Consider the following 57,671-nt stretch of genomic DNA (forward strand, 5'->3'; position numbering starts at 1 on the left):
GCCCGCCCCCCCCCGCCCATTCGACCCCACCCCGCCTAACAACACCGCGGTCGCCACCCCCCCCCCCCCACCCCAAATCTCCCCCGGGGCCCCCCCGGGCGCCCGGCCCGGTGCGACACGGTGACGTATCACCGGCAGGGACGGTGGCACACCGCCGACATCACAGGGCCTGCCCACCGCGCGGCGGTGGGCAGGCCCTGTGGACTGTCGCCCGGCGGGCGTCCGGAGTCAGAGACTCTCGGCCACGACCGGATTGCGCAGCACGCCGATGCCCTCGATCTCCACCTCGACCTCGTCCCCGGGGCGGATCGGCCCGACACCGGCAGGCGTCCCGGTCATGATCGCGTCTCCGGGCAGCAGGGTCAGATGGCGGCTGAGGTAGCTGACCAGGTCGAAAACGGTGAGCAGCAGGTCGGCGGTGCTCGCCGCCTGCGTGACGGCGCCGTTCACACGGGTCGTCAGCCGCAGTGCCGACGGGTCGAGCCCGGTCGCGATGACCGGCCCGAGGGGAGCGAACGTGTCCTGTCCCTTGCCGATCAGCAGCGTGCCGTACGCGCTTTCCCTACGCTGCACGATGCGGTCGCTGACGTCATTGCCGCACGTATAGCCGAGGATGTACTCATGGGCCTCGGAAGGCTTCACATGGCGGGCTCTCTTTCCGATGACGACGACCAACTCGCCTTCGAAATGCACCAGTTCGCCATCCGCCGGATAGACGATCGCCTCATCGGGTCCGATCACCGCGGTGCTCGGCTTCATGAAACACACGGGGACTTCCGGAACCTCACGGTCGGTCTCGTCGACGTGTGAGGCGTAGTTGTAGGCGAACCCGAAGATCCTGGGCGCCTCCAGCGGCGAAAGTACGACCACGTCGCCCACTTCGTCGACGCGCCCCGTAGGGGACAACCCGGTGAAGGGATCGCCCTCGAATCGCGCGATCCTGGCGTCATCCGCTTCGAATTCCCCGTAGTGACGCACACCGTCGACGGCATACCTGACGATCCGCACGGACACCTCCGCAACTAGGCAGCCGACAACGACTGCACGGCCCATCCAGTAGTGCTAACGTTAGCATAAAGGCGATGATCAACCCGGCGCCCCCAACTCTCCGACCACGGAGCGCAACACGAGTGCTATCGTTGGCATACGGAAAGTGACGGCAGCGGGATCAGCCAGCTCGAGGGGGCCCTTACGTGATCACGACCAGGGACATCGCCGAACGCCTCGGAATCTCCGTCTCGACGGTCGGCAGGGCACTCTCCGACGATCCCCGCATCAGCGAGGAGACCAAATTCCGGGTCCGCCAGGCCGCTTCCGAGATGGGGTACGTCGGCAACCGCGCGGCCCGGATGATGCGCGGAGCGTCCAGCAACGTGGTCGCACTGGTGATCCCGGACATCCGCAACAGCTTCTACTCGACGATCGCACACGAGCTGTCCAAGAACATGGAGGCCGAGGGCTTCCAGCTGATGCTCTCGGAGACCGACGACGACCGGACGGTGGAGCTGCGCCACCTGCGCGAACTGTCCGCGAACCGCGTGGCCGGCGTCATCATCGTGCCCACTGCCCGCCCGCACAGCGAGTCGGTCAAGCTCCTGCGCGGCCTGCCGCACCTCCAGTTGCTGCGCCGCCACCCGTCGCTCGGTTCCCAGTGGTTCGGTGTGGACGACCAGGAGGCACTGCGTCAGGCCACGGCGCACCTGGTGGCGCTGGGCCACACGCGCATCGCGTATCTGGGCGGACCCGAGGAGCTGCCCACCGGCGCGGAGCGTCTGCGCGGCTTTCGCAGCGCCCTGACCGAGGGGGGATTGCCGGACGGCGCCGGGCGTACGGAGCTGGGCCCGCCGTCGTCGGTGAACCACGGCCGCCAGGCGGTGCGCCGGCTACTGAAGGGCCCGGAGGCGCCCACCGCTCTGGTATTGGGATCGATCCAGCTCACTCGGGGGGTCCTGGAGGAGTTGTCCGAGCAGGGCGTGAAGGTGCCCGGGGAACTGTCCGTGGTCGGTTTCGGGGACGAGCCCGGGTTCTCCTGGTGGGGTCCCGGACTCACCACGATCGGCCTGCCGATCCAGGAGATGGCCACCGGTTGCGCGCTCTGGCTGATGCGCCGGCTCAAGACCAAGCCGGACAATGCCGGCCCGTACACGTCCGTCTCCCCCGGATCGCTGGTCCTGCGCGGCAGCACGGCGCCCCCTGACGGAAGGACTCCGTCAGGGTCCGTATGAGCCAGGGACGGTCTCACCCACCCGCGCACATGAAGGCGCCCACGCATACGAAGGCGCCCGGAGCATGAGCTCCGGGCGCCTTTGTGTGTCCGGGATTCGGCCCGGCGGACCCACGCCACCTGTGCTGTCCGTCCGTCCAGGAGGGCGCGGGTCCGCCGGAGTTCCTGCTGGGGCACCAAGCTGTGCGAACGATAGCATTGATGCCCCGGTGAACCAAGGGGGGCAAACAAACGATGAAACCAAGGGGTCGGACTACCGTCGCCCCTCTTGACAGAGTCGTGGCCGCTTTGCACGATTGCGCTATCGTTAGCACGACAAGAGCCGCAGTGGACGAGCAACCCTCGTCATCTCCCTTCCGCTCGCGCCCAGCGCCGCCGCGCCGATTCAGGCGCCGCCCCGCCAGAGCTGTCCGCGCCCGTTCGTCGTCGAGCACTTCTTCCGTACGCCTCCGGCTGCGGGGATGCCCGGCCCTCGATGACAAGCGCCGGCGTCTTCCGTCGACCCGATTGCCCGAACTCCGAATTCCGAACTTCGAAAGGTGCACCGCAATGACAGACGCGCGGATCGCCCAGCTCCATGGCCGCAGGGTGTGGGACTCACGTGGTCGGCCGACCGTCGAGGTCGAGGTCCACCTCGTGGGCGGCGCGATCGGGCGGGCCATCGCACCGGCGGGGGCCTCGACGGGCCAGGGCGAGGCCCTGGATCTGCGCGACGGCGGCAGCCGCTTCGGCGGCCTCGACGTCCAGCGCGCGGTGGGCTCGGTGAACCACGAGATCGCGCCCGCCCTGCTGGGACTCGACGCGACCGACCAGGAGGCCGTTGACCGACTCCTGGTGGATCTCGACGGCACCCCCGACCGCAGCCGTCTCGGCGGCAACGCGATCGTGGCCACCTCCATGGCGGTCCTGCACGCCGCCGCCGCGTCGGCCGGCGTGCCCCTCTGGCAGCATCTGGCGGGCGGACGGCCGGTCCGCATCCCGCTGCCGGAGATCCAGATCTTCGGTGGCGGAGCCCACGCGGACCGCCGCGTCGATGTCCAGGACTTCATGGTGATGTGCCCTGCGGCACGGAGCTTCTCCGAAGCCCTGGACTGGACGGCGGAGATCTACCGGGCCGCCGGCACTCTGATGCGGCAGGCGGGCAAAGCGCAGGGGGTCGCCGACGAAGGCGGTTTCTGGCCCGCCTTCGACTCCAACGAGGAGGCGCTGGAGACACTCACCCGGGCGATCGAGAACGCGGGCCTCACTCCCTCGACGCAGGTGGGCATCTCGCTGGACGTCGCGGCCTCGCAGTTCGGCAGCGGCGGGCGGTACACACTGGCCTTGGACGACCGCGCCCTGGACACCGCCGCGCTGATCGACCTGCTGGGCAGCTGGATCGAGCGGTATCCGATCCTGTCCGTCGAGGACCCGGTGGGCGAGGACGACCACGAGGGCATGCTGGAGTTCACCCGGCGCTACGGCCACCGCTGCCAGGTGATCGGCGACGACTACCTGGTCACGAACGCCAAGCGGGTCGAGGCCGCGGCGACCAACGGGGCGGCGAACGCCGTACTCGTCAAGCCGAACCAGGCCGGCACGGTCACGGAGGCCTACCAGGCCCTGTGTGCCGGTAAGGATGCCGGCTTCGGCACCATCGTCTCGGCCCGTTCCGGGGAGAGCGAGGACGTCACCATCGCCCATCTCAGCGTCGGCTGGGACGCGGGCCAGCTCAAGGTGGGCTCGTTCACCCGCTCCGAGCGCATGGCAAAGTGGAACGAGGTTCTGCGCATCGAGGAGTCCCTCGGTGAATCCGCGGAATTCAGCGGCTGGTCCGCCCTCGCCTTCGCCGCGCCCGGGCCCACGACGACCGCACCGTAAAACTGCCTCGAAGAACCGAGGCATTAAAGTCATCGAATTCCAGATCCGATCGGAGCACGGAGACCAGCATGCTGCCACCCGTCAATCTGCGTCCGAATTTCAATATCACCCGCTCCAGCCATGTGCGTCTCACCGTCGCTGATCTGGCCGAGAGCCGAAACTTCTACGTGAACGTGCTGGGACTCGTCGTGAGCGACGAGGACGAACGCACCTGCTATCTGCGCGGCCTGGCCGAAGCCTGCCATCACAGCCTCGTCCTGGAACTGGACGAAGAAGGCGCGGGCATGAGCAGGAGGATCGGCTTCCGGGTCTTCTTCGACGAGGACCTCGACCTCGCATACGCCTGGTTCCGGGAGCGGGGACTGCCCGCCGAGTGGGTCGACGAGCCGTATCAGGGCCGCACCCTGCACGTCAGCGACCCGATCGGCACACCGCTCGAACTGTGCGCGCACATGGAGACGCGGCCGCGGCTGCACATCGACTTCGCGTCCTACAAGGGTGCCCACGCCCAGAGGCTGGACCACTATCAGGTCTTCGCGCCCGACACCTACGAGCTGTGCGCGTTCTACAGCGAGCTCGGCTTCCGCAACTCGGAGTACCTGGAGCACGGCGACAAACTGCTGGGTGCGTTCATGTACCGCAAGGGCACCTGCCTCGACCTCGCGATCGTCGAGAACACCGGGCCCGCCCTGCACCACTTCGCCTACACCGTCTCCGAGAGCCACGACATCTTCACCGCCTGCGACTGGGCGGGCATCCAAGGCTACGGCGACGGCGTGGAGCGGGGCCCCGGACGCCATGGTCCGGGCGGGATGCTCTTCGTCTACCTCCGCGATCCCGACGGGCACCGGGTGGAGGTCTTCAACAGTCACTACCAGACGATCGACACCGAGATCGAGCCGGTGCGCTGGGACGCGGGATCGCTGAGCACCAACGCCCGCTGGGGCCTGCCGGCCCTGGAGAAGTGGTACTTCGAGGCGTCGCCCTTCGTCGGGGTGAAGCAGATCCCGGCGGCCGAACCGCCCAAGCCGATGACGCTCGAGCGGTTCCTGCTCGAACAGTCCACTCCCTGACCTTCCGCGCCTCCAGGAGTCACCATGGCACGAGTCCCCTACCTGCGTCGCGAGGACGCGGACGAGTCGCACAAGCCTCTCTACGACCGGCTGGAAGCCGAGCGCAAGGTCCCGACGGCGAACATCTTCCTCGCCCTGACGAACGCGCCGGCCCAGCTGGACGCCTTCCTGACCTACGCCAACTCGCTGCGGGCCGCCGACCTCAGCCCACGCCTGCGGGAACTGGCGATCCTGACGGTGGGGTACGCGACCCGGTCGGCGTACGAGGTCGCACACCACCAGTCACACGGACTGGGGGCCGGCCTCACCGAGGAACAGCTGGCGGCCGTGGCCGACTTCGAGTCCTCCGACCTGTTCGACGAAACGGAGAGGGCGGTGATGCGCCTCGCCAAGGAGTCCACACTCCAGGTCGACGTCTCGGAGCAGACCTGGCGAGCCGCCGCCGACCTCCTGACGGACCAGCAGATGGTCGAACTGTCCTTGTCCATCGCCTGGTACAACTCCGGCGTCCGCATCATGGGACTGCTGGACATCGACCTCGAGGACAGTTACCCGAACCCTTTCCCGAAGTCGTAGGAACAGGCGCCGTAAGTGCCTGAACTGATTGAGCCGTGATTTTCTAGGAGTATTTCAATGGCGAAAATGCTCGCTGCTCGACTGCACGCGCTCGGGGAGCCGATGTCGATCGACACGATCGACGTGCCCGTCCCGCGACCGACCGACGTGCTGGTGCGGGTCAAGGCGTGCGGGATCGTGCCGAACATGGCCAACGTGATCAACAACTGGCCGGCCTGGTTCCCGCACCAGCCGTTGCCCAGGTTCCCCGCCATCTTCGGCCTGGACGCCGCCGGCGTGGTCGAACAGGTCGGCGAGGCGGTGCTGCACACCAAGCCGGGCGACCGGGTGTACGTCAACCCCCTTCGCTCCTGCGGCAGTTGCCAGGTGTGCCGGGGCGGCGAACTGAGCCGGTGCCGCTACTTCACCCTGAACGGGTACTTCAGCACCTCCCGGGACGGCCAGCGGATCTTCGACCTGTACCCCTACGGCGGTTTCGCCGAGTACATGACCGCCCCGCAGTACTCGATCGTCAACATCCCGGACAACATGACGTTCGAGCAGGCCGGGAAGCTGGGCTACATCGGCACGTCCTACGGCGCCCTCAAGAACGCGGCCGCCGGCCCCGGCCAGGTCGCGCTCATCGACGGCATCACGGGAACCCTCGGTGTCGCCTCGACGGTGCTCGCGCTGGCCTCCGGCGCCTCCCGGATCCTCGGAACCGGCCGCAACGAGGAACTCCTCAAGCGCGTCAAGGAACTCGACCCGGATCGCGTCGAGGTCCTCCGGCTGGGCGACGGCTCCACCGGTGAGTGGGCGAAGTCCCGCACCGGCGGCGAGGGCGCGGACTATGTGATCAGCGCTCTGGGCGCCAAGGCGCCGGTGGAGACCATGCTCGACTCCCTGCAGGGCGTCCGGCGGGGCGGCAGGGTGGTCAATGTGGGCGGGGTGGCCGACCGGCTGCCCGTGGACGTGAAGTGGCTCATGGACGAGCAGGTCCAGCTGATCGGCTCCAACTGGTTCAGCACCGCGCAGGGGCAGGAACTCGCCGCCATGGTGGCCACCGGCGCCCTGGATCTGTCCTACCTGCAGGCCAAGCCCTTCCCGCTGGCCAGGGTCAACGAGGCGATCTCGGGGCTCGAGGACCGCGACGGCGGATTCAGCAACTACGTCGTCATCCCCTGACCGACCCATTCACGCAGGACGGAGGAGCCGGTGGAACTGCGCTGGCTGGAATCGTTCGTCGTCGTCGCGGAGGAACTGCACTTCGCGCGCGCGGCGGACCGGCTGCATCTGGCTCCTTCGGCGCTCAGCGCCCAGGTCAGAGCACTGGAGTCACACCTGGGAGTGCGGCTGATCGACCGCGGACGGCGCACCCGCCCGGCGCTCACCAGCGCCGGGCGGCTGTTCCTGGAAGAGGCACGACTGACGCTCGCGCAGGCCGCCCGCGCGGAGGCGGTGGGCCGGCGTGCCGGTCGCGGGGAGCTGGGGCACGCCGAGATCGCCTACGTGGCCTCCGCCGCCTTCTCCGGTGTGCTGACCGACGTCCTCACCCGGTGCACGACCCTCGACACCCACCTCACCGTGCAGGTGCGCGAGTTGGAGACACCGGCCCAGCTGGAGGCCCTGTCCTGCGGGGACATCGACGTCGGCTTCCTGCGCTGGCGGCCGGAGTACCCGGCCGGCGTCACCGCCACCCGTCTGCTCACCGAGGACGTCGTCCTCGCGCTGCCGGACGGCGCTCCGCTGGCGGCACACGAAACGGTACCGGCGACGGAACTGCGCCATGAGCAGTTCGTGGCCCCGCACTTCGACGAGGAGTACGGCTGCCGCGACCAGATCCTGGAGGTGGCCGCGCGAGGAGGTTTCAGCCCGCGGTGCGCTCCCCCGGTACGGGACTTCATCGCCGCACTCACTCTGGTGGGCGGCGGTCTCGCGGTGGCACTCGTGCCGGACTCGCTGCGCCGCGTCCGGATACCGGGGGTCGCCTACCGGCCGCTGGCGGACGTACCGCTCACCACCCGGCTGGTGGGCGCCTACCGCACGGGGGAAACCTCGCCCGCGGTGCGCGGCGTGATCCGCCGCCTACGGGAGGCGGCCGCCCCCACGACCGTCGCCGGCTGATACCACGGCCCCCTCGGCAGCACCATCAGGCCCGTCAGGCCCGTCAGGCCCGTCAGGCCCGTCAGGCCCGTCAGGGAGTGTCGCCCCCTGATGTGCCCCGACCGCTGCTCGTACCGGCTCTCCGACCGCCGCCGGGCCTGCCCCGGTCGTGATCGGCATGGCCCCGCGCGGCACGGCCGGTCAACGACGAACCGACGCATGTTTGTGCGCGGAATACGCACTGTCCGAGCAGGTCAGAGGGGTTTTACCGGCCTAGGCTCAACACGGCACCACAGCCCGTGGCGGCGTCGATCGATCGCCCCGGGCGGAGGGACACGCGGAGGAACACATGACATCGATCAAGCACGTGGGAGTCGTCGGCGCCGGGCAGATGGGCCGAGGCATCGCCGAGGTCTGCGCCCGGGCGGGCCTGCACGTCACGTTGTGCGACGTGACCGAGGACAGGGCCCGAGCGGGACTTGTGGGCGTTGCGGACTCCCTGCTCAAAGCCGAGAAGCGCGGAACCATCGCCCCGGAAGAGCGCGCACATGCCCTGGCCGGGATCTCGGTCACCGCCGATCTCGCCCGGCTGGCCGCTGCGGACCTGGTCATCGAGGCCGCCGTAGAAGACGAATCGGCCAAGACCGCGCTGTTCCGGCAGCTGGACGAGATGGTCACCGATCCGGCCGCCATCCTGGCGAGCAACACCTCCTCGATCCCCATCGCCCGACTCGCGGCCGTGACCCGACGACCGGAGGCGGTGGTCGGACTGCACTTCTTCAACCCCGTTCCCGTCATGCCGCTGGTCGAGGTGATCCCCTCGTTGCAGACCTCGAAGGCCACGGAACTGCGCGCGCAGGCCTTCGCGGGCGAGACCCTGGGCAAGACGACGGTCGTGACGCAGGACCGCGCGGGCTTCGTCGTCAACTCCCTCCTCGTTCCGTACCTGTTGGCGGCGGTGCGGATGGTCGGCTCCGGTGCGGCGACAGCACAGGACATCGACACGGGCATGACCGCCGGCTGCGCCCACCCGATGGGCCCGCTGCACCTGGCCGACCTGATCGGCCTGGACACCGTGGCCGCGATCGGCGAGGCGCTGTACGAGGAGTACCGCGAACCGCTGTACGCCCCTCCCCCGTTGCTGCGTCGCATGGTCGAGTCGGGCCTGCTGGGCCGCAAGTCGGGACAGGGGTTCTTCAACTACCGCGCCGCCTGACGACGTGGCCCGTGGAAGGACTGCGGCGTCGCCGTACGGGCCCGCCGCTCCCCACGGAGTCCCACCCCACCAGCGTCCAGTCCGCGGTGAACACCACGTCCCTGCTCCAGGCGCAGGACATGGTCGACGGAGAGCCCGGCCGACTGCGCCGACTCCTCGCGGCGCAGCCCCGGGGCACGACGGCCGTCCGTCACGGTGAAGCAGGCACCGGCCGTTCATTCAGCGGTGGATCCCCCCGTCAGCGCCCGTCGCCAGGACCTTGCGGATGGCGTCGAGCGCGGAGTCGGGCCGATACGAGGGTGTTCCCCGGTGCTCTCCCTCGGCCTCCAGTGATCAGCGGAACGCCGCCTGGCCGGTGATCGCCTGGCCGACGACCAGGGTGTGCATCTCGCTGGTGCCTTCGTACGTCAGCACGGACTCCAGGTTGTTGGCGTGCCGCAGCGGCGAGTACTCCAGGGAGATGCCGTTGGCCCCCAGGACGGTGCGGCACTCCCGTGCGATGGCGAGCGCTTCCCGGACGTTGTTGAGCTTGCCGACGCTGATCTGCTCGGGCCGGATGCGGTGCTGGTCCTTGAGCCGGCCCAGGTGCAGGGCGAGCAGGGCCGCGCCGCTCAGGGACACGGTCATGTCGGCGAGTTTCTTCTGGGTGAGTTGGAAGGCGCTGATCGGCTTGTCGAACTGCACGCGGGAGTCGGCGTACTCGATGGCCGCCTGGAGTGAGTCGCGGCCGGCGCCGACCGCGCCGAACAGGATGCCGAAGCGGGCCTCGTTCAGGCAGGACAGCGGTCCGCGCAGACCCTCCGCGAGCGGCAGGCGCGCCGAGTCGGGCAGCCGTACGTCGTCGAAGTGCAACTCCGAGGTGATGGAGGCGCGCAGCGACATCTTCTGCTTGATGTCCTGGGTGGTGAAGCCTGGGGTGCCGCGCGGGACGAGGAAGCCGCGGATGCCGTCCTCGGTCTGGGCCCAGACGGTGGCCACGTCGGCGATGCCGCCGTTGGTGATCCACATCTTGGAGCCGTTGAGGATCCAGTCTCCCCCGCCGTCGCGGACGGCCCTGGTGCGCATCCCGGAGGGGTTGCTGCCGAAGTCGGGCTCGGTCAGGCCGAAGCAGCCGATGGCCTCACCGGCGGCGAGCCGGGGCAGCCACTCCTGCTTCTGCTCCTCGGAGCCCCACTTCCAGATGGAGAACATCGACAGCGAGCCCTGCACGGAGACGAAGCTGCGGAAGCCGGAGTCCGCCGCCTCCAGTTCCAGGCAGGCGAGGCCGTAGCCGACCGCGTTCGTCCCGGCGCAGCCGTACCCTTCGAGATGCATGCCGAGTACGCCCAGCTTGCCCAGTTCGGGGGCGAGTTCGCGGGCGAAGTGGGCGTTCTCGAACCACTCGCCGATGTGCGGGCGCACCCGGTCGGCGAGGAACTTGGCGACGGTCGCCTGGATCTCGCGTTCCTCGTCGGTGAGGGTGGAGGAGAGATCGAGCAGGTCGAGAGGGTCCTTCATCGGCTTGGCGCCGCTCATCGTGAGCTCCTGGTGTTCGAGGTGGTGGGTTCGGTCGTGTCTGCGCCGTGAGCGGTCATGCAGCCGCTCCCTTCGGCGCGGGAGTGCGGTGGCACGTCAGTGGTGGATCTCGGCGGTGTGCTGTCCCAGGCGCGGCGGCGGGAGGCGGTACTGCGCGGGCGTTCCGCTCAGCGCGATGGGGGACGCGACCTGGCGTGAGGGCCTGTCCTCCCCCGCGTCGGCGGGGAGGTCGACGATGCCGGGGAGACCGAGCTTCCGGGCGAAGTCGAATGCCTCGTCAAGGGAGTTGACCGGCCCGGCGGGCACCCCGGCGGCCAGCAGGACGGCCGACCAGTGGTCCGCGCCGGCGGCGCCAAGCCGTTCGGTCAGGATGTCGCGCAGTGCGGCGCGGTGGGCGACCCGGTCGGCATTGGTACGGAAGCGGTCGTCGGCGGCGAGACCGGGGTCCCCGACGGCCTCGGCGAGCGCCGCGAACTGCCGGTCGTTGCCCACCGCCAGCGCGATCGGACGATCGGCGGCCGGGAAGGTCTCGTACGGCGCGATGCTCGGGTGCGCGTTGCCCATACGGCCCGGAACGACACCCGCGACGGCGAACGCCGACGCCTGGTTGACCATGGCCGACAGCAGCGAGCCGAGCAGGTTCACCTCCACGCACTGGCCCTCACCCGTGGCGTCTCGGTGTCGCAGGGCGGCGAGGATGCCCAGCGAGGCGTGCAGACCGGTGATCACATCGACCAGCGCCACGCCCGCCTTCACCGGCCCCCCGTCCGCCTCCCCGGTCACGCTCATCAGACCGCCGACGGCCTGTACGAGCAGGTCGTATCCGGGGATCGCCGCGCCCGCGCCGCTGCCGAAGCCGCTGATCGAGCAGTAGACCAACCCCGGGTGCCGGGAGCGGAGTTCACGGGGACCGAGCCCCAGCCGCTCCATCGTGCCCGGGCGGAAGTTCTCCACCAGCACGTCGGACTCGGCGACCAGGGCGCGGGCTTGTGCCAGACCCGTCTCGGTCGTCAGGTCCAGGACGACGGACCTCTTGTTCCGGTTGACGCTCAGAAAATAGGTCGACGTGCCGTCGCGGTCCGCCGGCGGATGCCAGGCCCGGGTGTCGTCCCCGATGCCCGGCCGCTCGACCTTCACCACGTCCGCGCCGAGGTCGGCGAGGAGCATCGTGGCATAGGGCCCCGCGAGGACGCGGGAGAAGTCGGCGACGCGCAGCCCTTCCAGCGCACCGCGCCCCCCTTCCCCGAGAATGCCGAACCGTTCGTCCGGCGCGTTGTGCTGGGTGCCCACGCACCCTCCTCTCCGGTCGCCCCGCGAGTGCGAGGTGCCTGTGTCTCGGCCGTCTCCCGCTACCACCAGCGCTCCAGAGGCGGCGCCGGGTGGGTGAGTTCGACGAGGGGCAGGCCCTGGTCGACTGGGTCGACGGGCCGTACGACACGCACCCGTGCGCCCATCGCGACCGCGACCGGCGCCGTCCCGGTGATCTGGCAGAGCAGGTTGAAGCCCTCGTCCATGGCGACGAACCACGTGTTGAGCGGGACATGGCCACTTCGGCGCACGGCGACCCCGGAGCCCTCGCTGCGCTCCCGGGTGAAGGCCGTGGACCCGCAGGCCCGGCAGAACGAGCGGCGGTAGGCCGCGGTGCCGCACCAGCGGCAGCGTTGGAAGAGAAGTTCGCAGCAGACCTCCGGTGCGTCCGCAGCTGCGGTCGCGGCCTCGTGTTCTGCTGCGGACTCGGGGTGTTCACGGGTGTCTGTACGGAGCATCACGGCCTCCTACGCACAGTTCGGTGACCGGAAACGGGTGGTCGGGATCCGATGTGGCTCCACCACCCTGGCCCTGCCGCGGATCGCCGGTCAACGACGTACTGACGCATCTTTGTGCGCGGAACGCGTTCCATTCACCGAGGTCAGAGCCGCGTCACCGGGACTACTCTCAGCGTCGTGGCCGCTGCCGCCGCCGAGCGCATTCACGGTCCTCAGCGGTCGAGCGGGAGCCGGGTCACGTTGCCGGCCGACTCGAGACACTCCGGTACGTCGTGCAGGGCGACGACGACCGTGGTGTCGGGCAGCTGCGTGAGAATGCCGAGTACGTGTCGGGCGGTTCGGTCGTCCAGGCCCGTGGTCGGTTCGTCGACGATGAGTACGTGCGGCTGGCGGGCCAGGGCCCGGCCCAGGTAGACCCGGCGGAGCTCGCCACCGGAGAGCTGCCTCCCACCGGGGCCCACGGCGGTTCCGGCCGTCAGTCCGCTGTCGTTCAGCCGCAGTTCGCAGAGGCGTTCGTCGATCTCGTCATCGGTCAGGGCGGCATCGGCGAGCCGCCAGTTGGAGCCGAGTGTGCCGGTGAAGAGGTGGTCGTCGGCGGCGACGGCCACGACGGCGGGCCGACCGTCGCGGCCGTCGGCAGCCTGCCGCAGCGACGAGGCGAGGGCCCGCAGCAGGGTGCTCTTGCCGCTGCCGGAGCGGCCGGTGACGACGAGCATCGTGCCTCGGGCCACGGTGGCGTCGAGGACGCGCCCCGGCCGGAGAGCCATCGGCGGAAGGAGGTGGTCGGCGAAGCCGATGCCCTGCCCGGTGGACCATGACCGCATCGCCGCGACGCCGGTGTCACTCGTGGTGGGCGGCATGCTCGTCGTGAGTCTGTGGTGGGCGGCCTGCGCAGCGGCTCGGGCCTCGGCGGCGTTGGCCAGTTGCCCGACCTGGGCCAGCACGCCGAGAGACATCAGGGCGACGAACACGAATGTGGGGGCATCCGGTGCGCTGCCGGTGGCCGCCGTGGCGATCAGGGTGGCCGTGCCGACCATGTCGATGGTCAGCGTGGTCCGGCGCCCGCGCCGCCCGGCCGCTTCCCGCGCGGCCTCGAGTCGGATGAACCTCGCCGTCGTACGCGTCGCGAGCTGCTCGGCCGCCCCGAGCGAGGCCATCTCCGGCCATGCGTCGACGGCTGTGACGAGTTCGGCGCGCAGCGCCCTGCGGGCGTTCTGCTCGGCTGCGCGGGCGGCGCCGGGCGCTTCGTGGGCGATCACCGCCATGATGACCACGCCGGCCGAGAGGACGGCGGCCTGCACGAGGGACGTGGCCGCGGCGACGGCGAGGACGGCGCCGACGGTCAGCGCGGCGGTGACGGCGACGGGGGTCGTGCACTCGATCAACGCCATCCCGGCGGTGTCGGCATCGGCGATGCTGCGGTCGAGCAGTTCCCCCGACCACAAGCCGTCCGTCTGTGCCCGGTCGGCGGCGGCAGCGCGGTCGAAGAGATCGGCCCGAGCGGTGGCGACCCGGCGCAGGGCGGCCGCGTGCAGCACCAGACGCTTGCTGTAGTTGCCGGCGATGCGGGCCATGGCGAAGGCACGCACACCGCCGCTGGGCGCGATGTAGGAGAAGGAACTGAAGGTGGCCGCGCCGGCGACGGCGCAGGTGCTGATGAACCAGCCCGACAGACCGAGCAGCCCGGCCGAGGACAGTTCGGCGACGACGGCGAGCACCAGCCCTCCGATCGCGAGGAAACGCGCCCGCCGATCGCGGCGAAGGTTGTGGCGAGGATTGTGGCGGGGGCTGTGGCGAGGGTTATGGCGGAGGTTCTGGCGGGGGCTGCCGCTCATCGCGCGTTCACCGGCCCCGCGTCGCACAGGCGGCCGTCGTCGATGGCGAGGACGGCGTCGGCCGTGGCGGCCAGCGGGGCGGAATGGGTGGCGACGATGACAGTGCAGCCGTCGGTTGCCCGCAGCAGGGCTGCGACGACGTCACGTTCGCTGTCCGCGTCGAGATGGGCGGTCGGCTCGTCGAGCAGCCAGAGCCGGGCACCGCGCAGAAAGGCGCGGGCGATGGCGATCCGGCGGGCCTCCCCGGTCGACACACCCCAACCGCCTTCACCGAGCCGGGTGTCCAGCCCCTCGGGGAGCCGCTCGATCACGGTGTTCAGCCCGGCGGCGTCGACGGCCTGCCGTATCTGACGCTCGTCGGCCTCCGGGCGGCCGAGGCGGATGTTGTCGCGGACGGTCGCGTCGAGCAGCACCGTCCGCTGTCCGACCCACGCGCATCCGCCGAGCGCCGGTGCCCGCAGCCCGGCGGAGGTGCGCCATCCGACCGCTCCGGCCGTCGGTCGGCGCAGGCCGGCGATCAGCGCCAGCAACGTGCTCTTCCCGGCGCCGGAGACACCGGTGATCGCGGTCCAGGTGCCCGGTGCGAAATCGGCGTCGGCATGGACGGTGTCCTGGTCCGCACCGTCGTAGCGGTACCGGACCGCCGTCAGCGACACGCCGACCGGCTCGGTCAGCCGCGGACGGGCCGTCCGGGTCGCCTCGGCGGGGGTGCCCTTGACGATGTCACGGATGGCGTCGGCCGCGTTCGTGGCGCGCTCCCGCTGATGGAAGGCGGAGGCTCTGGCGCGCATCGGGGCGAAGTACATCGGACACACCAGCAGCACCAGCAGTCCGGTGAACAGCGCGAGCCTCGGAGCGTGCGGCACCTGCACGTAGCCGAGCAGCGACAGGCCGATGTAGGTGGCGTTCACCGCGATGGAGAACGTGATGACGACGTCCATGATCAGGCCGGACAGGAAGGCGCGGCGCAGGACGCTCATCGTCGCCTGGTTCAGCCGCTCGCCGGCTGTGGTCAGGGTGCGACCGCGTCGGCCGACCGCGCCGAGCTCGCGCAGCGTCCGCAGGCCGCGGAAGCTGTCGAGGACGACGGCGTTCAGGTGCCGGGTCGCGGCCAGTTGACGGTCCGCGCCGTGCTGGGCGAACAGCCCCGCCAGACGCATGTTCAGGGGCAGCAGCGCCGTGGTCAGGACGAGGACGATCGCGGCCGGCCAGTGCACCGCGGCCGTGACCGCCAACACGGCGAGCATGGACAGGGGTGCCGACCGGCGCAGGGGCGCGGCCTGCGCGTGGAAGTCGGCGACGTCGTCGACCAGATCGACCACGGCCAACGCCGCCTCGGCCGGCCCGGTCTCGCTGATCCGCCCCGCGGTGGGGATCAGCCCCGCGGTGGGCAGGAGAGCGCCCGTCAACTGCTCCCGCAGGCCGGTGGCGACGGCACGCGCGCCCCGCTCGGCGAGCGCGCCCGCCGTCCAGCCGGCGCCCACCGCGACCACGCTCGTGACGGCGAAGGCCGCGAGGCCCCGCGTCTCGTGCGTCGCGGCCCGGTCCATCACTGCCTGGGCCGTCCATGCCAGGGCGCCCCAGCGGGTGATCGTGAACAGCGTCTCCAGCATCTGGAGGGTGCCCGACAGGTTGAACCACCGCCGTCCCGGTGCCGCGCACGCGGTGAGCCATGCGTCGTCGTCCCGCCGCTTTCCGACGGCGCCCGGCTCGCGCCCCTCGCCCGTCTCGCCCGTCTCACTCGTCGTCATGAGGGCGCCGCTCGTCGATGATCCATGCGATGCCACCGGTCAGAGCGATGGCGATCATGCCCAGGGTGGTCAGCAGCTGCGAATGGATCTGCCGGTAGCCGCCGAACATCCCCTGGCAGACGAAGTAGGCGAGCAGGCCCAGCACGGTCCAGACGACCGTGGCGAGCAGGCGCAGCACGACACGGAACGGCGTGGGGAGTGAGCTTCGGGCGGTCATGAGTGCCCTCCTGCGGTGTCGAGCTTTCCTGCGAAGGCCCGGTGGGCGAACACGTTGTAGGCCAGCACCAGCGGCATGTTCAGACCGATGCCGACGAGGATGAAGACCATCGTGGAGTGCGGCCCGGCCGTGCTGTCGACGGTGAGGTCCGGGGGCACGAGCACCGGGTAGCGGGTCACGGCCAGGGCGAGGAACACGGACACGGTCGCGACGACGAGTCCGCCGAGGGACAGGACGTCCGCCGGCCCGGGCTCCTGCCGCCGTGGAAACGTGACGAGCGCGGTGACTCCTCCCCCGGCGGCGAACAGCAGCAGCCCCGCGAACGCGAAGGCCCGTCCAGGGCTCTCGAGGTTCAGCGGTGCGGCGGTGGTGTCGACGGCGAAAAGAAGTACGACCAGCAGCACTCCCCCGACCGCTGTGGCGGCCGCACCCCGTCGTGCCGCCGAGTCCCTCAGGAGCCCGGCCGCCTTGTACTTCGTGTAGGCGTAGCCGAGGGCGGTGTACGCGGCCGTGACGGTGAGGCCCGACAGCACGCAGAACCAGCTGAAGGCACCGAAGGCCGACCCGGTGTAGACGTCACCCCGCAGATGTACCGCCGATGTCAGCGTCCCCAGGGCGAAACCCTGCGCGAACGAGGCCAGCAGCGACGCCACGCCGAAGGCGGTCGTCCAGCGGGGAGCCGGCGGCGCCTGGGATGCCATCTCGACGCTCACGCCGCGCACGACGAGGGAGAACAGCACCACCGTCATCGGCAGGTACGCGTGCGGCAGGAGGGTGCCGAAGGCCAGGGGGAAGCCCGCCCAGAGTGCGACGCCGAGCAGGATGAGCCAGGTCTCGTTGCCGTCCCAGCCCACCGCTACGGACTCCAGCATGTGCCGCCGGTGCGCGGGATCGCGTTCGAAGAGGGTGGCCACGCCGACACCGAGGTCGTAGCCGTCCAGCACGACGTACATCAGAAGGCAGACGAGTACGGTCGCCGACCAGAGGGTCGTGGTCATCGCGCCGCCACCTCCCGGGAGCCGAGCGGTACGGGAGGCGCCGGCGGTACGCCGTCCTCGGCGAGGCCGGTGTCCGGCAGATCCTGCGGTGGAGGTTCGTGTCGGGGGTCGTCGCGTTCCGGGCCGATGCGCATGGTGCGGACGATGTAGGCGACGTAGGCCACCAGCATGATCAGGTAGAGCACGGAGAAGCCGATCACCGAGAACAGGACTTCTCCTGGTGCCAGGTGGGACACGGCGTCCGAGGTGCGGAGCTGCCCGAACACGATCCACGGTTGTCGTCCCGCCTCGGCGGTGACCCAGCCCCCGAGGATGGCCAGGATCCCGGCCGGGGTCGTCCAGAGGACGAATTTGTGGAACCGCCTCGCGGTCCACAGGCGGTCGCGGATGCGCAGGACCGTAGCGGCGAACACCGTGCCGAACATCAGCACGGCCGCCAGGAACATGACGCGGAAACCCCAGAAGGTCGCGGCCATGTCCGGCCGGTCGGCCGCCGGGGTGAGCTTCAGACCAGGCATGGCCGTCTTACAGCTGAGGTCCTTGGCGATGTAACTGCCGAGACAGGGAATGTCGAGCTCGGCGATGTTCCGCGCGGCTTGCTGGTCCGGGACGGAGAACAGGACGAACCCGGTGTCACCGTTGTCCCAGTTGCCTTCGATCGCCTCCAACTTCGAGAGTTGGTAGGGGAGTTCATGTCCAGCCACATTGTCACCGAGGTAGAGCTGAACGGGCATCAGCAGCGCAGCGATCCCGAGCGCGATCGACATCGAGCGGCGGGCGAAGCCCTTCGCGCGCCCCTTGACCAGGTACCAGGCCGAGATCCCGGCGACGAAGAAGCTCGCCGAGATCAGCACGGCGGCCAGCATGTGCGGCCAGCGCCAGATGAACGACGGGTTGAAGATGACCCGCATCCAGTCGGTGGGCTCGAACTGACCGTGGACGACCTTGAATCCGGCGGGTGTCTGCATCCACGAGTTCGCCGCGATGATCCACGTCGACGACAGGACGGTACCCACCGACACCATCACGGTGGACAGGAACATCGTGCCCTTGCGGACACGGCCGTCGCCGTAGAGCAGGACCCCGATGAAGCCGGCCTCGACGAAGAAGGCCGTCACGACCTCCATGCCGATGATCGGCCCGATGACCGGGCCCGTCTTGGCGCCGTACACGCCCCAGTTGAGACCCATCTGGAAGGTGATGACGGCTCCGGCGACCACGCCGATCGCGAAGCCGACGGCGAAGATGCGCCGCCAGAACCGGAACATCTGCAGGTAGACCGGCCTGCCGGTACGCCAGTACAGGCCGTAGACGACCGACAGGAGGATCGAGAGTCCGACGGTGATCGCCGGAAACGTCATGTGGAACATGACGGTGATGGCGAACTGCCATCGCGACAAGTCGAGAAGACTCATCACTGCTCCCTACGAGGGGTTCGAGAGGGCCGGGTTCAGGCGTCGACGACCGGAGTGGCGGCCGACTTGGACTTGTCGAAGCGCGGCAGGGCGGCGGCGCCGACCGCGAGGAGGGCGACGATGCCCATCTGCACGTACTCGACTCCGGCGAAGGCGTGGGCGACGTTGTGCGGGGCCAGGGCCAGATAGAGGGTGCCGAGGGTGGCCACGCCGAGGGCCAGTCCGCTCTGCTGCAGGGTGATCAGCACGCCGCTGCCGATACCGGCCATGTGGGTGGGGACGTCGGCGAGCACGCTGCGGAACAGTCCGGCGAACAGCATCGACTGGCCGGCGCCGACCAGAGCCAACGGTACGGCCATGGACCACAGACTGACGTGCGGCCAGTTCTCCAGCAGGACCGTCACCAGCGAGACCAGTCCGGCGAGTTGGACGACGGCGCCGGCGGACAGCGCGGCCCGGCCGAACCGGGTGATCAGGCGGGGCGCGACCAGGGAACCGGCGAAGAAGAGCAGGGCCATCGGCAGGATCGCGAGCCCGCTGTGCAGGGCGTCGGCGTGCAGGCCGTTCTGGACGGTGAGGGCGAAGACGAACATGAACGCGCCGAAGCCGATGCTGAAGGCGAACACCATGGTCAGCCCACGGGACATCGACGGCAGGCGCAGCAGGGAAGGCGGCAGCAGCGGGACCTCACCGCGCCGCTCGGTCCGCTTCTCGACGACGTAGGTGGCGGCACCGAGGACGACAGCGGCGGCCAGCATCAGCCAGGTCCACCAGGGCCAGCCCAGGGAGTGTCCCTCGGTCAGCGGCACCAGCAGGGCGGTCAGGGTGGCGGCGAACAGCACGGTGCCGGGCAGGTCGATGCCGACGGGGTGGTGCGAGCGGGTGTCGGGCACGATCCGCGCCGCCACCAGCAGCACGACGACACCGATGGGTACGTTGACCAGGAAGATCGGCCGCCAGGAGGTGCCGGCGATGTCCGCGCTGACCAGCAGGCCGCCGACCAGCTGTCCGACCACGGCGGCGATGCCGGAGGTGGCCCCGTACAGGGCCACGGCACGAGCCTTTCGCTCTCCTTCCAGGACGTGGTGGAAGGTCGCCAGCACCTGCGGGATGAGCAGCGCGGCGGTCGCGCCCTGGACGATGCGGGCCGCGATCAGCGCGCCCACGCTCGGTGCGACACCGCAGGCCAGCGACGCCAGCACGAAGCCCACGAGCGCCCCGAGGAAGATACGGCGGCGGCCGAACCGGTCGCCGAGACGGCCCCCGAGGACCAGCAGGGTGGCGTACGCGACGCCGTACCCGGCGATGACCAGCTCCAGCGACGACGCCGAGGCATGCAGGGAGGCGTCGATGCTGGGCAGGGCGACGTTGGTGATGAAGAAGTCCATGATCGGCAGGAACGCGCCCGCGAGCAGGATGAACACCCCGAGCGGGTGCAGGCCGCCCGCGCGGGCTGTGGCATGGGGCGACGGCGCGGCCGCGCCGGCATGCCGGGAGGTGGTGGTTGTCGTCATGACGGCTCCAGAAAGAGCAGAGATTGCCGGCAGAGGCCAGCAGTTATGTGCTCATAACTATGAGCACATAATGAGTATGCCCCCATAACCAACTGGCGGCAACCCCGTACCCTGGAGCCGTGATGGAGGACCAAGCGCACCCGACAGGCCCGACAGCGGGGCCGGACCACGAGCCGCGGTGGGCCGAACTGGCCGACCTCGTGCTGATCATCAGCCGGGAGATCCAGTTCCGCCGCTACACGGACGAGCAGGCCGTCCACCTGTCACAGTCCGAGGGCATGGTGATGCGCTATCTGAAGCGCGACCCCGCCGCCCCGCCCAGCCGCATCGCCGACGCGACCGGGCTCCAGCGCACCAACCTCTCCACCGTCCTACGCGGACTCGAGCAGAAGGGCTTCATCGAACGGCACGCCCACTCGGGCGACGGCCGTGGGGTGACGGTCCACTCCACCGAGCGCGGACGCAGCAACACCACGCTCGTCCGGCAGGAATGGGCCGCTACCGTCTCCGAAGCCGCGGGCCACGACACCGAACACCTCGACTCCGCCCTCACCCTGCTCAGGGCTGTGGAATACGGACTGACCAAGTCACGACCACAGAACCGTGCCGAGCGTCCGGCGACCCAACAGTGACCCGCACGCGCCGACGACACTGACCGGCCTCTGTCGAGGCAGACGCCGTGAGGCGGGCGGCAAGGTCCTCAGCCGGTGTCTGCACGGGGCGCTGAAGCCCTTGCCACGGCCCGCCTCGCGCCCGCCACCACCGGTACGGCCCACCGCACCCGCCTGTCTTGCCGACGTCGGGTTGGGAGGGCCTGTCACGGTGGTGACGGCCTGGCTGGCGACGCCGCCGGCGGCCGGGTGGACCGTTGCGGTACGAGAGGGCCAGCTCTACGGTCCTGGCCGCCGACCGCGCGGTGCCCGCCACGGTGAAGCCGTCGGTCGTCGTACGCGAGGACGCGCTGCTTACCTCGAACACCTCCTCACTGCCCATCATGAAACTGGGCATGGCCACCACACGCCCGCACCAGGTGATCGGGGCGCACTTCTTCAATCCGGTCCCGGTCCTCGGCCTCGTGGAGATCGTGCCGTCCCTGCTGACGGGCCCTCAAACCCAGGCCCGGGCAGAGGGGTTCGTCACCGGCACGCCAGAAAGGCAGTTGACCCATGGCGCAGGAAGTACGCGGCGTGATCGCACCGGGCAAGGACGAGCCGGTGCGGGTGGAGACGATCGTGGTGCCCGATCCGGGGCCGGGCGAGGCCGTGGTGCAGGTGCAGGCATGCGGGGTCTGCCACACCGACCTGCACTACAAGCAGGGCGGCATCAACGACGACTTCCCCTTCTTGCTCGGCCACGAGGCGGCCGGGTGGTGGAGTCGGTCGGCGAGGGCGTCACGGAGGTCGCGCCGGGCGACTTCGTGATTCCGAACTGGCGTGCGGTGTGCGGGCAGTGCCGGGCGTGTCTGCGCGGGCGGCCCTGGTACTGCTTCGACACTCACAACGCCAAGCAGAGGATGACGCTCGCCTCGACCGGGCAGGAGCTGTCTCCGGCCCTGGGGATCGGCGCGTTCGCGGAGAAGACGCTGGTGGCAGCCGGACAGTGCACGAAGGTCGACGCGTCGGTGGCGCCGCAGGTCGCCGGGCTGCTGGGATGCGGGGTGATGGCCGGGATCGGCGCCGCGATCAACACGGGCAACGTGGGCCGCGGCGACACGGTCACGGTGATCGGCTGCGGTGGTGTCGGGGACGCAGCCATCGCAGGCTCGAACCTGGCCGGCGCGGTCGTCCTGGTCGGCGTACCCACCCCGGAGATGAAGCTCGAACTCCCCCTCCTGGACGTCTTCGGCCGCGGCGGCGCCCTGAAGTCCTCCTGGTACGGCGACTGCCTGCCCTCCCGCGACTTCCCCATGCTCATCGACCTGCACCTCCAAGGCCGCCTGGACCTGGCGGCGTTCGTGACCGAGACCATCCAACTCGACGAGGTGGAGAAAGCCTTCGAGCGCGTGCATCAGGGAGACGTCCTGCGCTCGGTGGTGACGCTGTGAGCGGGGCCATACACGTCCAGCGGGCCGTCACCGCCGGGACCTTCTCACTGGACGGCGGGGCCTGGGACGTAGAGAACAACGTCTGGATCGTGGGTGACGACCACGAGGCACTGGTCATCGACGCGGCCCACGACGCCGACGCCATCGCCGAAGCGCTCGGCGACCGTCGCCTCACGGCCATCGTGTGCACCCACGCCCACAATGACCACATCGACGCCGCGCCGGCACTGGCCGACCGCACCGGTGCACCGATCTTCCCGCACCTGGACGACCGTCTGCTGACACCCTGTTCCAGGGCGGGCCGGGGGCCACGGGACGTTCGTACTCGCACTTCCCGACGATCATCCGCTCGATCCGCGACCGCCTGCTGACGCTGCCGCCCGAAACCACGGTGCATACCGGACATGGGGACGACACCACGATCGGCGCCGAGGCCCCGCATCTCGACGCGTGGATCGGGCGCGGTCACTGACGATCGGGGTCGCTGATGCGTGGGCTTTCACGCACAGTGCGGAGCTGAGCACCACACATCCGCCACACCCGAGTCTGCGGCTACGGGAACTCGGGCGAGTCCAGGGCCAGCTCCGCCCAGATGGTCTTGCCTGTGCCGGTGTGCCGCGTGCCCCAACCGCGGCTGACCTGCGCCACGAGCAGCAGGCCGCGACCGCCCTCGTCATAGGTACGGGCACGGCGCAGGTGGGGTGCGGTGCTGGTGCCGTCCGACACCTCGCAGATCAGGTGGCGGCCGCGGAGCAGTCGCAACTCGATGGGCGGTTCGGCGTGCCTGATCGCATTGGTGACCAGCTCGCTCACCACCAGCTCGGTGACGAAGGACGCCTCCTGCACATTCCACGCATCCAGTTGCGCGGTGACGAGCTTGCGCGCGCCGGCCACCATGGCGGGGTCGGCCGGCAGGTCCCAGGTGACGACGTGCCGGGGATCGAGGGCCTGGGTGCGGGCGATGAGCAGAGCGATGTCGTCAGTGGGGTGCTCGGGTGGCACTGTGGCGAGCACTTTGTCGCACAGAGCGTCCAGGGACGTCGCCGGGTCGGCGAGGGCCCTGCTCAGACGCGCGATCCCCTCGTCGATGTCCTGCTCGCGGTACTCGACCAAGCCGTCGGTGTAGAGAGCGAGCAGGCTCCCCTCGGGGAGGGTGACCTCAATGGTTTCGAAGGGCAGCCCGCCCAGACCCAGCGGTGGACCGGCCGGTACATCCAGGAAGTCCACGGCGCCCCCACTGCTGACCACGGCGGGGACCGGATGTCCCGCACTGGCCACCGTGCAGAGACGGGAAACCGGGTCGTAGACCGCGTACAGGCAGGTAGCGCCGAGGCCGGCGGCCATCTCGGCGGACTGGTCGCGAGGCGAGGCGCCGTCCGTGTCCGTGTCCGCCGAGAGCCGGATGACCAGGTCGTCGAGATGGGTGAGCAGTTCGTCAGGCGGAAGGTCGATGTCGGCAAGGGTACGGACAGCGGTCCGCAACCGTCCCATGATCGCCGATGCCTGGACGCCATGCCCGACCACGTCGCCGACGACCAGGGCGACTCGGGCGCCGGACAGCGGGATCAAGTCGAACCAGTCGCCGCCCACCCCGGCCAGGGTGTCCGTCGGCAGGTAGCGGAAGGCCGCCTCCACCGCAGGCTGCACGGGCAGTCGCTGGGGAAGCAGGGCCCGTTGCAACGCCAGCGCGGTCTCCCGCTCCCGGGTGTACCGGCGCGCATTGTCGATGCAGACCGCGGCCCGGGCAGTGATCTCCTCGGCCAGCAGCAGATCGCCCTCGGTGAAGGACTCCGGCCGTTGGTGACGCAGGAAGACGGCCACGCCCAGGGTGTGGCCGCGGGCCGTAAGCGGCACAGCCATGACTGAGTGGATACCGAAGGCACGGACCGATTCCTCCCGGCCAGGATGCCCCACCGACCAGTCGGCGGAGTCAGGGGCGAATTCGGCATGGAGCACAGCTCGGCCAGTGGCCAGGCATTCCGCCGTCGGGGAACTGGCGGCGTAGTCGTCCACCTCGCCAGGGCGGAGCACCGCCTCGGCAATGTTCGGAAGCACGGACTGCTGGGCAACGCGGCGAAGCATGAACGAGCCTTCCGCAGTCGGCCCGGACATCGCATCCTCTGGTGGCGCCGCCTCAGTCCGCTCGACGTCCGGAAGAAGATCGACGGTGGCGAAGTCGGCAAACTCCGGCACGGCCACATCGACCAGTTCCTGAGCCGTGCGGGCGACGCTCAACGTACTCCCGATACGGGCGCCCGCATCGTTGAGCAGCTGAAGCCGTTTGTGCGCCCAGTACTGTTCGGTCATGTCATGGGCCGACAGCCCCACGCCGCGCAGCACACCACCCTCGTCCCGTATCGGGTACAGCGAGAGCGACCAGGCCTGTTTGCGAAGCTCCCCTGCGACCTGAACCTGAACTGCCACATCCTGGGGCTCACCGGTCTCCAGCACTCGCGCCATGCACTGCTCGACCCTCTCGAACTCAGGGTGGGCCACCAGCTCGGCATGCCGAAGCCCCTGCATCTCCGCCTCGGTCAGATCGAGAGCGCGCTGGGAGGAGTGGTTGGCCTGCCTCAGGCGCAGGTTCGTGTCATACGTTTCCATCGAACAGCAGGACGCCTGGTAGAAGCTCCATACGGCCAGCTTCTCCGGGCCCTGGGCGGCACCGGTCCCTGCGAGCGGAGACAAGACCAGCCAGTTGCCGGCGGTGCCCTCCTCCCGCCGATGGTGGGCGAGCACACGGGCATCCACCTGGTGCCCGTTCTGGTGCCGCAGCCGGACCGTTCCGGTCCACCTCGGCAGAGTAGGCAGCCGACGCAACGCCCCTGTGGAGATCCTTTTGTCGATCAGGTCGGCGGCCGGTCTACCGACGACCTGCACAGACGAATAGCCGAGCAGCCGGCGAGCGCCCTCACTCCACTCGGTGATCATGCCGTTTTCATCGACAACGGCACGCGCCGTGAGCGAGTCGCCGGACATGTCGACGGGGTTCGGCGGTTCGGCATCGTGACTGGTTCGCCGTCCGTCCACCATCTCACCTCCACCAGGGTTTCCGCGGAGTGCAGCCGCCCTCCACCCAGAGTGTGATTTTTGACCAGATTTTCATCCTCTTTCTCTTGCATCCATAGTGCTACGTCCCGGGAGCAGCCTCTCCCGCTTCGCGCCCCTGCGGGCACGGGGCGCCCCTCGCGTTCCCTGCGCTCCAGCTCGTGACGTTGTCGCTCAACGCCCACGGACCGACCTCGACCGACGGCGACTGAAGGAACAGATACGCTAAACACCGTAAGTCGCGTTCGCGTGCGTTTGGGGTATTTTCGGGCAGGTAGGAGGTGAGGGGGAAGGTGACCAGCCTGCTCTGGGAAACGGGGAATCTGCCTGCGGCCTTCACCACCTTCGTGGGCAGACGGAGCGACATCGCCGAGATCCGCCGCATCCTTGGCTCGGCCCGGCTGCTGACGCTCACCGGAGTGGGCGGCGTGGGCAAGACCCGATTGGCCCTCGAAGCCGCCTCCGCGTCGAGGAAGGCTTTCCCGGACGGGACATGGCTTGTCGACCTGGCACCGCTGCGGGACCCGTCGTCGGTGGCAAGCGCGGCCGCGACCGCCGTGGGCATCGCGGACCTGGGCGTCAGGCCCACCCTCGACCAGCTCGCGGGGCGTCTCGCCGGACGACGGGCGCTGATCATACTGGACAACTGCGAGCACCTCGTCGAGGCCTGCGCCGAACTCGCGGGCACACTGCTGGCGGCCTGCGCGGGTCTGCACATCCTGGCGACAAGCCGCCGAACGCTGGGTATCGCGGGTGAGCACATCCTCACCGTCCCGCCCCTGTCGGTGCCGGATGAGGCGGTGGAACTCCTGCGGGACCGGGCCACCGCCCTGCGGCCCGAGTTCCGGATCACCGACGCGAACTGGAATGCGGTCACCCGGCTGTGCGACGGCCTGGACGGGCTGCCTCTCGCCATCGAACTGGCCGCTTCCCGGCTTCGCACACTCACAGTCGAACAGACGGCCGACCGGTTGGAGGACCGTTTCACACTGCTCACCGGCGGCAGCCGAACCGCGAGACCGCACCAGCGCACACTACGCGCGCTGATCGACTGGAGCTACGAGCTGTGCTCGCCCGCCGAGCGGCTGCTGTGGAACCGGATGTCGGTCTTCACCGGCGACTTCGGCCTGGACGCGGCCGAAGACGTCTGCGCCGGAGAGGGCGTCCCCCGGCACGAAGTGCTGGACCTGCTCGACCGGCTGGTCTCCCAGTCCGTCATCCTGACCACCGACTACGAGGGCCTGCCCCGCTACCGGATGCTGGAGACCATCCGCCAGTACGGCCGACAACGACTCGCCGGATCCGACGAGGCAGAAATCCTGCTGCGACGGCACCGCGACTTCTACCTCACCCTCGCCACCCACATCGCCGACACCTGGTACGGCCCCGGCCAGGAGAAGGCCCTCACCCGCCTGCGCGCCGAGCACGCCAACCTGCTGGCGGCACTCGACCTCGGCGATGACCCACAGGTCACCCTCGCGCTGGCGGCGGCACTGCGCTTCCACTGGTGCGTCGGCGGATTCCTCGGCGAGGGACGACGATGGCTCGACCGGGCCCTCACAGCGGCGCCCGAGCCCACCCCGGCCCGGGCCCGGGCACTGTGGGTCGCCGCCTGGGTGGCACAGCTCCAAGGTGATCATTCGACGGCCGACGAGTGGCTGACCGAGGCCGGGGAGCTGGGCGAACAACTGGACGATCCGGTGGTGGGCGCGTACGTCACGGGCTTGCACGGCTCATCGGCAGTGTCCCGGGGGCGGCTGGCGGAGGCCGTGTCCATGTTCGAGCGCGCGATCGCCACTCACCCGGCGGACGACGGGGGAGCCGTGGCGGTCTTCGTGCTGTTCCGGCTGGCCGTCGCCCAGACCCACCTGGGGGACCCGCGCGCGGCGGAGACCGGCGAGCGGGCGGTCGCCCTGGCGGCGGCGCACGGGGAGAGGTGGGGCCGTGCGTACGCGCTGGGGGCGCTGGGCTACGACGCCTGGGTGCGCGGTGACCGGGATGCAGGCATGGCGCTGACCCGATCCGCGCTCGAGATCGAGCGCGGCTTCAACGACTACATCGCCACCTCCCTGATGCTGGAGCAGCTCGCCTGGGCGACCGCCTCCTGCGGCGAGTACAAGCGGGCGGGGCGGCTGCTCGGCGCCGTGCGCGGCCTGTGGCAGGACATCGGCACCAGCGTCTCCGCGTTCGGCCCGCGGATCGCCGAGTACCACGTGCGATGCGAGGAGTCGGTCGTACAGGCGCTGGGCCCTGCGGCATTCGAGCGGGCACTCGCGGTCGGCGGCGTCCACGACAGCCCCGGCCGGGCCATCGAGTACGCCCTGAGCTCCGACTCCGGCGCCGACTCCGAACCGGCCGCCCCCGCCACCGCCCCGAGCCCGCTGACCCGCCGTGAACGGGATGTGGCCGCGCTGGTGGCCAAGGGTATGAGCAACCGTCAGATCGCCGCGGCGCTCGTTCTCTCCCCGCGCACGGTGGACGGTCATGTCGAGAACATCCGGGCCAAGCTCGGCTTCCGCTCCCGTGCCCAGATCGCGGGCTGGTGGGCGGCGAACCAACCGCCCACGCCGTAAAGCCCTGCCATAAAGCCCGCATAAGAACCCCGTAGAAATACCCATGGGCCGGGGCTGGGCCATGCCCTGATCATTGCGACACGACGCCACAACGAGGCGGAGCGGGCCGGCTGCGACGGCTTGGTCCGCACCAGTGTCCCGTGGCGCCAAGGCAACAGTCGGCCTGGTGCCGCAAACCCTCCCTTGGAGTGCCTCGGCAGGTGTCCTTGCGCTGCCTCGCTCCGCCCTTCCGGCCACCCGGCCCGGCGCTGGCCCCGCACACAGCCGTCGAACCGGATGCCCGCGTACCGCTTCGAAAGGGAAACAATGCGAAGAAAGAACAGGGCCAGGGCAGTCCTTGCCACTGCCCGCGCCGTGATCACGCCGGGTCGTGGCCCAGCCGCTCCGGCCGCTCTCCGGCTGGTCCGCGCGGGTGCCCCGCTGGGGAGCCGGCGCACGGTCGCCGGCCTGGTCGCCGTGTCCCTCGCGCTGGGCACGGGGGCGCTGACCACCGCCGCGCCGGCGCAGGCCGACATCGGCGACGGCCTGGTGCTGCGCTACAAGCTGGACGAGACATCCGGCACGGTCGCGCACGACTCCTCCGGCAACGGCCGCGACGGCACGGTCAACGGCACCACCGGCTGGGACGGCCCGGGCATGGCCTTCAACGGCTCCAACACCTACATCAAGGTGCCGAACAACATCATGGCCGGGCTCAACTCCATCACCGTCGACTTCGACGTGTGGATCGACCCCACCATGGGCAAGCCGTACTTCTTCTACGGCTTCGGCAACACCAGCGGCAGCAACGGCAACGGCTACCTCTTCACCACCGGCAACACCCTGCGCACCTCGCTGTCGATGACCGACTACACCGCCAAGCAGGACATCCAGCCCTCCGGGGACCCCTACCAGCTGGCGCGCGGCATGTGGAAGCACGTGACGTACACCCAGACCGGCACCACGGGCATCCTGTACGAGAACGGCGTGGAGAAGGCCCGCAAGACCAACCTGACGATCACCCCCGGCGCGATCGGCGGCGGGACCACCACCGCGGACTACATCGGCCGCTCGCTCTACGCCAACGACCTCTACTTCAAGGGCCGGATGCGCGACTTCCGCGTCTACAACCGCGCCCTGTCCACCTCCGAGGTCAACACCGTCGCCACCGGGACCGAGCAGCAGTGGGAGCAGCTCCAGGCCCTCGCCTCCTACAACGGCGCACTCGCGGCGTTCGACGACCCCAACATCGGACCCGTCGTCACCTTCCCGTCGGACTACACCGGCGACATCGACAAACTGCAGAAGCCGCCCGGCTGGACCAACGAGTTCGGGCAGACCCCCACCGACTGGCCTACCCCCACCACCGCGAAGAGCCCGCTGTTCACGCTCCAGCAGATCAACGACATCCAGGACGCGGTCACCACGGCGGTCCAGCCGAACGGCGACCACGACACGTACCAGCTGAACGTGTACTACAACGGGATGGACGACCGGGTGGTGGCCGAGACCAACGCCCCGGCATCGGTCACCGACCCGCTGGTCGCCCAGTACCCGGGCAAGCTCGTCATCAAGGGGTACCCGCTCGACACCCCGCCCCCGGTCAAGTGCGATCCGGGCCAGGCGCCCATGGACAAGGTGCTGACGACGGCCGTCTCGCCGGCGGCAGGTTTCCAGGACGCCGCGACGAAACTGCAGTGGCAGCAGGTCCAGGCCCTCGCCGACTACAACTGCGCCCTCGCCGCGTTCGACGACCCCAACATCGGACCGGTGATCGTCTTCCCGTCGGACTACACCGGCGACATCAACGACCTGCAGAAGCCGCCGGGCTGGACCTCCGAGTACGGAGAGATCCCGGCCGACTGGCCCACCCCGACCACCGCGAAGAGCCCCCAGTTCACGCTCCAGCAGATCACCGACATCCAGGCCGACGTCCTCCGCCAGATATCCACGGACGGTGACACGACGGCCTACATGGTGGGCGTTCAGTACGACGCGATGAGCGACCGGGTGGTGGTGCAGACCGACGCCCCGGCATCGGTCACCGATCCGCTGCTGGTCGCCTACCCGAACAAGGTCGTGATCAAGGCCGTCACCGCAACCACTCCGGGCGCCCCCACCGGCGACGGTGGCGACATCCAATAGCCGGCCCCTCGCGCCGTCACCGGCGTGGGCCAGAAAGGACAGGCAATGAGGATTCCCCTGCGCGGGACTTCCCGCAGAAGACAGGAACACCCCCGCGGCGGCGGTCGGACCCGGAAGATATTCCTTGTGCCGATGCTCGCGTTCGCCATGCTGGCGGGCCTGATCGCCACCATCGCGACGCCGCAGAGCGCCTGGGCGGGGGTGGGCAGCTACCGCCCCGCGACGTACAACATGCAGGGCGGTGGCGGTGGCGGCGCCAACAAGTGGACCACCGACATCCCCCGGATCCTCCGCGAGGGCTACAACGTGGTCGCGCTGCAGGAGGCAGGCCCTATTCCGCCCGGACGCTTCAACGGCATGACCCCCCTCCTGGGAGAGCACGAGAACTGGAGCGGGTGGACCGTACAGGAGTACGTATGGCGGCCTCCGGGTCAGACCACCGACTGGTACATCTACTACATGCGTACCGACTTCGGCGGTAACCGGGTCAACCTGGCCTTCCTGAGCCACGAGCAAGCGCACGACATCCGTTGTGTCCTGCCCATTCGCTGGGGCAACAACGGACTTCCCCAAACCCGGCCCGTTCTCGGCATCACCTTGGGCAACACGCGCTTCTACACCGTGCACGCGGCGGCCTCCAGGAACAACGAATCCCCGGAATTGGTGCAAGCCATCGCCGCAGATGCGCACGACCACCCATGGGCCGCGATAGGCGACTGGAACATGGACCCGAACGTCTTGCCCATCGTACGCGGTCAGCACAGGTACACGACCGGCGAAGCCACCCAGCAGAGTGGTGGTGAACTGGACTACATGGTGACCAACGAGCGGATGGCCGGCTACGGAGGCGTCCGCATCGGCATGGCATCCGACCACTACGCCATCGGGTTCCGTGGCATAGCCGCAGAGGCCGGCGTCCAGCTCCTCAACGCCCACGACGACAACCACTCGGTCGGCGTCACTTCCAAGGCCTGGGGTATTCAAGTGCTCTCCGGCGCAGCCAAGGAATACACCCACTGGGTGTTCAAGGCCATGGGCAGCGGTTTCTACAGCATTTACAACCGCAGTACAGGACTGTGCTGGAGTGACAATGCGGGCAGGGTGATCCAGTGGGGCTGCAACGGTGCTACGGATCAACTCTTCAAACCGGGCTACTGGAACGACACCGGCCAGCTCTCTCTCCAGCCGAAGGGCAAGAGCACGTGCGTCGGAGACGACAACGTCTTCGGATGGGGAAGCCAGATCCTCACCACGAGGAATTGCAGGGGCGGCGAGTCACGGTGGAACTTCAAGTTCGACTATGAACCGGGACCGTTCGCAAAGCTCTTGCTCGTCGTGGCGTCCTGATCGACTTCGCCGCTCAGACCAAGATCCGTAGGCTCGCCCGCCCAGCGGGGCACAACTGAACACCAGGCGGGGGCCCGGGGTCACCCGGGCCCCCGCCCGCGCTTCGCCCACCCGGCGAATACGCCCCTCGGGCCCGCGGCGTCCAACAGGGTGCTACGGACCCGAGGGGCAGGGCGTACGGACAGGGCGGGTCACCTGCCGTGGACGCCGGCGTTCTCCATGACCTGCTTGGCGCCGAGGGGCCAGTTGCCGTCGGTGACGACGACGGTGCCGGTCACCACGTTGCCGCGCCGGCCGTTGCTCAGGCTGATGGAGCCGTTGCTAGTCCAGTTGTCCGTCACCGTGAGCGCGCCCGTGTTGTTGGTGGCGTTGGAGTTCTCGTGGTCCCAGTCGCCCGTGTTGCGGAAGACGTTGTTGCTGTCGGTGTAGTCGCGTGATCCTTCGTCGTGGTAGATGCCGTAGTGGCCGTTGTTGTCGGCGCAGTAGTTGCGGTCGATGCTCGTGCCCGGCGCGGCGGAGAGGGTGTAGATGCAGGCGCCGTCGTCCATCGTCCGCATCACGTCGTGCAGGTAGTTGCCGGTGACCTCGATGTTCCTCAAGGTGGTGGGGGTGGTGTAGACGGGCTGGAAGTCGTACAGCCCGCGGTTGACGTAGTCCTGGCTGCCGCCGGGGTCGTTGGTGCCCCAGCCGTAGCCGATCGCTATGCCGGTGTAGGGCATGTCGTAGATCTCGTTGTGGGAGACGGTGACGTCGGTGGCGTAGGTGACCAGCACGGCTGTCATGTCGCGGTAGTCCAGCGCGAGGTCGTGCATGACGTTGTCGCTGATGGTGATGTTCCGGTTGGTCATCCGGGGGTCGCCGGGGTGGTGGGCGTCGGCCTGGACTCCGCCGACTACGACGCCGCCGCCCGCGTCCTGGGTGAAGACGTTGCCGGTCACGCTGATGGTGTCGGCGCCGAGCCCGACTCCTGTGGTGTGTGCGTTGGCGTCGTTGCCGATGCCGAGGGCAACCTGGCCGAGCTGCGTGAACCGGTTGCCGGTGAAGCTGATGTGGGAGGCGGCCGACACCTGGACGGCGGCCGGCATCTGATGCCAGTTCGGACGTGTCGCCTCGAAGAGCCGGCAGCCGTACTGGCAGGAGTTCAGCGCGTCCGCCGGGCGCTCCCAGTCACCTGAGATGAATGCGCCGGTCTGCTGGTCGGCGTATCCCTGGCCGGTGGACGGCAGCAGCCAACTGGTGTGCGAGAACTGCAGGCCGGAGAAGGTGATATGGGTCGCCGGGGCCTGGTAGGTGCCGCCGACGGAGAGAAGGGACTCCAGTCTCGGCATCTCCACGTCGGCGGTGGACATCTTCTGGCCGGGGAGGGGCTTGTAGTACAGGGTCCCGGTGCGGGTGTTCAGGTACCACTCCCCCGCCGTGTCGAGGAATTCATACGCGTTCTCGATGTACAGCGGCCCCTTGCGGAAAGGGTTGCCGATGGTGTCGTACCCGAAGGTGTTGTTGTTCCAGGCCGGCTGTTCCATGGTGATGACGCCATGGCTGATGCCCGCCACCGGCGAGTAGCGGTTGGTGAAGGAGCCTAGGGCGTCGATCTCGGTACGGCCCGGATCGGCCAGGCTGTTGAGGTAGCTCAGCGCGCCACTGGTGAAGGTGTAGCCGCCTGCGTCGCCGGTCAGGTCGGCACGGTTCAGTTCGGTGCGGGCGCGGGTGGCCTGGACGCCGTCGACGTACAGCTGCCGGATGTCGAAGCCCTTGCCGACCTTGGCCTTCCAGATGTTCTTCGCGCGGTCCTGCCGCGTCCAGCCGGTGGCCTTCCGCGCCCCCGACAGGACGGGGTGGGCACCGGGCGCGGCCTTCCAAGTGACGGTGTGTCCGTTGGTGCCGGAGTCGGCCCGGGTGAAGGTCAGCGGCGCGGAGAGCCGGTAGGCACCGCCCGCGAGTTGGACGACGACATCGGACCGCATGGGGGAGTTGAGGGTCCGCACCTTCGCCTTGGCCTGCCCGATGGAACAGGGGTGGACCGATGAGCAGGCCGTGCCGTGGCCGCCCGGCGAGGCATGGAGGACCGTCGCCTGTGCCGCGAGGGCGGGCGTTGCCTGGGCCGGCGCGGTCGCGGTCACCGTGGCGAGGGCGACGGCCGCCATCAGGGAGGTTCTGATCACCCGGTCCCGGGGCGAGGGGTATGGACGTATGAACCGCACGTGGCACCTTCCAGTGGCCGGAACCAAACGGCGGTTACATTAGTCGTCATACGAATAGCGGCAATAGATACCGCACAGTAACTTAACTTGTCCCCGAGTTACTCCGTCGACCGGCGGCCGGCCGGTGAGCGGCGGCGCTGCCAGGCGTCCTCGATGTGCGACGTCATGGCCTGCGAGGCCCCCTTGGGATCGCGGGCGAGGAGGCGCTCCATCAGCTGCCGGTGCTCCGCGTTGGCCAGTTCACAGGCACGGACGTCGGGTGCGCCGCTGTAGAGGGAGGTGGTCCGGGCCTGGGTGTGGACGCCGCGGACGATGGAGCTCGCGAGCCGGTTGCGGGACGCCTCCATGATCCGGCCATGGAAGACGAGATCGGTCTCGATGAAGTCATACGGCGCCGCGGTCTCCGCGTCCAACCGCGCGAGCAGCCCTTCGAGGGCACGGAGGTCGTCGTCCGTCGCCAGGACCGCCGCCTGGGCGGCCATCTGGGACTCCAGGGCCGATCGCACGCCGACGAGCTGGTCGAGAACCACGAGTTCGTCGTCGTGCCGGAAGGTGGCGGCCAGAACGACGGGATCCAGCAGGTTCCAGTCCTCCTGCGGCGTGACCGTGGTTCCGGAACCCTGCCTGGCACGGACCAGCCCCTTGGCCTCCAGGGCCTTGACCGCCTCACGGACGGTGGTGCGGCTGACCCCGAAGGTCTCGCACAGCTCGGGCTCGATGGGCAGCGCCGAGCCGGGCGGCATATGGCCCGCCACGATCCGGTCGGCGAGCGCCTCCACCACGGCGTACGCCAGCCGGGCGGGCCGTCTGAGCCAGGGCTGCAGCGGGGGCGGACCACCACCGTTGTCCGTGCCCGTCTCCGTCATGGCGACCGCCCTTCCGCTCCGCTGTGTGCGCCGCATTCTAGCCGCCAAAAGCTTGACGGCATTCGTATGACGACTTATGTTACCGAGGCATTTCTGGCTTCTCTGTGAGGTGGGACACCGTTGCGCATCACCGATGTCGCGAGTCATCCGATCCGGGTGCCCGCCGCCGACCCGCCGTTCGTCTGGCGGCACGGACTGCGGGGCAGCCCACCCGAGGGCGAGGCCGCCGTCCTGCACATCCGCACCGACCAAGGGATCGACGGTGTGGCGATGAGCCCGCGGCGGGGCTCCGCCGTCGTGCTGGCGGACCTGCTGGACCGGGTGCTGCGCGAGGAGTTGGTGGGCCAGGACCCCCTGCGGCGCGAATGGCTCTGGCACCGGCTGTGGGAACTGGACCGCATCGAGGAACTGCCGCTGTACCTCCTCGGCCTCGTCGACACGGCACTGTGGGATCTGGCGGGGCGCCTCGCCGGCCGGCCCACCTGGGAGGTCCTGGGCGGCTATCGCACCTCCATCCCCGCATACGCCTCCACCGTCACCTACTCCTCCGTCGCCGAGTATCTGGACATCGCCGACCAGGCGCTGGAGCTCGGCTACCCGGCCATCAAACTGCACGCCTGGGGCGACGCACGACGCGACGCCAAACTGTCCGTGGCCCTGCGCGAGCATGTCGGCGACGACATCCCGCTGATGTTCGACGGCTCCGCGGGCTTCGATCTGCCCGACGCCATCCATGTCGGCAACGCGCTCTCCGATGCCGGTTACCTCTGGTACGAGGAACCGATGCGCGAGTTCAGCGTCACCGCGTACCAACGCCTGGCGAACGCGGTGAGCGTGCCCCTGCTCGTGGCCGAGACCTCCGACGGAGCCCATATGAACTCCGCCGACTTCATCCAGGCGGGCGCCGCCACCTTCGGGGTCCGTGCCTCCACCCAGCTGCGGGGCGGCTTCACCGGCGCGATGCGCACCGCCCACCTCGCCGACGCCTTCCGGCTGCGGGCCGAGGTGCACGGACCCGAGATCCCCAACCGGCACCTGTGCATGGCCATCTCCAACACGACGTACTACGAGTCCCTGGTGATGGGGAACCCCATCAGCCGGGAGAGCGGCATCGACGCCGACGGCATCGTCCACGCTCCCACCGGCCCCGGCGTCGCGTTGCCCGCAGGGCTCGAGTACCCGGCCGCACTCCGACCGTACGTCGACGACGAGACGGCCACCCCGCCCAAGGCATGACCGGCGAGCGTCCGCGCCCGCCTCCCGCCACCCCCCGAGACCGTCCGGCATCCCAGCGCAAAACGAGGTCAGCCATGAACAACGGCGTTCGGTACTCCTCCTCTCCACACTCCTTTCGGCCATGTGTCACAGCTGCCGTCGCGGCTCTCGGAGTCATGTGTCTGCTCTCGCTGACCGGGTGCGCCAGCGCGGATCCGACGCCTGCCGCGGGCGGGCCCGCCGCGAAGTTCTCCCCCGTGCCCCAGAAGACGGGCAGCGAGATCACGGTATGGGCGGACGCCACCCGCGTACCGGGCGTGGAGGCGTACCAGAAGGCGCATCCGGACGTGAAGATGAAGATCGTCACGTACAGCGGCGACGCCAACGGAGCCAACGACCTGCAGACCAAGGTGCAGCTCTTCGACCGGACCGGCAGCGGCTGGCCCGACGTCGCCTTCACCGCGAACGTCAACGACGGCACCTGGGCCTCCCAGGCCGCCCAGGGCAAGACCCCCTACGCCGCTCCCGTCGACCAGGGCATCATCCCGAAGAGCACGCTCAGCGGTTTCGCCGACGGCGCCCTGGACCCGTGCGTCTTCAACGGCAACACGTACTGCGTGCGCAACGACCTGGCCCAGAACGTCCTTTGGTACGACAAGAAACGGATGGACTCCTTCGGGTACACCGTCCCGACCACCTGGGAGGAGTACCAGGCCCTCGGGGAGAAGGTCGCCAAGGAGCACCCGGGTTATCTGGTCGGCACCGCCGGTGATTCCTACGCCCCGGAGGTCTACTTCTGGGCGAGTCAGTGTCCCGCGAGCACGGTCACCGGCGGCAAGAAGGTCACCGTCGACCTCGAAGACGCCAAGTGCACGCGGATGGCCAAACTGCTCGACACCCTGATCGCCAAGGGGTCGGTCTCCAAGGACACCGTCTTCGGCGCCGACTTCGTCAAGAACAAGGCCGACAAGGTGCTCATGCTGCCGGGCCCGTCCTGGTACGGCCAGGTGCTGTTCAACTCGACCTTCAAGACTCCCAAGGGCCGGATAGCGGCGGCCGCTCCCCTGAAGTTCGCCGGCGACACCACGAACTACACCGGCAACGTCGGTGGCGGTCTGTGGTTCGTCTCCTCCCACAGCGAGAACCTCAAGGCGGCTTCCGACCTGGTGACCTGGATGACCACCTCCAACGACTACCAGGCCACCGCCGGCACCTATCCCGCCTACAAGACGGCCGCCACCGCCTGGCTCGCCAACCAGGCCACGACCGGCTACTTCGCCGGTGACATCGGCCCCGTCTTCCAACAGGCCGCCGAGCGGGTGTGGCCGGGCTGGTCCGCCACCCAGTACAGCCAGGAGGCGATCTACGCCTCCACCGTGGTCCCCGCACTCAACTCCGGGAAGTCGCTCACCGCCACGCTCGGCGACTGGCAGACCGCCATCACCGACAAGGCCAAGTCCCTCGGCTACACGGTCGAGCGCTGAGGTGATCCGATGAGTACTCTCCCCGCCGTCCGGCCGAAGCGTGGCGACCGCAGCGCCCGCAATCCGCTCGGCCGCGCCGGCTACTTCTTCGTCTCCGGCTACGTCGTCCTGCTGCTCGGCTTCGGTGTGCTGCCCACCGGCTACGCCCTCTGGCTGGCCCTGTCCAACTCCCGCGGTCAGTTCGTCGGACTGGGCAACTTCAGCCGTACCTTCGGCGACTACCGCTTCGGCCCGGCCTTCGCTCACATCGGGCTGTACCTGCTGGTCTGGCTGGTCGTACTGATGGTCCTCGTCGTGCTGCTGGCCCTGATGCTGCACGGCCGGATGCGCCGGACCTCCTCCGCCCTGCGGTTCCTCTTCTATCTGCCGGGAGCGCTCGCCGGGGTGGCGAGCGTACTGCTGTGGCTCATCCTGCTCGACCCGGCCTCCAGCCCGGTCGGATGGCTGTTGGACGCCTTCGGCCGGCACACGCTCGCCCAGGTCATCGCCCCCGGTCATCTGCCGGTGCTGTTCACCGTCATCGCCTTCTGGACCGGCGCCGGCGGCTGGATCGTGATCATGTACGGGGCGCTCAACAACATCCCCGACGAGATCCTGGAGGCGGCCCGGATCGACGGCGCGAGCACCCTGCAGATCGCGCTGCGCATCCAGATCCCGATGCTCACCAAGTGGATCGCCTACATGCTGATCCTCGCCTTCGCGGCGGGCACCCAGCTCTTCGTCGAACCGCAGCTGGTCTCCACCGCCAGCTGGGGCATGATCCCCGACAGCTGGTCCCCCAACCAGCTCTCCTACCAGTACGCCTTCCAGGCGGGCGACTTCAACGGCGCCGCGGCGCTCTCCGTCGACCTGCTCCTCCTCGGGCTCGGCTGCGCGGCACTCGTCGTCTTCCGCGCCGGGATGTTCGACCGGGACTGAAAGGCCGCGCCATGACGCTCACCTCCGCCACCTCCGCCGCCGAGTCCCGCACCGGCTCACGCGCCGGCACCGGTCCCACGCCACCGCGGCGGATCCGCCCGAAGAGCCTGGCCGCCCGCGTCGCATGGATCGTCGTCCTCGGCTTCTTCCTGCTGTTCTTCGTGCTGCCGGTGATCTGGCTGCTGCTCGCCCCGACCAAGACCGACGGCCAGATCCTGCGCGGGGCCCCGTTCTCCCTCGGATCCCTGAACGGTCTCGCCGACACCTGGCACAACCTGTACGGCTTCCAGGACGGGGCCATCCTCGACTGGTTGGGAAACTCCGCCCTCTACACCTTCGGCGCGCTGGTCATCACCCTCGTCACCGGCATCCCCGCCGGATACGGCCTGGCACTCACCCGGTTCATCGGCCGCCGGCTGCTGCTGACCATCACGCTGCTGGTCATGCTGATGCCCTCGGCCGCGCTGGTTCTGCCGTTGTACCTCGAGATCAACGCCGTCCATCTGGACGGCACGATCTGGTCGGTCATCCTGCCCTTCTCGTTCTTCCCGTTCGGCGTCTACCTCACCTACATCTACTTCTCCTCCAACATCCCGGCCGACCTGCTGGCCGCCGCGCGGATCGACGGCTGCTCGGAGTGGCAGGTCTTCCGGCTCATCGCCCTGCCCCTGGCCAAGCCGGTCGTCGCGCTGGTCGGCTTCTTCAACTTCGTCGGCAACTGGAACAACTTCTTCCTCCCCTTCGTCATGCTGCCGGACAGTTCGCAGTACCCCGCGCAGGTAGGGCTGAACAACCTGCTGACCTCGTCGTCGGCCTTCAACACCTCCGCCGGCCTCGGTAACCAGATCATGCGCCCGGAACTCGCCCTGGCCGCCCTCGTCACCATCCTGCCCGTGCTGTTGGTGTTCCTCGTCTCCCAGCGAGCCCTGGTGTCCGGCATGCTGGCCGGCGCCACCAAGGAGTGAGCACGATGTTCGTGACCAGCCGCCGTGTCGAAGCCGACGCGAGGGGTGCGTCACTTGCTGGAGCAGCGGAAGTTGGCAGCATCGTCGGTGCTTCCCTGTCCGGTGTAGCGCGCGACGGCCGGCCAGCGGCACAGCGGGCGGGTCATGTCCCCGTTCTTCGCGAAGAGGGTGTCGGGGGCCTGCCCCTGCTCGACCCACTTCACGAGATCCGCCAGCGGGTCGGCGGGGAAGGCGCCGGGACCGTCGACGCAGTGCTGCACGCCGGGTGCCATGAACAGCCGGGCGAAGCGTTCCGTCCTGGCCTTGCCGCCCATGGTGGCGAGCAGCCGCGTGTAGTAGTCGACGCTTCCTTGCGGCATGATCACTTCGTCTGCCCAGCCGTGCCAGATGATCATCTTCCCGTGGGAGTCTCGGAAGGCACTGAGGTCGGGATCGTCGGTGGCGAGGAGAGGGCCGTATTCGCGACGGGACTGCTCGAAGTAGGTGGCGAAGTCGGCGCTGGTCAGAGTGTGCCAGTCCCAGTCGGGATCCTTGGCCAGCCAGTACTTGAACCAGTCGCCGGGCAGCGGGTTCGGCACCCCGTCGGTCTCGGCGGTGCTGGCGTAGGCGTTCAAGGGGGCTCCCCGTGGGATGCCGTACCACAGTCGCGAGCCGTTCGAGCGGCGCGGGCCGTCCCAGATCCGCTTCATCACGGTGGCGTCCTCGGCCGCGATCCGACCGCAGGGAGTCTGTCGGCCGACCAGTCTCGCGGGGTCGAAGGCACAGGTCTGCGGATCGATGACCCCGTCGGTCACACCGTCGCGGGCGTCACATGCCGCGACGGCCGCGCGGGTGAACTCCTCGAACTTGCACCGCGGCACGAAGTTGCCCGATTCCCGCATCACGACCTGAGGCCACATTCCCGCAGGGACGAAACGGTCGGCGTTCAGTGCGGGGGCCGCGGCCAGGATTCCGTCGTAGTCGTCGGGAAAGCGCTGGGCCTCCATGAGCCCCATCCGCCCTCCGCCGGAGCAACTGTTCCAGTAGGAGTAGTCGGGTGCGCGTCCGTAGTAGGCGGTGGTGATCGCTTTGCCCTTGACCGTCATCTCATGGGCCGACCGGTAGGCGAAGTCGTTGATCAGCGATGCGTTCATCCCGGTCGGGGACCACGCCCACGAGCCGTCCAGGGGAGAGCCGGAGTGCCCGCCGTCGGTGCCCGCGCTCGCGTAGCCGGCCCGGGCGGGGGCGGCCACCTGTTCCGGTGAGAGCCAGCCTCCGTAGCCTCCGGCGCCCGCGCCATGGAAGCGGCCGTTCCAGTTGTCCACCGGCAGTGCCATCGAAATGCCGTTGCTCTCGGGCACCGTCAAGGTGACGTTGCAGATCGCGGGAGTGGCGGCGGTCTGTGCGGCACTGGTGACCGTGGTGCCGTCCGAGAAGGTCAGCTGTGTGAGGCTTTCGCACGTTCGGACCGGCCGGGTGAATTCCGTGGCGGTGGCCGCCGCGGAGTCATGATGTGGCGCGGTGCCGATCCCCACCCCCAGGGTCAGCACCGCGAGGACGCCGAGCCACCGTCTGCGGGCTCCGCTCCGGGACGGCGCCCCGCGCGTCCGAGCCGTGTCGGTGAGGGTCTTCCACCTGGTCCGCTGGATCACTCCTGCCTCCTGTTTCTCTCAGTCGGTTGTCGGACGTCGTCGGCGAGCGGGTCTGCGTACAGGGCGGCGATGTCGGTGGCGTACTTCTCGGCGACCTTCCGCCGCTTGAGTTTCAGGGTGGCGGTGAGCTCGTCGCCGTCCCCCTCCCAGTACGCGGGTATCACCTTGAACCGCTTGACCTGCTCCACGCGGGACAACTGGCGGTTGCCCTCGGCCACGGCCGTTGCCAGGGCGTTGATCAGCGGGGCCGAGCTGACCAGCGTCTTCGGGTCCGGATCGAGGGCATGTGCGGCGGCGAAGGCGGCCGCGGCCTGAGCGTCGAGGACGAGCAGTGCGGTGATGTACGGGCGGTTGTCGCCGATCGCCACCGCCGTACCGATGAGGGGAGAGGCGGTGGCGACGGCGGTCTCCACACTCATGGGCGAGATGTTCTTGCCCGCTTCGTTGATGATGATGTCCTTCTTGCGGTCGACGATCGTCAGGTATCCGTCGTCGTCGGCCACGACGACATCGCCTGTGTGGAACCAGCCGTCGCGGTCCACCGCTTCGCGGGTCCGGGCCGGGTCGTTGCGGTATCCCTTCATCAGGGAGGGCCCGCGCACGAGGTACTCGCCGTCGTCCGCGCGGCGCCCTTCCAGGCCTGGCAGCAGCTTGCCGACGGTGCCGAACCGGGCCTGCGGGGGCGCGCTCACGGCGACGAAGCAGCTGAGTTCGGACATGCCCCAGCCCTCGCAGATGTCGATGCCGAGGGAGGCGAAGAACTCCAGGGTCGCGGGCGGTGTGGGCGCCGCTCCGGAAGCGGCCCACCTCACCTGGTCCAGCCCCAGGCGCTCGCGCAGGCCGGACAGCACCGCGGTGTCGGCCGCGGTGTGCGCGGCGGCCAGCTCCGCGTCGACCGGTTCGCCTGCCTGGATCAGGCGTGTGCGGCGGGTCCCCATGGCGATCGCCTGCTCGACGGTCCTGCGATGTGTCTCGTCGCTCTCGTCGTCCAGGGTGTGCTCGACCGCTTGCTTGAGCTTGTTCCAGATCCTCGGCACTGCCACCCAGATCGTCGGTCGGCAGTCCAGCAGCGCCTGCGCGATCCGCCTGATGTCGGGGACCACGGTGACCTGCACGCCGAAGAGCGCCAGCGCGTACAGGCCGGTGAAGCGGTCGGCGATGTGCGCCGAGGGCAGGTAGGAGGTGATCCGGTCGCCGAACCGGAAGTCCAGCACCTGCGTGACTCCTGAAGCCTGGGCGAGCAGGTTGGCGTGAGTGATCTCGACGCCCTTCGGGGCGCCGGTCGTCCCCGACGTGTAGATCAAGGTGAGTACGTCGTCCGGCCGTACGGAACGCCAGCTCGCCTCGAAGTCGAACCGGTCGTCGGCCAGGCCCTGTTGACGCAAGCGCTTCAGTGTGAGCGCGCCTGCGTCCGCACCGGCTCCGTCGTCGTCCACCACGACGACGTGCTCGACAAACGCACCGCAGCTGCGGACGATGTCCACATACTGCGCCTCGCACACCATCACCCTGCTTCCCGAATTCCGCAGGACATGGGCGAGTTGCGCCGGCGCGAGTGTGTTGTACACGGAGAAGGCAGTGGCTCCCAGATGCTGGACGGCGAGGTCCAGGGGGTAGAACTCCGTCCGGTTGGTCATCATCAGCGCGACCGTGTCCCCGCGCCGGATTCCCAGCCCGGACAGGCCCGCGGCCAGCACGCGCACATCGTCGGCGAGCTCACGCCAGCTGACGGTGCGGGTGCCGCCCACGGTGCGGAGCGCTGTCGCGTTCGGATCGGCGGCGGCCATGCGCTGGAATGCCTGGCACACGGACGTGGGCGGTGCGGTGGAATCGGCCATGTCGTTCGGTCCCCGTCCGTCGGTCGGCCTGTATCGGACACGACGCAAAGGCTAGGGAGCGCATGCGCCACAGGTCATCGGGTGGGGCACCCAACGATGGGTGCGTTGCGTTGTGATCGGATCACACGGCAGGACCGGCGCCGGCGAAGAGCTTGATCGCGATCAACAGCTCCTGGAGGTCGACGAGTCGGCGGAGACTGCACCCCGTGCGCTCCTCGACGCGGGCCAGCCGATGGTGCGCGGTGTTGATGTGGACCCCGAGTTCCCGGGCCGCGGCCTTCACATTGAGATCGTTGTCCGCAAAGCACTCCACGGTCCTGATCAGTTGGCCGCCGGCACCCGCGTCCTCGGTCACGAACTCCCGCATCCGGGCGGGGATGATACGTGCGACGGTCTCGTCCGCCCGCAGCGTCAGGTAGTCGAGGACGCGCAGCTCGGACAGGGAGACGACACCACCGCTCCGGGGCAGGGTGCCCATCAGCGTCACCGCTTCGTGGTAGGCCTTCCCGAGGTCGGCGACGGTGGTGTGGCGGGTGCTGATCCCGATCGCCAGCGGTACTCCCAGATCGGCAAGGGCTCGCCGGGCGGATCTGACCGGCTCCGTCGGCAGCTCTCCGGCAGTGTCACGGAGGGCACGAACGATCACGATCTCGTCCTGCCGCAGGACCGTCAGCAGCCTGTCCGGATCACCGACGGCCCGTCCCAGGAGTGCTGCGGCGGAGCGTAGTCCGTACTCGTCGGCGAGCGGAGCCACTGGTACGGCGGTCACCACGGCACACGGTGTGTCAGGGCTGAGCCCGGCCTTCGTCGCCGCGCTGAGGCGTGGGCCCGGAGCGGGCTCGCGGCCCGCCAGCAGGTCTTCGAGCAGGTCCCGGCGTACTCGGTCGCCTTCTGCGGCCAGCAGTTGCTCCGCCTCCAGATACGCCTGTGCGGCAACCGTGCTGGCCCGGTTGAAGAACTCCATGACCAGACCGGCCGCTTCGAGTGCGCTGTCACCTCTCCCCGGGCCGCATACAGCCCACTTGGCGATCGCCTCCCACACCGTGTGGTGGGCGATACGCACCGCGTGCATGAAATCGACCAGCGACACCCCCAGCCGAGCTCTGTGGGCAGCGTGCGGGCGGACGAACCCCACGTCCTCGTCACCGGCCGGCCGCGCTTCCGCCAGACTGAGGCCGAGCGCGTCGTTCCCCTTGCGCACATGGGTGACCACGTCGTCCAGCAACGCCTCATCGGTGATCGCCGCGTAGCCGGGGATCTCCGCCCGCATGGCCGCCAAGGATGCCTGGGCCAGCGAATGCCGCTGGACGGTGACCACTTCGGCGACGTCGGACAAGGTGGCGGCCTGCGCAGGGCGACCGGTCATGGCGTCGGCCGTGTCGCGTAGCGGTTGCGCATCGCGTCGCTGGCTGCGGGGCCTGCGGTGAAGACGTAGGCCCCGCTGTCGTCGAGTCGGCGGCCGGTCCTGGCGTCGACGACGACGGGCTCGACCTCCTCGCCGCTGCGCGCGTCGACGAGGATCATGCTGCGCTCGCTCGGTGTGAGGCGGGAGTTGCCCCACGCGGCCAGGGCGACGATCACCGGGCGCAGGGAGTGTCCGAGTTCGGTCAGGACGTACTCGTGCCGGACGGGGGCGGTCCGGTACTGCCGTCGCTCCAGCAGACCGTCCGCGACGAGGGTCTTCAGCCGGGTGGTGAGCATGCTGGAGGAGATGCCCAGGCTCTCCTGGAACTGGTCGAAGCGGGTGTAGCCGTCGAATGCATCGTGAAGGATCAGCAGCGTCCACCACTCGCCGACGTGTTCCACCGTCGTGGACAGCGGGCACTCCCGGTCCTCCAGCCTGATCCGGCTCGCCACGGCGACCACCCCTTCAGTTACTGCTAAAGTCGAAGTTACTGGCTTCTAGTTTAGCAGTAACGACGGGAGCGGCGCCTCGCATGCCCGCATCCAGAAACGGAACACGCCGTGACCACATCCATCAGCGAATCCCTCGCCGACCGGCGCGCTCTGGTGACCGGCGGCACCAAGGGCACCGGAGCCGCCATCGCCCGACGCCTCGTCCAGGCTGGTGCGAACGTGATCGTCACAGCCCGCAGCCGCCCGCACGACGTCGAGGAGAAGGCCTTTGTCGCCGCCGACCTGTCCACGGCCGAAGGCGCCGCCCGCGTGGCCGCCGAGGTGGACGCCCGTATGGGAGGCGTCGACATCCTGGTCAACACCCTCGGCGGTTCCGAGGCGCCGGCCGGTGGGTTCGCGGCGCTCGGCGAGGACGACTGGGCAAGGGAGCTGAACACGAATCTGCTGGCCGCCGTCCGCCTGGACCGCGCCCTGCTCCCGCACATGATCACCAAGGGCAAGGGTGCGATCGTGCACGTCACCTCGAAACAGCGCCGCATGCCACTGTGGAACGCAACCCTGGCCTACGCCGCCGCCAAAGCCGCGCTGACGACCTACAGCAAAGGCCTGGCCAACGAGGTAGCCCCCCACGGCGTCCGCGTCAACACCGTCTCCCCCGGCTTCGTTCAGACACCGTCCGCCGACGACCTCATCGCCCGGATCGCTCACGAAGCCGACATCACCCAGGAAGCGGCGCTGGGCCGGCTCATGGACTCGCTGGGAGGCATCCCGCTCGGCCGCCCCAACCGGCCCGAGGAAGTCGCCGAGCTCGTCGCCTTCCTCGTCTCCGACCGCGCCTCGGCCATCGTCGGCGCCGAACACGTCATCGACGGCGGCACCACCCCCACCGTCTGAACCCGCCACCACCATGAGGAGCGTCATGCACGACCACCAGCCCCGGACCATCACCCCGGACGCCCTGCCCGAGGTGATCACCCGCTACCTCCGGGCGCACCACGCCCACGACACCGCCGCCGCCGTCACGGCGTTCGCCGGCGACGCCACTGTGATCGACGACGGCAACACCTACCGGGGCACCGACGCGATCGAGCGGTGGCTGGGCCGGTCCGCCACCGAATTCACCTACACCGTCCACCTCACCGGCGCCCAGCAGACCGACACGGACCACTACATCGCCACGCACCACCTCGAAGGCGACTTCCCCGGCGGCGCCATCGATCTGCGCTACCAGTTCACGCTCCGCGACGACCTCATCGAACAACTCGTCATCCGACCCTGAGTCCGCTGCCGCCCTCAGGACTTGGCCGGCTTCACCTTCTTGTCGACGCCGTTCACCCGCACGGTGACACTCCCCCGGTTCCGTGCCCGGTCGGCCACGACTCTGTAGGACGTGACCTTCCCGTCCCGCCACTCGCAGTCGACCTCATAGCCGCCGCGGGCGCGGAGCCCGGTGAAGGAACCCTTGGCCTTCCAGCCGTCCGGCAGGGCGGGCAGCAGGTGGACGACCCCGTCGTGGCTCTGCAGGAGCATCTCCGCCACGGCGCCCGTCATACCGAAGTTGCCGTCCATCTGGAAGGGCGGGTGGTTGCCGAACAGGTTGGGCAGCGTGTTGTAGGCCAGCAGGCCGCGCAGCATGATCTGGGCGCGCTCCCCGTCGCCGAGGCGGGCGAAGAGGGCCGACCGCCAGGGCCAGGTCCACGAGCGACGGCTGTCGTCATGCACCGTCGCGGCCGTGAACGGAACACCCTCCTTCTCACCGCACCGCGCCTTGAGCGAGACGAGGGCCGCGGCTGCGAACTCGGCTGTCTCCGGGGTGATCTGGCGGCCCGGGTAGACCGCGAAGAGATGCGAGGTGTGGCGGTGGTAGTCGGTGGGGCTGTCCAAGTCCTCCTGCCACTCCTGCAGTTGACCCCAACTGCCGATCTTGTTCGGGGCGAGCCGCGCCTGCATGTCCGCGACCTTGGCCCGGTAGGCGGGGTCCGCCTTGAGCACCGACTCGCAGTCGAGGTAGTTCTGGAACAGGTCCCAGATGATCTGCTGGTCGTACATGACGCCGTCCTCGCGCGGCCCGTGCTCGGGGGACCAGCCGTTCGGCGAGACGAGGAGTCCGTCCTCGCGCTCCTTGAGCTGGTCCTCCCAGAACTCGCAGATCTCCTTGATCATCGGGTAGGCGATGGTCCGGAGATAGCCCAGGTCCTGGGTGAACGCCCAGTGCTCGTACAGGTGTTGGGCGTACCAGGCGCTCGCGACCGTGTTCCACTCCCACGAGTTGCCGCCGAAGACGCTCTGGCTGGTACGGGCGGTCCAGCCGCGCGTGTCCTGCCCGAACGCGTTGCGGGTCGCCACACGGCTGGGCACCGCCACCTGCTCGATGAACCTGACGAGTGCCTCATGACACTCCGGCAGGTTCGTCGTCTCGGCCCCCCAGTAGTTCATCTGGATGTTGATGTTGGTGTGGTAGTCGGAGGCCCACGCCGGCTGGTTGCTGTCGTTCCACAGGCCCTGGAGGTTGGCGGGCAGGCCGTTCGGGCGGGAGGAGCTGATCAGGAGGTAGCGGCCGTAGTCGAACATCGCCTGCTCGAGCGTCGGGTCCTCGCCGCCCGCCGCGTACCGTGCCAGCCGGGCGTCGGTCGGCAGCGCGACGACGTCTGCGGCGGAGGTGCCCCAGGCGACCGAGACCCGGTTCATGAGGGCGCGAACCTCGGCGGTGTGCTCGTCGCGCAGCTTGGCGTAGGGCCGGGCGACGGCCTTGGCGAGCGTCCTGGCGACGATCGGTTCCGGAGCGGCTCCGCGCCAACCGGCGGCGGCGTCGAGCTTGTAGTCGGTGCGGGCGTCGAGGAACAGGGTCAGGGTCGTGCAGCCGCTGAACCGCAGCACCGACCCGTCGGCGCGCAGGTCGCCGTCCGTGTGTACGGCCTTGACGGTGCAGGTGTGCTTGAGTCCGTTGCCCATGACACCGCTGAAGGCGATCCGCCCGGCCCGGGCGTCGACGGTCGTCGGGGCGTCGTCCTGTGCGGAGGTCAGCGATATCGCTCCGGAGAGTCCCCTGGCGCCGTCCGACGTGTATCGGAAGACCATGACGTCCGCGGACCGGCTGGCGAAGGCCTCGCGCAGGACGCGGCGTCCCGGCGCGCCGAAGCGGGTGACGTGGACGCCTTTCACGAAGTCCAGGCTGCGCTGGTAGTCGACGACCGCTCGCTGCGTGCGCGTGTCGAAGCCCGGGCCCTGCAGCGCGATCTCCGCGATCTGCACGCCGGTGGAGGACGCGCCGGGGGTCAGGGTGAGCCGGTAGGCGCGGTAGGCCGTGCTGTCGGCGATCGGGAAGGTCCGGGTCTCGCCGCGGTCGGCGAAGGACTTTCCGGGGTTCTGCGTGTCGAGGGTCGTCCAGGTACGCCCGTCCTGCGACGCCTCCAGCACCCATCGCCGGGGGTCGTCCCGCGGCCGGTCCGGTGCCGCCGTCAGCGCGTACGAGGTGACGACGACGGCGCGGGGCAGGTCGGCCTGCCAGACGACCGCCGGTGCGTCGGCGTCGACCCGCCACACGGTGGCCGGATCACGGTCCACCGAACACGAGATGTCCGTGGTCCTGGACTTGGAGCCGCCACCGGATCCCTTGGAGTGCCCGCTCGGCGACGACAGATACATCGAACCGCCCGCACCGAGGTCGACGCCGGACAGACCGATCTCGCTCACCTGGAAGTGGCTGACGCCCGCCTTGGGGACGAAGTCGAACCGGTAGAAGCGGTAGGCGGCGGGGGCGGCGCAGGTGAACTCCTTCGTCTGGAAACGGCTCTCGAAGGGCGCGGCCAGAGTGCGGCTGTCCAGCGTGGTCCAGGTGGCGCCGTCGGCGGAACCGGAGAGCGTCCACTGCTGCGGGTCGCGCTGTGGCACGTCGTTGGCGCTCGTCAGACGGTAGGAGGCGACCGCGACGGGTTCGGGGAGCTCGACCTGCCACTGCACCTTCGAACCGGGCCCGTCGATGCACCACTTGGTGCTCGATTCACCGTCGTACGTCTTCTCGACACCCTCCGACGAGGAGCTGCTGTACGGTCCGCCCGGGGCCGTGATCTTCGGGCTCGCGCGGGGAGCGAAGGCGACGACGACGTCACCGAAGTTCCGGTACGAGCCGAAGCCCGTCATGCCGGTGTCGAAATCGCTGTCCGGCTTGCCGGCGAGAGCGTTGTCGTAGTTGTTGACCCCGCCCCACAGGCTCTGTTCGTTGAACTGGATGCGCTCCTCGTAGGGATCGGCGAAGAGCATGGCGCCGAGTCTGCCGTTGCCGATCGGCAGGGCCTGGGACTGCCAGTCCGCCGCGGGGACGCGATACTTCAGCGCCTTGCGTGACAGAGTCGGCCACTGGACGGCCGTCGGCGCGTCGGTCCCTGCGGCAACGGCCTGTCCCGCGGGGATACCGCCGGTCAGCTGAGTGATCAAAGGTGCGAAGGCGAGGGCACCGCCGAACTTGAGGATGCTCCGTCGCTGCGGTTGAGAGTCATTGATCACAGTGAGATCTCCCGGCCTATTCATCGGCTCTTTCGCGGGGGCATGACCGCCACATCGACGTCCATCGAGGGCGCGATCATCTTCGCCGGAGAAGAGATCGGATGTCTAGAGGCGGGGCAATCGCTCTCGCCGAGCGAACGGAGCTCGCCCTGCGGCCGGACGCCTTTCCTCGCAGGGGTCCCGCCACACCCTGGCGAGGGCGATCTTCCACAGCAAGCGCGGGCATATCCGGCAGGCCTGCCGCGACGGCCAGGAGGACCAGTTGACCGAACTACCGGAGGGCCAGGGACGGGTCAGCGTTTGACACGGCCGCGCACCGCCAGTACGGCAAGGGTGAAGAGGACGGGTTCGGCCAGCCGGGAGGTCATCTCGGTGTAGGTGCCTGTGGTGGTGAGACCCTGTTCAGAAGAACGGAAGATCACCGAGTTGATCGCCACGCGCAGGGCTCTCTCGAACCGCTTGGCGGTGACGCGTTCGGTCCATGGGCCAGAGGGGTTCTGCGGGTCGGGGGTGTCGGTGGTGAAGGTGATCTTCTGCCCGACTGCCACCTGTTGGCCGGTGGTGATCTGCTTCGGGTCATCGGCGGGCAGTCCCCACAGCACCATCACCGCGATCGTGGCGGCCATGGCCACCCCTAGCCAGGCCAGCACGCGAATGGCGCGCAGCCCGTAACCCGACAGGGCCCAGTAGGCCGTCAGCAGTACCCGATCCCCCCAGGGCCGGTTGGCGTCGTGGCGGCGCATCTCACATTCGCCGTAATAGAAGTCGGCGGCATCCGGCTCGTTCTTGCCGTCTTCCAGGGACTTGCGCAGCTGCCGGTACAGAGCCGCCACCGCCGTCGGCTTCAGCTCGGCAACGTCTTGCGCCGGAGGCGTCCAGCCGCGGGCTCGAGTGGGGTGGCGAGCGGTGCGCACCCGCCAGTAATGCTCCTCTGCCAGTGTGTTGCGCTGGCTCCACCACAAGGGAAAGCGCCTCCTCCAGCCGGCGGGGACGGCGGCGAAGGTGCACCAGCCGTCCACCTTCAGCTGGTCGAGGTGGACAGCGCCGGCGAACCTGCACCTGCTCAGGTTGATGTCTTGCAGTGCCAGGTGCGCGGCGTCCACCCCGCCCACCGACACCAGGTGTACGTCGGGCTTCTGACTGGACAGCTCCGTCTCCAGCAACGGCTCATCCCAGCCGTAGTGTCGGAAAGGGTCCGGGCGGGCAGCAACTACCACCGGGTACTCGAAAATTGAGTCCCTCAGATCCAGTTCGGCATACCGCAGGTGCAGTGTGGCCGTCGATGTCCACTTGGTGCGCGCACAACTCACCTGTCGGGCGGCGATCTCCACCGTCACCGGCTGCTGGAATACCGCACCGTCCAGTACCACCTGTTTACCGCACACCAGCGGCCCCAAGCGCGACACCGTCTCGAAACGTGCCCCGTTGAACCCGGCGTCGCCGGAGAAGGTCGCCCCGCCGAACGAGGCGTCGCCGGAGAAGGTCGCCCCGCCGAACGACGCATCGCCAGTGAAGGTCGCCCGGTGGAACCGGGCCAGACCGGTGAAGGTCGCATCGTAGAACGAGGCATCGCCGGTGAAGGTGGCATCGCCGAACGCGGCCAGATCGGTGAAGGTCGTCCCGTCGAACCGGGCGGTGCCGGTGAAGGTCGCATCGGCAAACACGGCGATGCCGGTGAAGGTCGCATCGCCGAACTCGGCAGTACTCGAGAAGGTCGTCCTGCCGAACTCAGCCATGTCGGTAAAGGTCGCCTCGCGGAACGCGCCCGGGCCGGTGAAGGTCGTCTGGTAGAACTCGGCGGCACCGGAGAAGTGAACTCGCGGGGGCACCGGAACCGCGGATGGAAGAGATGACCGAACGCGATCTGACCCTGCTCGCGTTCACCGAGCTGTTCTGGGCGGAAATGCACGAAGTGCTCACCAAGCCGGGTGACCCGTTCGTCATCGACTACTCCGAGACCGAGAAGATCCTCGGTATGAGCGCCACTCCGGTGGACGAGGTGCTCCGGGAAGTGATCTAGAGCGGCTCGTCATGCGGCCTTGGCCGGGTATTCGGTCCACGAACGGATCGGCGAGGCGGGTGCGAAGTTCGTCTTCGGGCCGGCGCGGGCATTGCGCCGGCGGACGTAGGCGGCGATGGCAGCATTCTGCTCTTCACGGCCGCGGTGGTCGGTGCCGTTGAGCGCGAAGTGGCGCAAGGCCGCGAACTCGGCCTCGATCCAGTTCAGCCAGGAGCCATAGGTCGGCAGAAAGACCGGCTGGATGTCGTTGTCAGATGCCCAGGCACGCACCTTGGCGTGCTTGTGCGGGGAGAAGTTGTCCAGCACCAGGTACAGCTTCTCCCCGGGCCGGCGGGCGCGCAGTGCCTTGAGGAGGCCGAGGAACTCGCGCCACCGCTTGCGCGGCCGGATGCGGTAGTAGAGCTTGCCGGTGGCCAGGTCGAGAGCGGCGAGCATGTGCAGCACGCCGCCGTAGCGGTTGCAGGTGGCCCGCAGCCTGCGCGGACGCTTGACCGGCCCCCACGTCTTGCCCTTGCGCGGCATCAGGTTCAGCGGTCCGAACTCGTCGACGCATATCACCCGTCCGTCGGCGGGGGACGTCCGGGCGATCAGGCACATATGCTCACGCGCCTCGTCACTGATCGTCTTGGCGCGTCCCCCGTTCCATTGTGGGTTCAGGGCGTCGAATCCCCCACTCGTTGAAGGCGTGGATGACATCGCGGACGTAGTCCTCGCCGACCTGCATCAGCATCGTGATGTCTGTGACGGTCTCCATACTGACCGGCCGGACGAACACACTGGGTCGACATCCCACGTCCCCCTCCAAGAGCAGATGTTGAGGGCAGTCTGCTGCCCCACCGACCAGGAGGTCGATTACCTGGCCAAGGCCACGTGACAAGCCACTACCTCGAGGAGCACAACTGTGGAAGGGCGCCGGGACCGCTGAAGACCCGGGGGAAGGGTCCGGCGCTGTCTGGTTGCGTGGCAGTCAGGCCAGGGCGTTCTCCAGGCGCTGTACGGGCGTTGTGTCGGGGTCGACCAGGAACGCCGGGCGGGTCGAGTGCGTCGGCACATTGGTCACGGAGTTGTACGTGAGGACGAGCATGGCGCGGCGGTCGTCGGATGTGTTGTTCGTGGACGAGTGGATGATCGATGGGTGGAAGGCGGTCACGGTGCCCGCCGGGCCCAGTAGTTGTTCTGGCGGGAACGTGCCGGTCAACGCCTTCACCTCCTCCTCCGGGACGGTGTGGGTGAGCTTGGCGGAGACGTGGTCCCGCCAATCGCGACCGGCCTTCGCCCCGCTCCCGGCCGCCTCTACCAGACCGACCCTGTGCGAGCCCGTCAATACGGTGAGGGGGCCGTTCGCCTCGTGCACGTCGTCGATGTTGAGGGCGATGTTCACTGCGTCGCACGTCGGCATGCCGTCCTCGTGCGCCCAGAACGCGTAGTCCTGGTGCCAGGGCCACTCCTGGCCTTGTCGGGGGCTCTTTATGTTTACCTTGAACTGGTAGAGGTAGACGGGTCCGCCGATCAGCCCCTCCGCCAGGTCCAGCAGCGTGGGGTGCCGGACCAGTTCGGCGCAGACCTCGTCGTAGCGGTGGCAGCCGTGCAGGGCGCGGACCGTCCGTGTGCCCTCCTCGTACACCACTTCGGGGCGGACGGTCCCTGACAGGGCGCGCATGCTCTCGCGGACCTTGTCGAGAGCGTCCGGGCGCAGTGGGTCAGGCGCCACGAACCAGCCCTTGTCCGCGTAGGCGGAGCGAGCGGTCGCCAGGGTCTCGGCTGACATCGCCGGCATATCGCTTGACCTTCCTCTGTGGTCTTGGGGCCGTCGGTTCCTGCGGTTTCTCGCCTCAGGCATGAACTACGCCGGTCGAGTGTTGCTCCCAGTCCTCCCGGTTGCGCAGGTAGAGGGGGTGGTCCGCCAGGATCCCCGTGGTCTGCGCGGAGCCGGCGGTAAGCCGCCATCGCACCGCGCCGTCCACTTTTTCCGCGCACGTCTCGATGAACTTCTGGCAGGCCGCACGCAGTTCGCCGAACCAGCGGCCCTCCAGCGCCTCTCGGACCCACACCTGCTCGACGTGCATCTTCTCCCGGATGGTCTCAGCGTCCAGCACGGCCGTTTCCAGGTGACGGTAGGTGCGGAGCAGGAGGCACGCCGCAGGCATTTCCCGGATTTCCAGGACCTTTTCCCCGCCCGCGAGATGTTCCAGGCCGCTGTACCGGCCGATGCCGAAGGAGCCCACGCGCCGGTTCAGTTCGTCGATCAGCTCCGTCAGCGGGAGTGCCCTGCCGTCCACCGCCACCGGCACCCCGGCGCGGAGGCGGACCTCGACGACCTCCTCGGCCGTGTCGGCCGTCATGACGCTCCACCGGTACAGGTGATCGGGTACCGCGTGGTCCTCGGGGTCGTCGAGGATGCCGGACTCGAACTCGCGGCACCACAGGTTGGAGTCTCCGCTGACGATCCGGCCCGCCATCTCCTCCAGACCCGCCTGCTTCAGCTCCCAGATCTTCTGGTCCCGGCTGATCGGGTCGAGTTCGTACGGGCTGCCGTACACCCCGCTGAAGCCGAGGAGACCGATCGCGCCGTTGAGCCGACGCAAGGTGTTCTGCGAGCGGTTGGCGGTGTGCAGGACCGTGTGCGCCCCGATGTTCCGGGCGAGTTGCACAGCCAGGCGCGCGATGAGCGGACGGCTCAGCGAGGAACTGATCGGGTGGGTGTCCAGGTAGACGGCCTGGGCGGAGATCGCGGGTCGCACGAACTCGTGGACGAAGGTCTCCCGCGCGTCGATGATGTGCAGGTTGACGCCGAGCGAGTCTGCTATGCGCTGTTTCTCCGTGGTGGTTTCGTCGTCGCCCACATCCACACTCACCGCATGGATGTTGCGATATCCCGTTCGGGCCAGACGGTGGAGCAGATAGCTGCTGTCCAGCCCACCGCTGAACAGGGTGACGACAGGGCGTCCGCGTCCGAGGTCGTTCGTGTCGAGATCGCGGAATGAGCGCACCAAGCATGTCGTGTTCAATTCAGCCCTCGCAGTCTCGTATCCCTGATGGACATCACTCGTAGCCGACCTCGACCGCATCGCTCATCTTCTCGAGCAGTACGGCCAGTTCACCGTGCGAGGCTGCGGTGCCAAAGCACAGGTACACATGGCCGGACGTGCCCACATGCCAGTCGGTGGTGCTGCCGACGCCCTGTCCCGGCACGACGCGTGCGACGCCGGGCAGGGCACGCAGCCGTTCCAGGCCCCGGACCTCCGCCACCCGCCGGGCGCTCATCGGGGGCAGTCGGGCGTACTTGAAGGCGATCCGATCGAACGCGATGTCCCGGATCTCGTCCTGGGCTCCGCCGTCCCCGAGAGCGATCCGGGCCGCCAGGCGCACCGGGTCCAGGCCGCACGCCCGTGCGAGCAGTGGGCCGATCGGCCCGCCCAGGCGCCCGTTGACCTCGATGACCTGCGGGCCTGAGGGCGTGAGCTTCACCTCGGTGTGGCATAGCCCGGTGCGAATGTCCAGGGCCGTCAGTGCCCGGGTCACGGCGTCCAGGACCAGCCGCTCGTCCCTCTCGCTCAGGTCGGCCGGCAAGAAGGAGCCGGTCTCGCGGAACGGCGGCTCCAGCGGGAACTTCCCGGTGACCGCCAGATGGCAGAGTGCGCCGTCCAGGACGGCGGACTCGACAGAGATGTAGTCCGCCCAGGGCGCGGTGTCCGGCCGCCCCGGGAGTTCGCTCTCCAGGACGAAGGCGGCGTCCGGGCCTGCCGGCGCGCCGTCGGGGAACTCCGCGCGGCATGCGGCGCGCAGGTCCTCGGTGGAGCGGATCCGGTAGGTGTTGCGGCTCCCGGTCCCCACGTCGGGCTTGAACACGGCCGGGAGGCCGGTGTCGGCCAGCGCCTCCAGCGCGGACGCCTCCTCCGTCACCAGCCGGGAGGGCACTTCGGATGCGGCGCAAGCGTTGAGCACCGCGCGCTGTGCGGACTTGTGCAGCAGCGTGTGCACAAGCTCCGGCCGGTGGAAGGGCAGGTCGAGGGCCACAGCGAGGCCGGCGGTGGTCGCGAGCTGGTAGTCGTTGAAGGTGACGATGCCGTCGGGCCGCTCCTGCCGCACCTTCGCGGCGGCCTCGTCCGGGCCTAGTCCGCCGATGTCGCAGAGCCTGCCGAACTCGGCCATCTCTTCGCGGGGTTGCTCGCCCACCCCGGAGTCCGGACAGACGAAGACCGGCTCGGCAAGGCCCTCCAGTGCCACAGCGACGTCCACCACGCTCGCGGCACCCACGTCGTGGACGACAGCCAAGCGGCGCATCAGGACACCCCCGCGTTCGCGTCAGCTCGCTCCGCGTCGATCAGCGCCGCCAGGTCCCGGAGCACCGGATGGTCCAGCACCACCCGGAAGCCGAGCGAGATGCCCAGGTCCTTGGCGACACGCTGCCGGATGCGGAAGGCGAGCAGGGAGTTGCCGCCCGCGGCGAAGAAATCGTGCTCCGCGCCGATCGGTCCCTCCCCCAGCAGTTCCTCCCAGAGGCCGGCGAGGTATGTCTCCGTCTGTCCTGTCGGCCGGTCGTCCGCCGTCAGGTCACGGGTCTCCTCGTCGAGCAGCCGCCGCAGCGTGTCCACGTCCCGTTTGCCGTTCTCGTTGGCGGGAATGCCGGGCAGCAGCAGAAAGCGGCTGGGAACCATGAACTCCGGGAGCTCCTTCTCGGCGTACGCGATCAATTCCGCGACGCTCAGGGCCTCGTCGGCGGCCACGAACGCCACCAGCCGCAGATCCAGCCCCTCGCCGACGGCCAGGACGATCGCCTCCCGGGCCAACGGGTGCTGGGCGAGGACCTGTTCGACTTCGGCGGGCTCCACCCGGTAGCCGCGTATCTTCACCTGGTCGTCGGCCCGGCCCATGTACTCGAAGATCCCGTCGGCCCGCTGTCGGCCGAGGTCGCCCGTGGCGTACATGCGGCTGCCGTCACCGGCGAAGGGGTCGATAAGGAAACGCTGCGCCGTCAGCTCCGGCTGGCCGATGTAGCCGCGCGAGACTCCCCGGCCGCCGACATGGATCTCACCGACCTCACCGGCAGGAACAGGCCGGCGATCGGCATCCAGCACATACATCGAGAAACCGTCCAGGACTCGGCCTATGGGGACCGTGGTCTCCTCGGGTCCGACCGCGTCGATCCGGTGCGCCGAGCAGCCGGTCGTGGTCTCCGAGGGGCCGTACAGGTTCCACAGCGAGCCCGTGAAGCCGCTCGCCAGGACGTCCCGGCAGGCGGCGGCGGACATGACGCCACCGCCGACCTGGAGGACCCGCAGGCTGGAGAACGTCTCCGGGGTCTCGCGCGCCAGGTGGTTGAACGCCATCGTCGGCGCGATCATGACGCTGATGCGCCGGCGCTCGATCTCCCGCTGCACGTCCGACGTCAGCAGTTCGGTCATGGAAGGGAGGACGACGATCTCGGCGCCGTAGGCGAAGCTGCACCAGGTCTCGAAATGGAAGGCGTCGAAGGAGACGCTGGCGATCTGGCTGGTCCGGTCGGTCGGGAGCAGCTCCGGCATGGCGGAGTTGCGGGCGAACGCCAGCAGGTGACGGTGCTCCAGCACAAAGCTCTTGGGGACGCCGGTGGAGCCCGAGGTGAACAGGACACAGGCCGCGTCCTGGGGTACGGGCGGCGCGGGGATCCGGTCGACCGTGGGGGCGGCCTCGCTGCGCCACTCGACAACGTCGGTGTCCAGATGAGACAGACGTGCCGCCCAGCCCGGTTCGGTGACGACGGTCTTCGCGCCGCTGCGGCGGATCATCAGGTCCCGTCGGCTGTCCGGGTAACGGACGTCCACGGCGACGTAGACCGCGCCCGCCTTCAGGATGCCGAGGAGGGCGACAAAGACCTCGCAGGAGCGGGGGCGGTGCACCACCACGCGATCCTCCCGGCCTACGCCGCGCGTGCCGAGATGTGCCGCGAGGGCATCGGAACGCCGGTCCAACTCCTCGTAGGTGAACGTCTGTCGGTCGTCGCTGACGGCGTTCCGGCGAGGGTGGCGCGCGGCGGTCGCCCGGAAGAGCTCGACCAGCGTGCCAGGTGCGTGGTGGGGATCGGGCGTGCTCAACACTGACTCCTGACTCTGCGCAACAACACATGCGTGGGATAAGGGTGGGGAGGGCGATGGGCCCGGACCGGACTCAGGCGCTCGCCGGCACCTGCTCCGCCGCTCTCAGCGAGCCGCTGCGTGCGTAGAAGAAGTAGGCCTGACCGGCCACCAGCAGAAGGTTGGCGACGACCAGGGAGAACCACAGGGCGTGCAGGCCGCCCGCGTTGCCGACGGGGACGGCGGCCAGTGCGAGCACGCCGTAGCAGAGAGCGAAGGTGGCCAGACTGGGCACCGTGCGCTTGATACCGATCAGTCCGAAGCCGAAGACCGCCTGGATCGCGTCCGCGAGAACCGCGAGGAGGACCAGGGGCAGCAGGTCCAGTACCTGGTCGTGCAGGTCGGAGTCGTGGGTGAAGACCGAGATCATCGGGTCACGGGCCAGGGCCAACAGCGCGGCCAGCGCGGACACCGCGCAGACGGCGACCCCCACTCCGGCAAGTGCGCTGCGCCGGATCTCCAGTACGTCGCCGCTCTTCACGGGGTCGGCCATCAGGGGCACGGTCGCCTGACCGACGGCGACCGCGGCCGTGAACATGAGGTTCACCAGCGACAACGCGATGCTGTGCACGGCTGCGCTGTCGGTGCCGGCTCGGGCCGCGGAGAACGCGAGCACGCCCAGGACCGCGAACTTGATGAGCACGGTCGCCGCGAGGGGGATACCGACCCGGGCGATCCGCAGCACCTCGTGCGGCCTCGGCCGTCCGAGTCCCAGCGGCCGTCCCGCCAGCACGGTGTTACGGCGGAGCTGGAAGTGGGCGAGGGAGGCGTTGATCGTGCTGGAGGTGAGCATCGCGATGCCGGCGCCGGGCAGGCCCAGGCCGTCCCAGGAGCCGAAGCCGCCGACCAGCAGCAGCGAGAGCACCACCGCGGCCGCCGTGC

43 protein-coding genes and 4 pseudogenes (1 of these 47 running past the window's edge) are annotated in these 57,671 nt (G+C 69.1%); 21 read left to right on the forward strand and 26 right to left on the reverse strand.

Features of this window, described 5'->3' with window-relative positions:
- Window positions 1-228: 228 nt before the first annotated feature.
- On the reverse strand, window positions 229-1,008 hold the full coding sequence (locus tag ABZ725_RS46590; protein ID WP_358808440.1) for a fumarylacetoacetate hydrolase family protein: 780 nt from the start codon (window positions 1,006-1,008) through the stop codon (window positions 229-231).
- A gap of 185 nt (window positions 1,009-1,193) precedes the next feature.
- Between ABZ725_RS46590 and ABZ725_RS46595 the strand changes: the two genes are divergently transcribed.
- The 7 genes from ABZ725_RS46595 (at window position 1,194) to ABZ725_RS46625 (ending at window position 9,031) form a co-directional block, all read left to right on the forward strand.
- Window positions 1,194-2,225, forward strand: coding sequence for a LacI family DNA-binding transcriptional regulator (locus tag ABZ725_RS46595; protein WP_358808441.1), 1,032 nt, complete (start codon window positions 1,194-1,196; stop codon window positions 2,223-2,225).
- A gap of 548 nt (window positions 2,226-2,773) precedes the next feature.
- Window positions 2,774-4,084 carry a phosphopyruvate hydratase gene (gene eno, locus ABZ725_RS46600; RefSeq protein WP_358808442.1) on the forward strand — a complete coding sequence of 437 codons (1,311 nt, stop codon included), beginning with the start codon at window positions 2,774-2,776 and terminating at the stop codon, window positions 4,082-4,084.
- A gap of 68 nt (window positions 4,085-4,152) precedes the next feature.
- Window positions 4,153-5,157 carry a VOC family protein gene (locus ABZ725_RS46605; protein ID WP_358808443.1) on the forward strand — a complete coding sequence of 335 codons (1,005 nt, stop codon included), beginning with the start codon at window positions 4,153-4,155 and terminating at the stop codon, window positions 5,155-5,157.
- 24 nt (window positions 5,158-5,181) lie between these two features.
- Window positions 5,182-5,733, forward strand: a complete 552-nt coding sequence (locus ABZ725_RS46610; RefSeq protein WP_358808444.1) for a carboxymuconolactone decarboxylase family protein — start codon at window positions 5,182-5,184, stop codon at window positions 5,731-5,733.
- 57 nt (window positions 5,734-5,790) lie between these two features.
- Window positions 5,791-6,897, forward strand: coding sequence for an alcohol dehydrogenase catalytic domain-containing protein (locus ABZ725_RS46615; RefSeq protein ID WP_358808445.1), 1,107 nt, complete (start codon window positions 5,791-5,793; stop codon window positions 6,895-6,897).
- 30 nt (window positions 6,898-6,927) lie between these two features.
- Window positions 6,928-7,836 carry a LysR substrate-binding domain-containing protein gene (locus ABZ725_RS46620; RefSeq protein WP_358808446.1) on the forward strand — a complete coding sequence of 303 codons (909 nt, stop codon included), beginning with the start codon at window positions 6,928-6,930 and terminating at the stop codon, window positions 7,834-7,836.
- A gap of 328 nt (window positions 7,837-8,164) precedes the next feature.
- Window positions 8,165-9,031: a 3-hydroxybutyryl-CoA dehydrogenase gene (locus ABZ725_RS46625; RefSeq protein ID WP_358808447.1), complete on the forward strand. Its 867-nt coding sequence runs from the start codon at window positions 8,165-8,167 to the stop codon at window positions 9,029-9,031.
- 95 nt (window positions 9,032-9,126) lie between these two features.
- On the opposite strand, the pseudogene ABZ725_RS46630 reads toward ABZ725_RS46625, so the two are convergent.
- From ABZ725_RS46630 to ABZ725_RS46675, 10 genes and pseudogenes are all read right to left on the reverse strand, one after another.
- Window positions 9,127-9,225: pseudogene (locus ABZ725_RS46630) on the reverse strand (transcriptional regulator); the annotation flags it as partial.
- Window positions 9,226-9,364: 139 nt separating this feature from the next.
- Window positions 9,365-10,546, reverse strand: a complete 1,182-nt coding sequence (locus tag ABZ725_RS46635; protein ID WP_358808448.1) for an acyl-CoA dehydrogenase family protein — start codon at window positions 10,544-10,546, stop codon at window positions 9,365-9,367.
- 96 nt (window positions 10,547-10,642) lie between these two features.
- Window positions 10,643-11,797, reverse strand: coding sequence for a CoA transferase (locus tag ABZ725_RS46640; RefSeq protein ID WP_358808530.1), 1,155 nt, complete (start codon window positions 11,795-11,797; stop codon window positions 10,643-10,645).
- A gap of 98 nt (window positions 11,798-11,895) precedes the next feature.
- Window positions 11,896-12,312 (reverse strand): zinc ribbon domain-containing protein, encoded by a 417-nt coding sequence (locus tag ABZ725_RS46645; protein WP_358808449.1) that lies wholly within the window; start codon window positions 12,310-12,312, stop codon window positions 11,896-11,898.
- 212 nt (window positions 12,313-12,524) lie between these two features.
- A complete protein-coding gene (locus tag ABZ725_RS46650) occupies window positions 12,525-14,030 on the reverse strand; it encodes an ATP-binding cassette domain-containing protein (RefSeq protein ID WP_358808450.1) in 1,506 nt (501 codons plus the stop codon).
- Window positions 14,031-14,143: 113 nt separating this feature from the next.
- Window positions 14,144-15,898, reverse strand: coding sequence for an ATP-binding cassette domain-containing protein (locus ABZ725_RS46655; protein WP_358808451.1), 1,755 nt, complete (start codon window positions 15,896-15,898; stop codon window positions 14,144-14,146).
- A complete protein-coding gene (locus ABZ725_RS46660) occupies window positions 15,885-16,115 on the reverse strand; it encodes a hypothetical protein (RefSeq protein WP_358808452.1) in 231 nt (76 codons plus the stop codon). Before ABZ725_RS46660 ends, ABZ725_RS46655 begins: the two co-directional genes overlap by 14 nt.
- A complete protein-coding gene (locus tag ABZ725_RS46665) occupies window positions 16,112-17,113 on the reverse strand; it encodes a cytochrome d ubiquinol oxidase subunit II (protein ID WP_358808453.1) in 1,002 nt (333 codons plus the stop codon). The genes ABZ725_RS46660 and ABZ725_RS46665 overlap by 4 nt, the downstream gene beginning before the upstream one ends.
- The gene (locus ABZ725_RS46670; RefSeq protein WP_358808454.1) at window positions 17,110-18,528 is read right to left on the reverse strand and encodes a cytochrome ubiquinol oxidase subunit I; all 1,419 of its coding nucleotides are present in this window, start codon (window positions 18,526-18,528) and stop codon (window positions 17,110-17,112) included. Before ABZ725_RS46670 ends, ABZ725_RS46665 begins: the two co-directional genes overlap by 4 nt.
- A 35-nt stretch (window positions 18,529-18,563) precedes the next feature.
- The gene (locus ABZ725_RS46675; protein WP_358808455.1) at window positions 18,564-20,042 is read right to left on the reverse strand and encodes an MFS transporter; all 1,479 of its coding nucleotides are present in this window, start codon (window positions 20,040-20,042) and stop codon (window positions 18,564-18,566) included.
- Between the two features lie 122 nt (window positions 20,043-20,164).
- Between ABZ725_RS46675 and ABZ725_RS46680 the strand changes: the two genes are divergently transcribed.
- The 4 genes and pseudogenes from ABZ725_RS46680 to ABZ725_RS46695 all read left to right on the forward strand — a co-directional run bounded on the left by ABZ725_RS46680 (window position 20,165) and on the right by ABZ725_RS46695 (window position 22,558).
- Window positions 20,165-20,674 carry a MarR family transcriptional regulator gene (locus tag ABZ725_RS46680; protein WP_351916882.1) on the forward strand — a complete coding sequence of 170 codons (510 nt, stop codon included), beginning with the start codon at window positions 20,165-20,167 and terminating at the stop codon, window positions 20,672-20,674.
- Window positions 20,675-20,970: 296 nt separating this feature from the next.
- Window positions 20,971-21,168, forward strand: a pseudogene (locus tag ABZ725_RS46685) (3-hydroxyacyl-CoA dehydrogenase NAD-binding domain-containing protein); the annotation flags it as partial.
- A 40-nt stretch (window positions 21,169-21,208) separates the two neighbouring features.
- Window positions 21,209-22,086: pseudogene (locus ABZ725_RS46690) on the forward strand (alcohol dehydrogenase catalytic domain-containing protein).
- Between the two features lie 8 nt (window positions 22,087-22,094).
- A pseudogene (locus ABZ725_RS46695) lies at window positions 22,095-22,558 on the forward strand (MBL fold metallo-hydrolase).
- 80 nt (window positions 22,559-22,638) lie between these two features.
- On the opposite strand, the gene ABZ725_RS46700 reads toward ABZ725_RS46695, so the two are convergent.
- Complete coding sequence (locus ABZ725_RS46700; RefSeq protein ID WP_358808456.1) at window positions 22,639-25,119, reverse strand: SpoIIE family protein phosphatase; 2,481 nt, start codon at window positions 25,117-25,119, stop codon at window positions 22,639-22,641.
- A 308-nt stretch (window positions 25,120-25,427) separates the two neighbouring features.
- Here ABZ725_RS46700 and ABZ725_RS46705 point away from each other — a divergent pair, with 308 nt between their 5' ends.
- From ABZ725_RS46705 to ABZ725_RS46715, 3 genes are all read left to right on the forward strand, one after another.
- On the forward strand, window positions 25,428-27,707 hold the full coding sequence (locus ABZ725_RS46705; RefSeq protein ID WP_358808457.1) for a LuxR C-terminal-related transcriptional regulator: 2,280 nt from the start codon (window positions 25,428-25,430) through the stop codon (window positions 27,705-27,707).
- 354 nt (window positions 27,708-28,061) lie between these two features.
- Complete coding sequence (locus tag ABZ725_RS46710) at window positions 28,062-29,831, forward strand: LamG domain-containing protein (protein ID WP_358808458.1); 1,770 nt, start codon at window positions 28,062-28,064, stop codon at window positions 29,829-29,831.
- A 132-nt stretch (window positions 29,832-29,963) separates the two neighbouring features.
- Window positions 29,964-31,178, forward strand: coding sequence for an endonuclease/exonuclease/phosphatase family protein (locus ABZ725_RS46715; RefSeq protein WP_358808459.1), 1,215 nt, complete (start codon window positions 29,964-29,966; stop codon window positions 31,176-31,178).
- Between the two features lie 191 nt (window positions 31,179-31,369).
- On the opposite strand, the gene ABZ725_RS46720 is transcribed toward ABZ725_RS46715, so the two are convergent.
- Entirely contained in the window at window positions 31,370-33,340 is a 1,971-nt protein-coding gene (locus tag ABZ725_RS46720) for a right-handed parallel beta-helix repeat-containing protein (protein ID WP_358808460.1), read from the reverse strand.
- Between the two features lie 137 nt (window positions 33,341-33,477).
- Complete coding sequence (locus tag ABZ725_RS46725; protein WP_358808461.1) at window positions 33,478-34,245, reverse strand: FadR/GntR family transcriptional regulator; 768 nt, start codon at window positions 34,243-34,245, stop codon at window positions 33,478-33,480.
- 120 nt (window positions 34,246-34,365) lie between these two features.
- Between ABZ725_RS46725 and ABZ725_RS46730 the strand changes: the two genes are divergently transcribed.
- The 4 genes from ABZ725_RS46730 (at window position 34,366) to ABZ725_RS46745 (ending at window position 38,827) form a co-directional block, all read left to right on the forward strand.
- Window positions 34,366-35,481, forward strand: a complete 1,116-nt coding sequence (locus ABZ725_RS46730; protein ID WP_358808462.1) for an enolase C-terminal domain-like protein — start codon at window positions 34,366-34,368, stop codon at window positions 35,479-35,481.
- A gap of 236 nt (window positions 35,482-35,717) precedes the next feature.
- The gene (locus ABZ725_RS46735; protein WP_358808463.1) at window positions 35,718-36,944 is read left to right on the forward strand and encodes a carbohydrate ABC transporter substrate-binding protein; all 1,227 of its coding nucleotides are present in this window, start codon (window positions 35,718-35,720) and stop codon (window positions 36,942-36,944) included.
- A gap of 9 nt (window positions 36,945-36,953) precedes the next feature.
- The gene (locus ABZ725_RS46740; RefSeq protein WP_358808464.1) at window positions 36,954-37,862 is read left to right on the forward strand and encodes a sugar ABC transporter permease; all 909 of its coding nucleotides are present in this window, start codon (window positions 36,954-36,956) and stop codon (window positions 37,860-37,862) included.
- Between the two features lie 11 nt (window positions 37,863-37,873).
- Window positions 37,874-38,827, forward strand: a complete 954-nt coding sequence (locus ABZ725_RS46745; RefSeq protein ID WP_358808465.1) for a carbohydrate ABC transporter permease — start codon at window positions 37,874-37,876, stop codon at window positions 38,825-38,827.
- A 50-nt stretch (window positions 38,828-38,877) separates the two neighbouring features.
- On the opposite strand, the gene ABZ725_RS46750 is transcribed toward ABZ725_RS46745, so the two are convergent.
- The 4 genes from ABZ725_RS46750 to ABZ725_RS46765 all read right to left on the reverse strand — a co-directional run bounded on the left by ABZ725_RS46750 (window position 38,878) and on the right by ABZ725_RS46765 (window position 44,153).
- Window positions 38,878-40,458, reverse strand: a complete 1,581-nt coding sequence (locus ABZ725_RS46750) for a tannase/feruloyl esterase family alpha/beta hydrolase (protein ID WP_358808466.1) — start codon at window positions 40,456-40,458, stop codon at window positions 38,878-38,880.
- Entirely contained in the window at window positions 40,455-42,296 is a 1,842-nt protein-coding gene (locus ABZ725_RS46755) for an AMP-binding protein (RefSeq protein WP_358808467.1), read from the reverse strand. The genes ABZ725_RS46750 and ABZ725_RS46755 overlap by 4 nt, the downstream gene beginning before the upstream one ends.
- 121 nt (window positions 42,297-42,417) lie before the next feature.
- Window positions 42,418-43,662 (reverse strand): helix-turn-helix domain-containing protein, encoded by a 1,245-nt coding sequence (locus ABZ725_RS46760; protein ID WP_358808468.1) that lies wholly within the window; start codon window positions 43,660-43,662, stop codon window positions 42,418-42,420.
- Window positions 43,659-44,153, reverse strand: a complete 495-nt coding sequence (locus ABZ725_RS46765; protein WP_358808469.1) for a helix-turn-helix domain-containing protein — start codon at window positions 44,151-44,153, stop codon at window positions 43,659-43,661. Before ABZ725_RS46765 ends, ABZ725_RS46760 begins: the two co-directional genes overlap by 4 nt.
- A 108-nt stretch (window positions 44,154-44,261) precedes the next feature.
- Between ABZ725_RS46765 and ABZ725_RS46770 the strand changes: the two genes are divergently transcribed.
- Together ABZ725_RS46770 and ABZ725_RS46775 are read left to right on the forward strand one after the other, a co-directional pair.
- A complete protein-coding gene (locus tag ABZ725_RS46770) occupies window positions 44,262-45,047 on the forward strand; it encodes an SDR family oxidoreductase (RefSeq protein ID WP_358808470.1) in 786 nt (261 codons plus the stop codon).
- A gap of 25 nt (window positions 45,048-45,072) precedes the next feature.
- Window positions 45,073-45,432 (forward strand): nuclear transport factor 2 family protein, encoded by a 360-nt coding sequence (locus ABZ725_RS46775; protein WP_358808471.1) that lies wholly within the window; start codon window positions 45,073-45,075, stop codon window positions 45,430-45,432.
- 14 nt (window positions 45,433-45,446) lie between these two features.
- On the opposite strand, the gene ABZ725_RS46780 is transcribed toward ABZ725_RS46775, so the two are convergent.
- Complete coding sequence (locus ABZ725_RS46780; RefSeq protein ID WP_358808472.1) at window positions 45,447-48,656, reverse strand: glycoside hydrolase N-terminal domain-containing protein; 3,210 nt, start codon at window positions 48,654-48,656, stop codon at window positions 45,447-45,449.
- Window positions 48,657-48,949: 293 nt separating this feature from the next.
- Window positions 48,950-50,485, reverse strand: a complete 1,536-nt coding sequence (locus tag ABZ725_RS46785; protein ID WP_358808473.1) for a pentapeptide repeat-containing protein — start codon at window positions 50,483-50,485, stop codon at window positions 48,950-48,952.
- Between the two features lie 11 nt (window positions 50,486-50,496).
- Between ABZ725_RS46785 and ABZ725_RS46790 the strand changes: the two genes are divergently transcribed.
- Window positions 50,497-50,676, forward strand: a complete 180-nt coding sequence (locus ABZ725_RS46790; protein WP_358808474.1) for a hypothetical protein — start codon at window positions 50,497-50,499, stop codon at window positions 50,674-50,676.
- A 9-nt stretch (window positions 50,677-50,685) separates the two neighbouring features.
- Here the strand turns inward: ABZ725_RS46790 and ABZ725_RS46795 are convergent, their stop codons facing one another.
- The 6 genes from ABZ725_RS46795 to ABZ725_RS46820 form a co-directional block, all read right to left on the reverse strand.
- A complete protein-coding gene (locus ABZ725_RS46795) occupies window positions 50,686-51,273 on the reverse strand; it encodes an IS630 family transposase (RefSeq protein WP_358808475.1) in 588 nt (195 codons plus the stop codon).
- 370 nt (window positions 51,274-51,643) lie between these two features.
- Complete coding sequence (locus tag ABZ725_RS46800) at window positions 51,644-52,453, reverse strand: phytanoyl-CoA dioxygenase family protein (RefSeq protein ID WP_358808476.1); 810 nt, start codon at window positions 52,451-52,453, stop codon at window positions 51,644-51,646.
- Between the two features lie 55 nt (window positions 52,454-52,508).
- The gene (locus ABZ725_RS46805; protein ID WP_358808477.1) at window positions 52,509-53,666 is read right to left on the reverse strand and encodes an argininosuccinate synthase-related protein; all 1,158 of its coding nucleotides are present in this window, start codon (window positions 53,664-53,666) and stop codon (window positions 52,509-52,511) included.
- A 52-nt stretch (window positions 53,667-53,718) separates the two neighbouring features.
- Window positions 53,719-54,960 (reverse strand): hypothetical protein, encoded by a 1,242-nt coding sequence (locus ABZ725_RS46810; protein ID WP_358808478.1) that lies wholly within the window; start codon window positions 54,958-54,960, stop codon window positions 53,719-53,721.
- Window positions 54,960-56,750 carry a non-ribosomal peptide synthetase gene (locus tag ABZ725_RS46815; protein ID WP_358808479.1) on the reverse strand — a complete coding sequence of 597 codons (1,791 nt, stop codon included), beginning with the start codon at window positions 56,748-56,750 and terminating at the stop codon, window positions 54,960-54,962. Before ABZ725_RS46815 ends, ABZ725_RS46810 begins: the two co-directional genes overlap by 1 nt.
- 73 nt (window positions 56,751-56,823) lie before the next feature.
- Window positions 56,824-57,671, reverse strand: partial view of an MATE family efflux transporter gene (locus ABZ725_RS46820; protein ID WP_358808480.1) — the 3' portion only. 469 nt of this gene lie beyond the right edge of the window; 848 of the gene's 1,317 nt are visible here — the last part of the coding sequence; its start codon lies beyond the right edge, outside the window; the stop codon is at window positions 56,824-56,826.

The sequence above is a fragment of the Streptomyces sp. NPDC006872 genome (assembly GCF_040635845.1).
Classification (GTDB): Bacteria; Actinomycetota; Actinomycetes; order Streptomycetales; family Streptomycetaceae; genus Streptomyces.

What these genes read in the sequence shown, in the direction of transcription:
- eno (WP_358808442.1), top strand. Translation starts at nt 2,774, where the DNA reads ATGACAGACGCGCGGATCGCCCAGCTCCATGGCCGCAGGGTGTGGGAC.
- ABZ725_RS46605 (WP_358808443.1), top strand. Translation starts at nt 4,153, where the DNA reads ATGCTGCCACCCGTCAATCTGCGTCCGAATTTCAATATCACCCGCTCC.
- ABZ725_RS46610 (WP_358808444.1), top strand. Translation starts at nt 5,182, where the DNA reads ATGGCACGAGTCCCCTACCTGCGTCGCGAGGACGCGGACGAGTCGCAC.
- ABZ725_RS46615 (WP_358808445.1), top strand. Translation starts at nt 5,791, where the DNA reads ATGGCGAAAATGCTCGCTGCTCGACTGCACGCGCTCGGGGAGCCGATG.
- ABZ725_RS46625 (WP_358808447.1), top strand. Translation starts at nt 8,165, where the DNA reads ATGACATCGATCAAGCACGTGGGAGTCGTCGGCGCCGGGCAGATGGGC.
- ABZ725_RS46635 (WP_358808448.1), bottom strand. Translation starts at nt 10,546, where the DNA reads ATGAGCGGCGCCAAGCCGATGAAGGACCCTCTCGACCTGCTCGATCTC.
- ABZ725_RS46645 (WP_358808449.1), bottom strand. Translation starts at nt 12,312, where the DNA reads ATGCTCCGTACAGACACCCGTGAACACCCCGAGTCCGCAGCAGAACAC.
- ABZ725_RS46655 (WP_358808451.1), bottom strand. Translation starts at nt 15,898, where the DNA reads ATGACGACGAGTGAGACGGGCGAGACGGGCGAGGGGCGCGAGCCGGGC.
- ABZ725_RS46660 (WP_358808452.1), bottom strand. Translation starts at nt 16,115, where the DNA reads ATGACCGCCCGAAGCTCACTCCCCACGCCGTTCCGTGTCGTGCTGCGC.
- ABZ725_RS46665 (WP_358808453.1), bottom strand. Translation starts at nt 17,113, where the DNA reads ATGACCACGACCCTCTGGTCGGCGACCGTACTCGTCTGCCTTCTGATG.
- ABZ725_RS46670 (WP_358808454.1), bottom strand. Translation starts at nt 18,528, where the DNA reads ATGAGTCTTCTCGACTTGTCGCGATGGCAGTTCGCCATCACCGTCATG.
- ABZ725_RS46675 (WP_358808455.1), bottom strand. Translation starts at nt 20,042, where the DNA reads ATGACGACAACCACCACCTCCCGGCATGCCGGCGCGGCCGCGCCGTCG.
- ABZ725_RS46680 (WP_351916882.1), top strand. Translation starts at nt 20,165, where the DNA reads ATGGAGGACCAAGCGCACCCGACAGGCCCGACAGCGGGGCCGGACCAC.
- ABZ725_RS46700 (WP_358808456.1), bottom strand. Translation starts at nt 25,119, where the DNA reads ATGGTGGACGGACGGCGAACCAGTCACGATGCCGAACCGCCGAACCCC.
- ABZ725_RS46715 (WP_358808459.1), top strand. Translation starts at nt 29,964, where the DNA reads ATGCTCGCGTTCGCCATGCTGGCGGGCCTGATCGCCACCATCGCGACG.
- ABZ725_RS46725 (WP_358808461.1), bottom strand. Translation starts at nt 34,245, where the DNA reads ATGACGGAGACGGGCACGGACAACGGTGGTGGTCCGCCCCCGCTGCAG.
- ABZ725_RS46740 (WP_358808464.1), top strand. Translation starts at nt 36,954, where the DNA reads ATGAGTACTCTCCCCGCCGTCCGGCCGAAGCGTGGCGACCGCAGCGCC.
- ABZ725_RS46745 (WP_358808465.1), top strand. Translation starts at nt 37,874, where the DNA reads ATGACGCTCACCTCCGCCACCTCCGCCGCCGAGTCCCGCACCGGCTCA.
- ABZ725_RS46755 (WP_358808467.1), bottom strand. Translation starts at nt 42,296, where the DNA reads ATGGCCGATTCCACCGCACCGCCCACGTCCGTGTGCCAGGCATTCCAG.
- ABZ725_RS46760 (WP_358808468.1), bottom strand. Translation starts at nt 43,662, where the DNA reads ATGACCGGTCGCCCTGCGCAGGCCGCCACCTTGTCCGACGTCGCCGAA.
- ABZ725_RS46775 (WP_358808471.1), top strand. Translation starts at nt 45,073, where the DNA reads ATGCACGACCACCAGCCCCGGACCATCACCCCGGACGCCCTGCCCGAG.
- ABZ725_RS46790 (WP_358808474.1), top strand. Translation starts at nt 50,497, where the DNA reads ATGGAAGAGATGACCGAACGCGATCTGACCCTGCTCGCGTTCACCGAG.
- ABZ725_RS46795 (WP_358808475.1), bottom strand. Translation starts at nt 51,273, where the DNA reads ATGTGCCTGATCGCCCGGACGTCCCCCGCCGACGGACGGGTGATATGC.
- ABZ725_RS46800 (WP_358808476.1), bottom strand. Translation starts at nt 52,453, where the DNA reads ATGCCGGCGATGTCAGCCGAGACCCTGGCGACCGCTCGCTCCGCCTAC.
- ABZ725_RS46810 (WP_358808478.1), bottom strand. Translation starts at nt 54,960, where the DNA reads ATGCGCCGCTTGGCTGTCGTCCACGACGTGGGTGCCGCGAGCGTGGTG.